Genomic DNA, 56,034 nt, shown 5'->3' with positions numbered 1-56,034 from the left:
CCGGTCATGCCGACCACCCCGCCCCAGGTGCGCTGGCCCACCACCGGGCCCAGTTCGAGCAGTTTGAACGCGGCGGTGATCATGTCGCCGTCGGAGCTGGTCGCCTCGTCCGCGAGTGCCACGACCGGTCCGCGCGGGGCGTTGGAGGCGTATGACACGGGCTGGGCGTCGCGGGTGAGGTCCCAGCCGATGATGACGCGGGTCAGCTTCTCCACGACGAGTTCGCTGATGTGGCCGCCGGCGTTGCCGCGCACGTCCACGATCAGCGCGGGGCGGGACATCTCCATGCGCACGTCGCGATTGAACTGGGCCCAGCCGGAGCCGCCCATGTCGGGGATGTGCAGATAGCCGCACCGGCCCTCGCTCAACTCCCGTACCACCGAGCGGCGTTTGGCGACCCAGTCCTGGTAGCGCAAGGGCGTCTCGTCGATGAGCGGGACGACCGCGACCCGCCGGGGAGGGCCCGTGCCCTCCGGATCGGAGGGGCCCGAAGGGTCTTCCGCGGAAGGGTGGTGGGCGGCGGGCGGGCGGAACGTCAGCTCCACCGTCGTACCGCCCGCGCCCGCGAGCAGCGGGTAGGGGCCGGTGACCGGGTCCACCGGGCGGCCGTCGACATGGGTGAGGACCGCGCCCTCGCGGATGCCGGTGCCGGCCAGCGGGGAGCGGGCCCGGGAGTCGGAGGAGTCGCCGGGCAGGATGCGCCGGACCGCCCAACCACCCTCACGGGGAACGAGGTTGGCGCCGAGCAGGCCCTGGCGGCGCTGGTAGTGCGGGGGGCCCTCGTTGCGGCGGGCGGCGGTGACATAGGCGTGGGAGGTGCCGAGTTCGCCGAGGACCTCGCGCAGCAGGTCCGCGAACTCGTCGGGGGAGGCGACCCGCTCGACCAGCGGGCGGTACTGCTCCAGGACCGCGTCCCAGTCGATGCCGCACATGCCGGGTTCCCAGAAGTAGCCGCGGATCAGCCGCCCGGCCTCCGCGTACGCCTGGCGCCACTCGGCGGCCGGGTCGGCCTCGTGCAGGATGCGGCGGGTGTCGATCCACACCGTGGAGTCGCTGTCGCCCGGATCGGTGGCGGGCACCGCGCGCAGCTCGCCCTCGTCGGCCACGACCAGCCGGGTGCCGTCGCCGCTGACCGCGAAGAAGTCCAGGTTCCCGACGAGTTCGGACTTCTTCGCCTTCCCGATGTCGAAGTGTTCGAGCGTGGGCCGGCCGCTGGTGTCGTCGGGGTTGGCGAAGGTCTCGCCGAGCGCGCCGGAGATCGGCCAGCGCAGCCAGACGAGCCCGCAGCCCGCGACCGGGTACAGCCCCGAGTACTTGGAGGCGCTGACCGGGAAGGGGGTGACCCTGCTCTCCAGGCCCTCCGCCTCGACGGTCACGGTGCCGCCCTCCTCCTCGGCGTCCCCGCGCTCGACGGGGTCCAGCCCCCCGGCGGCCGGACGGCCCTCGGGGTTCAGGGCGAACGGGGACGGGGTCGCCGACGACAGCGGCACCAGATACGGGCGGCAGCCCAGCGGGAACGACAGGTCGCCGGTGTGCACGTCGTACACCGGGTCGAAGCCGCGCCAGGACAGGAAGGCGAGATAGCGGCCGTCCCGGGTGAAGACCGGGTTCTCGTCCTCGAAGCGGCCGTTGGTGACGTCGATGACCGTCCGGTCCTTGATCCGGGCGAGTTTGATCTGTCGCAGCGACCGCCCGATCCCGGGGTGGGACCAGGTCAGCCAGGCCCCGTCGGGAGAGAAGGAGAGGTCGCGCACCGGCCCGTTGAGGGAACGGATCAGCTCGGTGACCTCGCCCCGGCTCTCTTCACCGGTGTCGACCAGCAGCAGCCGCCCGTCGTGCGCGGCGACGGCCAGCCGCTGCCCCTCCGGGTCGGCCACCGTCTCCAGCACCCGGCCCAGCCTCCCGACGGCCAGCCGCCGGGGGGCGCGCTGGCCGGTCGCCCGGGGCAGGGAGGCGATCTCGACGGCGTCCTCGCCCTCGGCGTCCGTCACGTACGCCACCCGGTCGCCCGCGCCGAGCGTCTCCGGCAGCCGGACCCGTACACCCGGGGTGTCGGTGAGGGTGCGGGCGGGACCGTCGCGGTGGGTGAGCCAGTACAGGCTGCCGCGTACGACGACGGCGCTCGCGCGGCCGGTCTCGTCGACCGAGATGCCGTCGAGGTGACGGGCGGCGGGCACCTGGTAGGGGCGCCGCCCGGAGCGCGGCCCGCTCAGCGTCACGTCGAGACGGCGCGGGGCGGCGCCGGGGGACAGGTCGTCCACGATCCACAGATCGCCGGCGCACTGGTAGACGACCCGGGTGCCGTCGCCGGCGGCGTGCCGGGCGTAGAAGGCGTCGTGGTCGGTGTGGCGGCGCAGGTCGGAGCCGTCGTACGCGCACGAGTACAGGTTGCCGACGCCCTCGTGGTCGGAGAGGAAGGCGATCCGGCCGGCGACGAACATCGGGGAGTGCAGATGCCCGTCGAGCCCGTCGAGCAGCCGGTGTCCGTGCAGCCACAGCCTGCCCGTGGCGCCGCCCCGGTAGCGCTTCCAGGAGGCGGGTTCGTGCGGCGGGGTGCCGGTGAGCAGCAGCGACTTGCGCTCCCCGGCGAGGTCGGCGACCTGGATGTCGGAGACCGGGCCCCAGGGCAGTTTGCGGCCCGGACTGCCGTCGCAGCCGAGCTTGTAGGCCCAGGTGAAGTACGAGAAGGGCTCGCCGTGCGAGGCGACGGCGAGGATCTCGGCGTGGCCGCCTTCGTCGGGGGGTGCCCAGCCGCAGACCCGGGTGTCGGAGCTGCCCCAGTAGGTGAGGCGCCGGCCCGGTCCGCCGTCCACCGGGACGAGGTGCACCTCGGGGTCGAGGCTGCGCCAGCTCGTGTACGCGATGTGGCGGCCGTCGGGGGAGAAGCGGGGGTGCCCGAGCTTGGTGCGGTCGACGGTGAGCCGCCAGGCGCGGCCCGGAGCGTCGAGCGGGGCGAGCCAGAGGTCGTCCTCGGCCACGAAGCACAGCAGGTCGTCCTTGAGGTGGGGCAGACGCAGATAGCTCACCTTTCCCATGCTTTTCCGGGGGACGGACCGCAGCAACTTATACGGAACCGACAACCGTGACGCAGACCACGAACGAAACCGTTTCGTTTCGTTAGCGGGGTGGAGTACCTTGGTCCTGTACGAAACCGTGTCGTTCCTTTGACGCGGTGGACACCGGAGCGGAAAGGTGAGCGGTATGAACGAAGTCGCGACGGTGCGTCGCAGCCGGATCACCCCCGAGCGCGAGGCCGAGCTGTACGGGGCCGTGCTCGACCTGCTCCGCGAGGTCGGTTACGACGCCGTCACCATGGACGCCGTGGCCGCCCGCACCCGGTCCAGCAAGGCCACCCTCTACCGCCAGTGGGGCGGCAAGGCCGAGCTGGTGGTGAGAGCGATGCGCAGCCAGAAGCCCGGCGGCATCGCCGACATCGACACCGGATCCCTGCGGGGTGACCTGCACGCCGTCGTCGGGCGTGAGGACGACTGCGCCATGGAGCAGAACGCCGCCCTGATGCGCGCGCTCGCCATGGCCGTGCACATGAACGACGATCTCCGCCAGGCGTTCAAGGAACTCCTGGTCGAACCGGAGATGGAGGAGTTCCGGCGGATGATCCGGCGCGCGGTCGACCGGGGCGAGGTCCGCCCGGACAACCCGGCGCTGGACTACATGGTGCACATGCTCGTCGGCGCGTTCGCCACACGGACGCTGATCGACGACCTGCCGCCCACGCAGGAGTTCCTCACCTCGTACATCGACGCCGTGGTGCTCCCCGCCCTCGGCGTGACCACCCCCTGACCGTCCCCTCGGTCAACCGTCACCACCTGACGTCACCGCTCACGTCGTCGGGCTGATCAAACCTGCCCCGAAGCAACCACGACCTGACCGGGAGTACGCCCTCGTGGCCACTTTCCTCTATCGACTCGGCCGGTTCGCCTTCAGGCGACGGCACTTCGTAGCCCTGTTCTGGGTGGCGCTGCTGGCGCTCGCGGGCGTCGGCGCGGCCGGCGCCCCCGCGGCCGGCAACTCGTCCTTCTCCATCCCCGGCACCGAGGCCCAGAAGGCCTTCGACCTGCTGGAGGAGCGCTTCCCCGGCTCCAGCGCCGACGGGGCGACCGCACGCGTCGTCTTCAAGGCGCCGGCCGGCGAGAAGATGACCGACACCGACCACAAGAAGACCGTCCGGGACACCGTCGACACCCTCGGCGACGGCTCCGAGGTCACCCGCGTCACCGACCCCTACGAGGGCGGCGGCGTCAGCGAGGACGGCACCATCGCCTACGCCTCGGTGAGCTACAAGGTCTCCGGCATGGAGCTGGAGGACTCCTCCCGCGACGCCCTGGAAGGCGCCGCCGAGGACGCCCGTGACGCCGGGCTGACCGTGGAGATCGGCGGTGACGCCCTCCAGGCCGTCCCGCACACCGGTTCCGCCGAGATCATCGGCATCGGCGTCGCCGCGGTCGTCCTGGTCATCACCTTCGGCTCGCTGCTCGCGGCCGGGCTGCCGCTGCTCACCGCGATCATCGGCGTAGGCATCGGCGTCTCCAGCATCACCGCCCTGGCCAGTACTCTCGACCTCGGCTCCACCACCTCCATCCTGGCCTCGATGATCGGCCTCGCGGTCGGCATCGACTACGCGCTGTTCGTCGTCTCCCGCTACCGGGCCGAACTGGCCGAGGGCCGCGAGCGCGAGGAGGCGGCCGGCCGGGCCGTGGGCACGGCCGGTTCCGCGGTGGTCTTCGCCGGCCTCACCGTCGTGATCGCCCTGGTCGGTCTGTCGGTCGTCAACATCCCGATGCTGACGAAGATGGGCATCGCCGCCGCCGGCACGGTCGCCCTCGCGGTCCTGATCGCCCTCACCCTGATCCCCGCCCTGCTCGGTTACGCGGGCCGCCGGGTCCGCCCCGCAGGTGAGAAGGGCAAGCTGCTCGGCGGGGGCCGGGCCGCGAAGAAGCCGCAGCGCCCGAACATGGGCACCCGCTGGGCGAGCTTCGTCGTACGCCGTCCCCTGGCCGTCCTGCTGCTCGGCGTCGTCGGCCTGGGTGCCGCGGCCGTCCCGGCGGCCTCGCTGGAACTGGGCCTGCCCGACGACGGCTCGCAGCCGACGTCCACGACCCAGCGCCGCGCCTACGACCTGCTCTCCGAGGGCTTCGGCCCCGGCTTCAACGGTCCGCTGGTGGTCGTGGTCGACGCCAGGAACAGTGACGACCCGGATGCCGTCTTCAAGCAGACCGGCGACGACATCAAGGCCCTCGACAACGTCGTGAACGTCGCCCCGGCGGCCCCCAACAAGGCCGGCGACACGGCGACGATCACCGTCGTCCCCGACTCCAAGCCCTCCTCGGTGACCACCGAGGACCTGGTGCACGACATCCGTGACACGGGCGTGGACATCAAGGCCGACACCGAGGCCGACGTCCTGGTCACCGGCGCCACGGCGATGAACATCGACGTCTCGCAGAAGCTCAACGACGCGCTGGTGCCGTATCTGATCCTGGTGGTCGGCCTGGCCTTCCTGCTGCTGATCGTGGTCTTCCGGTCGATCCTGGTCCCGCTGAAGGCGGCCCTCGGCTTCCTGCTGTCCGTCATGGCGGCCCTCGGCGCGGTCGTCGCGGTCTTCCAGTGGGGCTGGCTGTCCGGCCTGATGGGCGTCGAGGAGACCGGCCCGATCATGTCGATGATGCCGATCTTCATGGTCGGCGTGGTCTTCGGACTGGCCATGGACTACGAGGTGTTCCTCGTGACCCGGATGCGGGAGGCCTACGTCCACGGTGAGAAGCCCGCCCAGGCCGTGGTGACCGGCTTCAAGTACAGCGCGCGGGTGGTGACCGCGGCGGCGGTCATCATGATGGCGGTCTTCTCCGGCTTCATCGGCTCCAGCGACTCGATGGTCAAGATGATCGGCTTCGGTCTCGCGGTCGCCGTCCTCTTCGACGCGTTCGTCGTCCGCATGGCGATCGTCCCGGCGGTACTGGCCCTGCTCGGCGAGAAGGCCTGGTGGCTGCCGAAGTGGCTGGACCGGGTCCTGCCCAACGTGGACGTCGAGGGCGAGGCCCTGCGCACGGAGGGCGACCGGAAGGACGAGGACCGGGAACTCGTCCGGGCCTGACGGCCTGAACGATCACAGAACCAGCCGGTGAGGGCTCCGTGGGGACGGGGCGCCCTCACCGGCTTCCTTCCGCGGGGGTTCCGGGACTCCGTGTCAGGTGCCGTATACCGTGGAGCGATGTCCGACGTGAACGACCCAGACCACCAACTCTCCGTTGTCCACCGTGTAGATGACGCGGTAATCGCCGACACGGAGCCGGCGCCGGTCCGGCTGGGAGACGAGCGCCGTGGTGTTGAAGCCGAGCGGGTCGGTCTCCAGTTCCGTCAGTTTGACCAGGATCCGGAGCGCCATGTCCCGGGGGATCTTGCGCAGCTCAGCCTGGGCCTCCGGCCGGAAGACGGTGCGACATGCGTTACTCACCGCGCTCCAGTGTTTCCCTCATGACGTCCTCGATCGGGATGCCGGCCGCCGGATTCGCCATGCGCTCGTCGATGATCCGGTTGATCTCGCGCTCTTCCCACTCCTGGTACCTGCGAAGGACCTCTATCGACACGACCGCGGCCACCTGCTTACCGCGCCGGGTGATGACCGTGGGTGTGTCGTCACGGTCGGCCCGCTCGACCACCTCGGCCAGGTGGGCGCGCACGTCACGAATGGACTCTATGGGCATCTGCGTCATGCGCCAAAGGTACATGGTGTTCCATGTGTACACACTGGCTCGTTGCTGCTCGCGCACGTCGCCCCGGGGCGACGTGCGCGAGCGCACCCCGTGACCCCGCTGGTGACCGTGGCCGTCCTGCTCGCCGCGGTCACCCACGCCGGCTGGAACGCCATCGCGCACAGGATCACCGACAAGCTGGTCGGGTTCACGCTGATCTCCGGCGGCGGTCTGCTGATCGGGCTGGCGGCGGTGCCGTTCGTGCCGTTCCCGGCGGCCGGGGCGTGGCCGTACCTGTTCTGCTCGGCGGCGATCCACATGGCGTACTACGCGCTGCTGATGAAGTCCTTCCGGCTGGGCGACTTCGGCCAGGCGTACCCCATCGCCCGCGGCAGCGCTCCCCTGGTCGTCACGGTGCTGGCCGCCGTCTTCGCGCACGAGGTGCCCGACGGCTGGGCCACCGCCGGGATCGCCCTGTCCTGCGCGGGCCTGACCGGTGTCGCCCTGTGGGGACTGCGCGGGCGCCGGCCCGACTGGGCGGCGATCGGGGCGGCCCTGGCGACCGGCCTGACCATCGCCGTGTACACCGTCGTCGACGGGCTCGGCGTACGGGTCTCGGGGTCGTCGTTCGGCTACATCGCCTGGCTGATGGCGGTCCAGGGCACGGTGATCCCGGCGTACGCCCTCTGGCGCTGGCGGCGGGAGACGGGCGCCCGGCTCCGGCCGCACGCGGGTCTCGGCCTGCTCGGCGCCGTACTGTCCGTCGCCGCGTACGCACTCGTCCTGTGGGCCCAGACCCGCGCGGAACTCGCCCCCGTCGCGGCACTGCGGGAGTCGTCGATCATCGTGGGCGCCGCCATCGGGGCGCTGTTCTTCAAGGAGCGGTTCGGTGCCCCGCGGATCGCCGCGGCCGGGCTGCTGGTCGTCGGGATCGGGCTGATGCTGCGCGCGGGGTAGCGCGTTTCACCGTCGCACGGGCGGGTGCACGGCAGCGGTGCGAGGCGCACCCTGGAATGAGAATGTTCCGGAGGTGATCGTCATGATGCACACCACAGTGGGATGGCACGTGGAGATGGAGTTCGAGGAGGACGAGCGGCAGACGCGCGCCGTCGCGATGGTCCGGCTGCCCGACGGGAGCGAGGTCCGGGCCAACGGCCACGCGAACCGGCACCACACCGACTCGAATCAGCCCCGGGTCGGGGAGGAGATCGCCGGCGCACGCGCACTGAACGAACTCGCCATGCAGATGCTGACCAAGGCGCACGGCGAGATCGACGACGCGTCGGGCCGCATCTCGCACCCGATCCACGTCTAGTGACCTGAGTCGGAGATTCGTCTGGATCAGGCCGGCTTCAGGCGACGGCGCCTCACAGCCGAGCCGGGCCCCGCGACCCCGGCAAGATCCAAACGACATCTCCTAGGCCGTCAGGGCCTGCCGTACCGCCCGTATCAGCGCCTGGGCCCTGGGGTCCGCCGTCACCGTCCTGCGGAAGCCGTTGGTGACATAGCCGAAGGCGATGCCCGACTCCGGGTCGGCGAAGCCGAGGGAGCCGCCGCGGCCGGGGTGACCGAAGGAGCCCGGGGCCAGGAGGGGGGAGGCACCGCCGTGCAGCATGTAGCCGAGCCCGAAGCGGGTGCCGACGACCAGCACCCGGTCGGGACCCGCCGACTCCTCGGCGCGGGCGAGTGCGACGGTGGCCGGTTCGAGGAGGCGCACGCCGTCGACCGGGCCGATCAGTGACGCGTAGAAGCGCGCCAGTCCGTCCGCCGTCGCGATCCCGTTGGCCGCGGGCAGGGCCGCCGCGCGGAACACCGGGTCGTTCTGGTCCGGGAAGGGGGTGATCGCCGCGAAGGCGCGGCGGGTGAGGGAGGACGGGTCGGCGTAGGCGTCGGTGACCGAGCGCTTGGGGCGGGCGCGGAGCGTCCCGGACGGCGCGGGCGCCTCGATCCTGCCGACCGTCCCCACACGGTGGGCCTGCGCGTCCGGCAGCCCCACCCACAGGTCCAGACCCAGCGGACCGGCGATCTCCGACGCGATCCACTCGCCGCAGCCCCGGCCGGTCACGCGGCGCACCAGCTCGTCGACCAGCCAGCCGTAGGTCAGCGCGTGGTAGCCGTGGTCGGTGCCCGGCTCCCACACGGGGGCCTGTGCGGCGACCGCCTCGGCGGCCCGCACGGGATCGGCCGCCTCGTCCGGGGTGAACGGACGGTCGAGGACGGGGAGCCCGGCACGGTGGTCGAGCACATGCCGGACCAGCAGCCGCTCCTTGCCGTGCGCCTTGAACTCCGGCCAGTGGTGGCCGACCGGCGCGTCCAGGTCCAGCTCGCCGCGCTGGTGCAGCAGCAGGAGTACGGCGGCGGCGACTCCCTTGGTCGCCGAGCGCACGACCTGGACCGTGTCCCGCTGCCAGGGCTCGGTGCCGTCGACGTCCTTCACCCCGGCCCACAGATCGACGACCTTGCGTCCGTCCCGGTACACGGCGACGGCAGCGCCCCGGTCCCCGAGCGTGTCGAAGTTCCGCGCGAACGCCTCCCCGACCGGCTCGAAGCCCCCGGCCACAGTGCCGTGCACGTCCACGTCCCTCGGTCCCTTCCCGTCGCCCGCCTTTGACGGTGGGTTCAACAGCCTTGTTCCGCCTGCGATTCCTGGGCCGCACCGGCCGGGCGGGATCGTTACGCCGATGTTGCGGCGGGGGTCAGGGGGCCTGCTCCACTGCCGCGTCCGCGCGGCGGGCCAGCTGCCACAGCGTCTCGCGCAGGTGCGTGACCTCCGGTCCTGTCAGCTCCGCCACCGACAGCAGCGCGCTCGGCAGGACGGCCGCCCGCTCGCGCAGCTCCTCGCCCCGGTCGGTGAGCGCGATCAGCACCGTGCGCTCGTCGTGCGCCGCGCGCTCCCGGTGGACCAGACCGGCCGCCTCCAGCCGCTTCAGCAGCGGCGACATCGTGTTGTAGTCCAGACGCAGGGCGGACGCCAGCTCCTTGACCGTCGTCTCGCCGCGGTCCCAGAGCACCAGCAGGACCAGGTACTGCGGATACGTCAGCCCCAGTCCGTCGAGGAGCGGACGGTACGCGGCCGTCACCGCGCGGTGGGCGGCGTACAGCGCGAAGCACAGTTGCTCGTCGAGCAGCAGTGAGACCTCTGTCTCCTCGTTCGTCACGCGCCCATTGTCTACGGACGGCCCGGCGTGACAGATACGGAACGCGGATCGAAACCGTAGGGAAGTTCCAGGCGATGGGCGCGCATCAGGGTGTCGTCGGCGAGCAGCTCCGCCGTGGCACCGTCCGCCGCGATCACGCCGTCGCTGAGGATCAGCGAGCGCGGGCACAGCTCCAGGGCGTAGGGCAGGTCGTGCGTGACCATCAGGACGGTGACGTCCAGGGAGCGCAGGATGTCGGCGAGTTCGCGGCGGGAGGCGGGGTCCAGGTTGGAGGACGGCTCGTCCAGGACCAGGATCTCCGGCTCCATGGCGAGGACGGTCGCCACGGCCACCCGGCGCCGCTGGCCGAAGGAGAGGTGGTGCGGCGGGCGGTCCTTGAACTCCGCCATGCCGACCCGGTCCAGCGCCCGGTCCACCCGCTCCTCCAGCTCGGGCCCCCTGAGTCCGGCCGCCGCCGGGCCGAACGCCACGTCCTCGCGCACCGTCGGCATGAAGAGCTGGTCGTCGGGGTCCTGGAAGACGATGCCGACCCGGCGCCGGATCTCCGCCATGTGCCGCTTGCCCACGGGCAGACCGGCCACCGTCACCGTGCCGGTGCCGCCGGTCAGGATGCCGTTGAGGTGGAGGACGAGGGTGGTCTTGCCGGCGCCGTTCGGGCCGAGCAGCGCGGCCCGTTCGCCGCGCGCGAGGGAGAAGTCGACGCCGAACAGGGCCTGGTGGCCGTCGGGGTAGGCGAACGCGAGGCCGGAGACCTCCAGGGAAGCAGTACTCACAGGGTCCATCCCAGCAGACAGACGACGAGGGCGGCCACGGGGAGGGCGAGGGCGTACGACCACTGCGCCCGGTCCGCGGTCACCTCGTCGATCACCGGCATCGAACCGGCGTACCCGCGGCTCACCATGGCCAGGTGCACCCGCTCGCCGCGTTCGTAGGAGCGGATGAACAGCGCGCCCGCCGACTTGGCGAGGACGCCCCAGTGCTTCACCCCGCGCGCCTCGAAGCCGCGGGACTCGCGGGCGATCTTCATCCGCCGCATCTCGTCGGCGATGACATCGCCGTAGCGGACCATGAAGGAGGCGATCTGCACCAGCAGCGGCGGGAGTCTCAGCCGCTGGAGGCCGAGCAGCAGTTCGCGCAGCTCGGTGGTGGAGGAGAGGAGGACCGAGGCGGCCACGCCCAGGGTGCCCTTGGCCAGCACGTTCCAGGCGCCCCACAGTCCGTTCACGCTCAGCGACAGCCCCAGGACGTCGATCCGCTCACCCTCCGCGACGAACGGCAGGAGGACGGCGAAGGCGACGAACGGGACCTCGATCAGCAGCCGCTTGAGCAGGAAGACGGCCGGGACGCGGGCGGTGTACGCGACGAGGGCGAGCAGTCCGGCGTACACCGCGAACGCCCACACCGCCTCGCGCGGGGTCGACACGACCACCACCACGAAGGCGAAGACGGCGGCGAGCTTGGTGTGCGGCGGCAGGGCGTGCACGGGGGAGTGCCCGTGCCGGTAGAGCCGGTGGGTGTGGCCCGCTCCCACGTCAGACGCTCGTGTTGGTGGGCGACGTGGCGTCGGCCGTGTCGTCCGTACGGCGCCTGCGGACCGCCCAGAACACGCCGGTGCCCGCGACGACCGTCACGCCCACGCCGATCACGCCGGCCAGACCGCCGGAGAGGCGGGCGTCGTCGACGTCCTTGACGCCGTAGTCGGCCAGCGGGGAGTCGGCGGTCGCGTGCTCCTCCGCCTTCTCGTCGATGCCGTGGTCGGTGGCGACCTTCTCCAGGCCGTCCGGGTTCGCGGAGGCGTAGAAGCTGACGAACCCGGCGAGGACCAGGGAGGTGACCAGGCCGGTGATCCAGACCTTCCGGTGGGAGCGGGCGGCGGCCGGGACGGGCTCCGGCTCCGAGGAGTCCGGGGCGTCGACCAGCTCGCCGTTCACCCGCAGCTTGAGCTTCTGCGTCAGCCCGCGCGCCCCGTGCACCAGGTCCGGGCGGACGGCGATGACCGCGCCGACGGTCAGGGCGGTGATCACGGCCTCGCCGATGCCGATGAGGACGTGCACGCCCACCATGGCGGTGGCGACCTTGCCGAGGGCGACGTCGGCGGTGCCGCCGATCGCGTAGAGCAGCGTGAAGACGACGGCGGAGGCCGGGACGGAGACGAGGGCGGCGACGAAGGACGCGGCGGTCACCGAGCGGCGGGTGCGCGGCAACACCTTCACCAGGCCGCGGAAGAGCGCGTAGGCGACGACCGTCGTGACGATCGCCATGTCGGTGATGTTCACGCCGAGCGCGGTCAGCCCGCCGTCGGCGAAGAGGACGGCCTGCATCAGCAGGACGACGGAGACACAGAGGACGCCGGTGCAGGGGCCGACGAGGATCGCGGCGAGGGCGCCGCCGAGCAGATGGCCGCTGGTTCCCGCCGCGACGGGGAAGTTCAGCATCTGTACGGCGAAGATGAACGCCGCCACCAGGCCGGCCAGGGGCGCGGTCCGCTCGTCGAGTTCGCGGCGCGCGCCGCGCAGGCTCACGGCGACCGCGCCGGCGGCGACGAGTCCGGCCGCGGCGGACACGGGGGCGTTGATGAATCCGTCAGGTGCGTGCACGGACTCGATGATGTGGCCTGTTGCAAACGTTGCGCAAGAGCGAGCGGCTTGTTCTGCCTCACGCGTACCTCGTCTGTGATATGCGCCTCCCGGACGCGCCAATTCCGGATCGGGTGCACGATTGAACGGGGGGTGGGTATACGGATTGCACGCCTTTCATGCAGATTGACGCAGCGCAAAGGGGCCACCGATGTCCGTAGTCGAGCAGTACGCGCGAGCCCACATCGTCACCGACGTCCTGGAAGAGGACCGCGGAGCGGTACCCGTGGTACTGCGCTACGACCCCGAGCGGGACCCCCTCTGCGTCCGCGTGACCCTTCCGGGCGCCGCGCCCCGCGAGTGGGTCGTCGACCGGAAGCTGCTGGAACAGGGCCTGCTCGCCCCCACGGGCCGGGGCGAGATACGGGTGTGGCCGTGCGGCCGGGTCCAGGCCGTGATCGAGTTCCACACCGCGCGGGGCGTGTCGGTGGTGCAGTTCGAGACCAAGACCCTGACCCGGTTCCTGCGGCGGACCTACGCGGCCGCCGAACCCGTCCCGCACTGACCCCCCGGCCTGCTCAGCCGGCGCTCCTCAGCAGTGCCGCCACGATCGGTCCGGCCGTCGAACCGCCGTGACCGCCCTTCTGGACCACGCCCGCGGCCGCCAGGTCCCCGCGGTACGCGGTGAACCAGCCGTTGGGCTGCTTCTGCCCGTCGACCTCGGCCGACCCGGTCTTGGCACCGGTCTGCCCGCTCACCCCGGCCATCGCCTCCGCCGCCGTGCCGTGGGCCGCGGTGTACGACATCAGCTCCCGCAGCTGCGCCAGCGTGCCGGCCGACAGGGTGCGCGAGGCCGTCGCGAGCTTCCGCCCGTCGACCTCGGGGGAGACCAGGTACGGCTGGTGGAAGACGCCCGACTGGACCGTCGCCGACACCGACGCCATGTTCAGCGGGTTCATCCGCACCCCGCCCTGGCCGATCAGGGAGGCCGCCATCGGGGCCGCCGACTGCACCGGTACCGAGCCGTCGAAGGTCGGCACGCCGGTCTGCCAGTCGTTCCTCCCCAGCCCGAACACCTGCTGGGCCTGCTTGGTCAGGTCGTCGTCCTTCAGCTCGGGCGCCTGGCTGATGAAGGCCGTGTTGCAGGAGCGGGCGAAGCTCGCCTTGAACGTGCCGTCCTTGATCTCGAACTTGTCGTCGTTCTGGAACTTCCAGCCGCCGTAGCTGAAGTACTTCGGGCACGGGTGCTTCTCGTCCATCGAGGCGAGGCCCTTCTCGATCAGCATCGAGGAGGTGATCACCTTCATGGTGGAGCCCGGTGCGAGCGAACCCTGGAACGCGGTGTTGAAACCGTGCGAGGAGTTCGCCACCGCCAGGATCTCGCCGGTCGACGGGCGCAGCAGCACCACCGACGCCCGCTCCTTCTTCGCCACCTGCGCCTCGGCGGCGGCCTGCAGGGCGGGGCTCAGCGTGGTCCGCACCGTGCCGGGCGTGCCCTCGCTCAGCTCCAGCAGGGTCTTGTCGGACAGCTCCGCCTTCTTCGACGCCTTGCCGCGGACGATCCGCAGCTCGACGCCGGCCTTGCCGCCCGCCTTCTCGCCGTACTTCTCGCGCAGCCCGTCCAGCACCGTCCCCAGGGACGGGTAGGCGGCGGTGGTCAGCTCGCCGCCGTCCCGGTCCAGCGCCTTGACCGGCGGGGTGCCCGCCTCGCCGGTGACCAGCTTGTCGCCGTCCTTGAGCTCGGGATGCACGACGGCCGGCTGCCAGGCCACCCGCGGCTCACCGTCCCCGGCCCGGCGTACGACGGTCAACGCGCTGTCGTACGCCAGCGGCTTGCCGACGTCCTTGTACGACACCGTGCCCTTGACGGCGAAGGGGACCTTGCCGCCGGCGGGGGTGCCCGCGGTGAGGGTGACGTCCGTGACCCGGGCGTCCTTGGCGTAGGCGGTCAGCAGGGCGGCCGCGGCCTTCGGGTCGTCGGTGGCGGCGGCCGCCTCGCTCACCTTCCCGGCCTGCCAGGCGGTGAGGAAGCGCTCGGCCGCGTCGGTGACCTCACCGGCGGACAGCGGACCGGTCCTGACGTCCTCCGCCTGCTGCGCGGAGGACGTCCGGGTGCCGTCCTCGGCGGAGGCGCCGCCGAGCAGCGCGTAGGCGCCGAACCCCGCGCCGCCGACGACCACGGCGATCACTCCGCCGAGCACGGCGGGTCTCGTCCTGCGCCCCTCGGCGTTCCTTCTGTTCCCCACTGCTTCCCGTTCCTCCGCTGTCCGCCGGGCTCCCCGTGGCCCTCGTGCCGCTCACGTGTGCCAACGACGGCCACCACCCTAGAGTCCCGCCCGGTGCCCGGCGCGGTCAGCCGGCCGCTCGTAGCACGGCTGCGACAATCGGGCCGGCCGCGTCGCCGCCGTGGCCGCCCTGCTGGGCCATGGCCGCCGCCGCCACGTCGTTGCGGAAGCCGGTGAACCAGCTGTCGGAGGTGGCGTTGCCGTCGACCTCGGCGGAACCGGTCTTCGCGCCGATGTCGCCGCCGAGCCCGGACATGGCCTCCTGCGCGGTGCCCTGGGTGGCGGTGAGCCGCATCATCTGCTTGAGCTGGGTGGCGGTGCCCGCCGGGAGCCCCTTCGCCCGCGCCAGCTGCCGGCCGTCGAGGTCGGGGGAGACCAGGTACGGCTGGCGGAAGGCGCCGGTGATCGCGGTGGCCGTCACGGAGGCCATGTTCAGCGGGTTCATCTGCACCTGTCCCTGGCCGATGGCGTTCGCCGCGCGGTCCGGTCCGGCGACGGCCGGGACGCTGCCGTCGAAGGAGACGATGCCGGTCTTCCAGTCGTCCCGGCCGAGCCCGAACCGCTCCTGCGCCTCCTGGGTGAGCGAGGCGTCGCCGAGCGGCTCCTCGTCGACGAGCTTGATGAAGGCCGTGTTGCAGGAGCGCAGGAAGCTGTTGGCGAGGCTGGCGCCCTCGTTCGGCTGCATGCCGGTGAGGTTCTTGAAGGTCTGGCTCTGCCAGGTCGCGGTGGACGGACAGGGCGCCGGACCGTTCATGGAGGTCACGCCGTTGTCGATGAGCATGGCGGCGGTGATGATCTTCATGGTGGAGCCGGGGGCGACCCGGCCCTGGAAGGCCGCGTCGAACCCGTCGTCGCGGTGGTTGGCCACCGCCAGCACCTCACCGGTGCTCGGCTTCACCGCCACCACCGACGACTTGGCGTACTGCTTCACCGCCTTCTCGGCCGCGGCCTGTGCCCCGGCGCTGAGGGTGGTGCGCAGCTTGCCCGGCTTGCCCTCGGTGAGGGTCAGCAGCGGGGTGTCGGCGGCGGCCTCGCCCGCGGCCCCCTCGGCATGCCTGATCACCAGCTCGACGCCGGGGGTGCCGCCCGCCTTCTCGCCGTACTTCTGGCGCAGGGTGTCCAGGATCGGCCCGAGCGAGGGGTACTTCTCCTTCGTCAGCACCGTGCCGTCACGGTCCACCGCCTCGATGGGCGGCTGCGCGGCCTCCCCGGTGACGAGGGTGTCGCCCTCCTTCAGATCCGGGTGGACGACGGACGGCTTCCAGCCGACCAGCGCCCGCCCGGTGGTCTGCCCGCGCACGACGGTCAGCTCGCTCCTGTAGCTCAGCGGCTCGGACTTCCCGTCGTAGGAGACGGTCGCCTTCACGTCGAACGGCACGGTGGTGCCGGTGGCCTTCCCGGGCGTGATCTCGACGTCGCCCACGCGGGCGTCGTCGCCGTACGCCGTCAGCAGCGCGCCGGCCTCCTGCGCGTTGTTCGTGTACGACGCCGCCTGCGACGCCTGCCCCTTCTCCCAGGCCGCGAAGAAGCTCTTGGTGGTCTCCTCGACCTCCGCCGCGTCCGGCGGCCCGGACTTCTTCGTCTCCGCGGCGCTCGCGCCGCTCCCCCCGTCACCGTTCACGGCCGACACGATGTTGTAGACGCCGTACCCGGCCCCGCCCACCATCACCGCGAACACACCGCCGATGACGGCGGTCCTGACCCCCTTGCTCATCGGACGCTCCCCCTCCGCCGGCCCCCCACGTCTTGTGAACGTGTTCAAAAAGACCGGTGAGTGAGCACTGTATGCGCAGGGGGTGACGACCGGGGCGGCTGTTTCCGTTTGTTGTCCGAACAGAGATCCACCCGGCGACCGGAACGGCTCAAACCCAGGTGTCCAGCCACATCCGCGCCCGCCAGTCGTCTATCGGGATCGGGGTGCCGGTGTAGATGGGCCAGAAGTAGATGAAGTTCCACGCGATCAGCAGGGTCAGCACGCCCGCCGCCGTCGCGCCCGCGACACGGCGGGTGTCGGTGGAGCGGGGCGGGCCGACGAGGGCGCCCAGGAGCATCGCCACGGCCAGGCAGAGGAAGGGGAGGAAGACGACGGCGTAGAAGAAGAAGATCGTGCGCTCCTGGTACAGGAACCAGGGTGCGTAACCGGCCGCGATGCCGCAGGCGATCGCGCCGGCCCGCCAGTCGCGGCGCAGCAGCCAGCGCCACAGGACGTACAGGAGCGCGAAGCAGGCCGCCCACCACAGCATGGGGGTGCCGAGGGCCAGCACCTCTTGGGCGCACTTCTCACCCGCGTCGACCGGGCAGCCGTCCGTGCCGGGGGCCGGGGACTCGTAGAAGTAGGAGACCGGGCGGCCGGTGACGATCCAGCTCCAGGGGTTGGACTCGTAGGTGTGCGGCGAGGACAGGCCGACGTGGAAGTCGTAGACCTGGTTCTCGTAGTGCCACAGGCTGCGCCACCAGTCGGGGAACAGCCAGGACCAGTCGCTGTCCTTGCCGTCCTTGGCCGCCCAGTCGCGGTAGTAGCCGCCGGTGCCGTCGGCCGGGGAGAGGATCCAGCCGATCCAGGAGGCGAGGTAGGTGACCACCGCCACCGGCACGGTCGACAGGAACGCCCAGCCCAGGTCGCGCCGCAGCACCGCAACCCGGGGGCGCCGGGCGCCCGCCACCCTGCGCGCGCCGACGTCCCACAGCACCGCCATCACACAGAACGCGGCCATGATGTAGAGGCCGTTCCACTTCGTGCCGATCGCCAGACCCAGCGTCACACCCGCCGCCAGGCGCCAGGGACGGAAGCCGATCCGGGTGTTCTCGGCGACGTACGCGTCCGGGCGGATCCGGCCGTCCGCGTCCACGGGCAGCGCCGCGGCGAGCTTCTCCCGCGCCCGGTCCCGGTCGACCACCAGAGCACCGAACGTCGCGAGCACGAAGAACATCAGCACGCCGTCGAGCAGCGAGGTCCGGCTCATCACGAAGTGCAGCCCGTCCACCGCCATCAGCGCGCCCGCGAGACAGCCGAGGAACGTGGAGCGGAACAGGCGCCGGCCGATCCGGCACAGCATCAGCACGGAGAGCGTGCCGAGCAGGGCCGTCATGAACCGCCAGCCGAACGGGTCGAAGCCGAACATCAGCTCGCCCAGCCCGATCACGTACTTGCCGACCGGCGGATGCACGACGTACGCCGCGTCCGTCGGGACGGGGACGGGACCGCCCGAGAGGATCAGATCGTTGGCGTTCTTGCCCCAGTTGACCTCGAACCCGCGGTGGACCAGCGCCCACGCGTCCTTGGCGTAGTACGTCTCGTCGAATATCACCGCCTTCGGGCTGTCCAGGTTCCAGAACCGGAGCACGCCCGCCAGCAGCGTGACCAGGAGCGGGCCGCCCCACCCCGACCAGCGGGTGATGCGCTCCGCGAGCACCGGCGGCACCCCGAACGTGTCCCACAGCCGCTTCGACGGCTCCGTGTACGGCGGGACCAGGCGGTCGCGGACGTCGTCCGCACGGACATCGGTCTCGCGGGCGTCATTTCTGGCCGGGCCCGACACCGGATAGCCGAAACGGCGCAGCCGCTGCTGCCACGACGGCCGCTCTTCGTACGGCGGCCGGTCCTGCCGGGTGTCCCTGGAGGACGCGGTACTGGTCACCGCGCCATCGTAGGGAACAGCGCTGTGTGAGTCCCGCGCATGGCCGGTATGCCCCGCCTCCGTCCGGTGCTGGGAGGATGGGGGAGTGACCGGAATCCTCGTACTCGCAGGCACCCCCATCGGCGACGTCTCCGACGCCCCGCCCCGGCTCGCGGAGGAACTGGCGGGCGCCGACGTCGTCGCCGCCGAGGACACGCGGCGGCTGCGGCGCCTCACCCAGGCGCTCGGCGTCACACCCGGGGGACGGGTCGTGTCGTACTTCGAGGGCAACGAGTCCGCCCGCACGCCCGAGCTGGTCGAGGAGCTGGCGGGCGGCGCGCGCGTGCTGCTGGTGACGGACGCCGGGATGCCGTCCGTGTCCGACCCCGGCTACCGGCTGGTCGCCGCGGCCGTCGAACGGGGCGTCAAGGTCACCGCGGTGCCGGGGCCGTCCGCGGTGCTCACCGCGCTCGCCCTGTCCGGGCTGCCCGTGGACCGGTTCTGCTTCGAGGGGTTCCTGCCCCGGAAGGCCGGCGAGCGGCTGGGACGGCTGCGCGAGGTCGCCGACGAGCGGCGCACCCTCGTCTACTTCGAGGCCCCGCACCGCCTCGACGACACGCTCGCCGCGATGGCCGAGGTGTTCGGCGGGGAACGCCGGGCCGCCGTCTGCCGGGAGCTGACCAAGACGTACGAGGAGGTCAAGCGGGGCCCGCTGGCCGAACTGGCCGCCTGGGCGGCGGAGGGGGTGCGCGGGGAGATCACCGTGGTGGTCGAGGGGGCGCCGGAGAAGGGGGCCGGGGAGACCGACGACGCCGAGCTGGTGCGGCGGGTGCGGGTGCGGGAGGAGGCCGGTGAGCGGCGCAAGGAGGCGATCGCGGCGGTGGCGGTGGAAGCGGGGGTTCCGAAGCGGCAGGTCTTCGATGCGGTGGTGGCCGCCAAGAACGCGGGGGCGTGACCGGCTCCAGGGGCGCGAAGCGGCCTCCGAGCAGGTCGCTTCTCCGGTGAGCGGGCGCCCCACGGGCAGGTGAAGCGGCCCGGCGGAAGGCAAAGCTCCGGCACCGTCCACGCGGCGGTCGGACAAGGGGACACCAAATCGTCGCCAACACTCGGCTGCCCCTCCTGCGCTCGCGGCCGTGGAGCAGTCCACTGGGAACCGGGACGGATCCGTCCCTCCAGCGGACCGACAGGAGTCGGGATGACCGAGATCACCGGGCAGGCCGCGCTGCGCGCGGGCGCCACCGCCGTCGTCAACGAGTCGTACTCCTTCGCCTGTATGCGCTGCGGGTACGGCTGGGAGCAGTCGTACGAGATAGAGCACCACACCGACGCCGACGGCCACGACTTCGTGATGTACGTGGCGGACGGCCGGATCGTCCCCTCCCCGCTGAACCGGCCGACGTGCCAGAACTGCGACGGCCACGTCGTACGGATCATGCGGCCGGGCCGGGTCGCCTCCGCGCGGGACGCCGCCCACCGCGAGCGCCGGGTGCCGCCCGCCGGGCCCGTCGAGGCGGTGTGGGAGCCCGGGGGAGCAGGGCCGGTGGAGGAGCATCACCACTGGCGGCTCTCCAGGCTGCTGCACCCCTTCCGCAGGGCCGGCTGACGCCCGCGCCGCTTCCGTAGGATCGGGGGCATGTCTTCGAACGCCCCCGACAAGAACGCCGCCCCGCCGCTCCCGGAGCCCCTGCGGGTGCCGGTCGCGGACTCGCACACCCACCTCGACATGCAGTCCGGCACCGTGGAGGAGGCCCTCGCCAAGGCCGCGTCGGTGGGTGTGACGACCGTGGTGCAGGTCGGCTGCGACCTCGAGGGGTCCCGGTGGGCGGCTCGGACGGCGGCGGCCCACGGCGCCGTGCACGCGACCGTCGCGCTGCACCCCAATGAAGCGCCCCGCATCGTGCACGGGGACCCGGACGGCTGGTCCCGGCAGGGTGCCCGCGAGCCGGGCGGGGACGCGGCACTGGACGAGGCGCTCGCCGAGATCGACCGGCTGGCCGCGCTGCCCCAGGTCAAGGGCGTCGGCGAGACCGGGCTCGACCACTTCCGCACCGGACCGGAGGGCAAGGAGGCGCAGGAGCGGTCCTTCCGCGCCCACATCGAGATCGCCAAGCGGCACGGCAAGGCCCTCGTCATCCACGACCGCGACGCCCACGCCGACGTCCTGCGCGTGCTGAAGGAGGAGGGCGCCCCCGAGCGCACCGTCTTCCACTGCTACTCCGGGGACGCCGAGATGGCGGAGATCTGCGCGAGCGCCGGGTACTACATGTCGTTCGCCGGCAACGTCACCTTCAAGAACGCGCAGAACCTGCGGGACGCGCTCGCCGTGGCCCCGCTGGAGCTGGTCCTGGTGGAGACCGACGCGCCGTTCCTGACGCCGGTGCCGTACCGGGGCCGGCCGGGCGCCCCGTACCTGGTGCCGGTGACCGTGCGCGCCATGGCGGCCGTACGGGGCGTCGACGAGGACACCCTCGCCGCCGCCCTCGGAGCGAACACGGCCCGCGCCTTCGGTTATCCACAGGCGTGACCTGCGGGGTCCCCGTGCCCCGTACCCTTGTCCCGTGACCAGTCCCACCCCCGACGCCCTCCTGGGCCCCGCCGACGTCCGCGAACTGGCGGCCGCCCTCGGCGTGCGGCCCACCAAGCAGCGCGGCCAGAACTTCGTCATCGACGCCAACACGGTCCGCCGTATCGTGCGCATCGCCGAGGTCCGCCCCGACGACGTGGTCGTCGAGGTCGGCCCGGGGCTCGGCTCGCTCACGCTGGCGCTGCTGGAGGCCGCCGACCGGGTCACCGCCGTCGAGATCGACGACGTCCTCGCCGCCGCGCTGCCCGCGACCGTCGCCGCCCGCATGCCCGGACGGGCCGAGCGGTTCGCCCTGGTCCACTCCGACGCGATGCACGTCACCGAGCTGCCGGGCCCCGCCCCGACCGCGCTGGTCGCGAACCTGCCCTACAACGTGGCCGTCCCGGTGCTGCTGCACATGCTCGAGAATTTCCCGAGCATCGAGCGCACCCTCGTCATGGTCCAGTCGGAGGTCGCCGACCGGCTCGCCGCCCCGCCCGGCTCGAAGGTGTACGGAGTGCCCTCGGTCAAGGCCAACTGGTACGCGGAGGTCAAGCGGGCCGGGGCCATCGGGCGGAACGTCTTCTGGCCCGCGCCGAACGTCGACAGCGGGCTGGTCTCGCTGGTCCGCCGCGCGGAGCCGCTGAAGACCGGCGCCTCCCGGCGCGAGGTGTTCGCCGTCGTGGACGCGGCCTTCGCCCAGCGCCGCAAGACGCTGCGGGCCGCGCTGGCCGGGTGGGCCGGTTCGGCGGCGGCGGCGGAGGCCGCCCTGGTCGCCGCCGGGGTGTCGCCGCAGGCCCGGGGCGAGTCGCTGACCGTCGAGGAGTTCGCGCGCATCGCCGAGAACGCCGGGAACGCCAAGAGCGCCAAGAACGCCGGGAACAAGGAGCAGGGTCAGCAGTGAGCGTCACCGTTCGCGTCCCCGCCAAGGTCAACGTCCAGCTCGCGGTCGGCGCGGCGCGGCCCGACGGCTTCCACGACCTGGCCAACGTCTTCCTCGCGGTGGGGCTGTACGACGAGGTCACGGTCACCGGCGCCGACGAGCTGCGTGTGACCTGTGCCGGCCCCGACGCCGGCCAGGTCCCCCTGGACCGCACGAACCTCGCCGCCCGCGCCGCCCTGGTGCTCGCCGAGCGGTACGGCCGTGACGCGGACGTGCACATCCACATCGCCAAGGACATCCCCGTCGCCGGTGGCATGGCGGGCGGCAGCGCGGACGGCGCGGGCGCGCTGCTCGCGTGCGACGCGCTGTGGGGGACGGGCGCCTCGCGCGAAGAGCTCCTCGACATCTGCGCCGAGCTGGGCAGTGATGTGCCGTTCAGCCTGGTGGGAGGGGCGGCGCTGGGCACCGGGCGGGGCGAGAGGCTGACGGAGCTGGAGGTGGGGGGCACCTTCCACTGGGTGTTCGCGATGGCCTCGCGGGGGCTGTCGACACCGGCGGTGTTCCGGGAGTTCGACCGGCTGGGGGAGGGGTCGGAGATTCCCGAGCCCGTGGCCTCGCAGGAACTGCTCGACGCGCTCGCCAAGGGGGACGCCGACGCGCTCGCCGCCGCCGTCTCCAACGACCTTCAGCCGGCTGCGCTGTCGCTGTTCCCCGAGCTGGCGGACACGCTCGCGGCGGGGCGGGCGGCGGGGGCGCTGGCCTCGCTGGTGTCGGGGTCGGGGCCGACCACGGCGTTCCTCGCCCGGGACGCGGAAGCGGCGGACGGGATCGCGGACGCCCTGCGGGCCTCCGGCACCTGCCGCACGGTGCGTGCGGCGGCAGGTCCCGTACCGGGTGCGACGGTCGTCTGAAGCGCTCAGGGCCGCGTTTCGACCGGGCCCAGGCCGATGGCGATGGTGGAAGGCTTGTCGACCTTGATCCGGTCGCGATGCCAACCCATGTGTACGTAGGACTGCGTCATCGGGTCGAGCTCGTAGACATGGATGAGAGGGCGGCCGGTGGTTCCGTCCCTGGACGGGATCCTGCTGCCTGCCCTCCACGGTAGCCGTCCGTTTCCGATCACGTCATTACAGGGGGTGACCGTCCCCTCGCGTTCCGGCCGCCCTCCGGCAGGGCCTACGCTTGAAAGCTGATCGATCCACCGGGCAGGAGAGTAATGGCCGTCAATCTGGTCAATGTCGAGAACGTCAGCAAGGTGTACGGGACGCGTGCGCTGCTCGACGGAATTTCCCTCGGCGTCTCCGAAGGGGACCGGATCGGGGTCGTGGGGCGCAACGGGGACGGCAAGACCACCCTCATCCGGATGCTGGCCCGGCTGGAGGAGGCCGACACCGGGCGGGTGACGCACTCCGGCGGGCTGCGGATCGGGGTGCTCACCCAACACGACTCCCTCGACCCCGGGGCGACCGTCCGGCACGAGGTCATCGGGGACATGGCCGACCACGAGTGGGCCGGGAACGCCAAGGTCAGGGACGTACTGACCGGGCTGTTCGGCGGGCTGGACCTGCCCGGGTTCCCCAAGGGCCTGGACACCGTCATCGGGCCGCTGTCCGGCGGTGAGCGGCGGCGGATCGCGCTCGCCAAGCTGCTCATCGAGGAGCAGGACCTGGTCGTCCTCGACGAGCCGACGAACCACCTCGACGTCGAGGGCATCGCCTGGCTCGCCCAGCACCTGCGCGAGCGGCGCTCCGCGCTCGTGTGCGTCACCCACGACCGCTGGTTCCTCGACCAGGTCTGCACCCGCATGTGGGACGTGCAGCGCGGTGACGTGTACGAGTACGAGGGCGGTTACTCCGACTACGTCTTCGCCCGCGCGGAGCGTGAGCGCATCGCCGCCACCGAGGAGGTCAAGCGGCAGAACCTGGTCCGCAAGGAGCTGGCCTGGCTGCGGCGCGGCGCTCCCGCGCGGACGTCCAAGCCGCGCTTTCGCGTGGAGGCCGCCAACGAGCTGATCAAGGACGTGCCGCCGCCGCGCGACAGCAGCGAGCTGATGAAGTTCGCCTCCTCGCGGCTCGGCAGGACGGTGTTCGACCTGGAGGACGTCACGGTCCATGCCGGGCCCAAGGTGCTGCTCGAGCACATCACCTGGCAGCTCGGGCCCGGGGACCGTATCGGTCTGGTCGGGGTCAACGGCGCCGGGAAGACGTCCCTGCTGCGGGCGCTGGCGGAAGCGGCCCGCAGCGAGGGCGAGGTCCAGCCCGCGGGCGGCCGGGTCCGGGTGGGCAGGACGGTCAAGCTCGCCTATCTCTCCCAGGAGGTCGCCGAACTCGACCCCACCTGGCGGGTGCTCCAGGCCGTACAGGCGGTGCGGGAGCGCGTCGACCTCGGCAAGGGGCGGGAGATGACCGCCGGGCAGCTGTGCGAGACGTTCGGCTTCAACAAGGACAAGCAGTGGACGCCGGTCGGGGACCTGTCCGGCGGTGAGCGGCGGCGGCTGCAGCTGCTGCGGCTGCTGATGGACGAGCCCAACGTCCTCTTCCTCGACGAGCCCACCAACGACCTCGACATCGAGACCCTCACCCAGCTCGAGGACGTCCTCGACGGCTGGCCCGGCTCGATGATCGTCATCTCCCACGACCGGTTCTTCGTCGAGCGCACCACCGACCGGGTGTTCGCCCTCCTCGGCGACGGCACCCTGCGGATGCTGCCGCGCGGGATCGACGAGTACCTGGAGCGCCGCAAGCGGATGGAGGAGGCTGCCGCGGCCGCCGTTTTGGCCGCGGTGCCTCAGGGTTCCGCGCCGGAGAGGAGCGCCGCCGACCAGCGCGCCGCCAAGAAGGAACTGCAGAAGATCGAGCGGCAGCTGGACAAGGTCTCCGAGAAGGAGACCAAGCTGCACGCCGCCATCGCCGAGCACGCCACCGACTTCGCGAAGGTGGCCGGACTCGACGCCGAGTTGCGGGAACTGGCCGGACAGCGGGACGAGCTGGAACTGCGCTGGCTGGAACTGGCGGAGGACGCCTGAGCCACCCGGCCCGTCCGCGTGCCGGGGGCGCGCGTGGAGTGAAGAGGGCGTGCTGTGCTTTCCGGGGGGATCCCCCCCCCGGACCCCCGCGCGTAACAGGGGCATCACGGGCCGGTCCTCCCTTGGGAACAGGGGAGGACGCGGCCCGGTGGCGTGTCGGTACCGGGTGATAGAAAGGGGCCCGTCTGAGAAACGTCTGAAGACGACTCTGGGTTCATCGCGTACCTCAGGGCGTGGCTAAAAATCAGTGAGCAAGGGGGGACGCGCTGATGACGCAGCCGCCGAACCAGCCGCCGCAGGGTGGCTTCGGAGCACCGCAGGATCCGCCGCCGGGGGGTGGCTTCGGGGCTCCGCAGACGCCCCCTCCGCCTCCGCAGGGTCCGCCACAGCCCGGATACGGGTATCCGCAGCAGCCGGGACCGTACAACTCCGGGCCGTACGCCTCCGGGCCCTACGGACAGCCGCAGCAGCCGGGGCCGTACGGGCAGCAGCCCGGGTACGGATACCCGCCGCAGCCGCAGTTCCCCGGGGCGCCCGGCACGCCACCGCCCGGCGGGCCCGGCTCCCGCAGCCCCTTCAAGGGTAAGCCCGCCATGATCATCGGCGCCGCCGTGGCCGCGCTGCTGGTGATCGGCGGCACCGTGTGGGCCGTCTCCGGTGACGACGGCAAGAAGGACAAGAAGCCCGTCGCCAAGCAGACCGACGCCCCCGAGCCGGGTGGCTCGTCCGGCGCCCCGGTCAACCCGGGCGACGGCAGCGGTGACGGCGGCGAGGACCCGGAGAACCTCAACGAGGGCCGCCAGGACGGTGAGTCCAAGGTGCTCTGGTACAAGGAGGCGCCCGACGCGCCCGGTTCCGGCGCCGACGCCCCCGGCATGTGGGTCACCGAGAAGACGGCCGTGAAGGCCGCCTACAAGGAGCTCTCCGCCTACAACGTCGGTGACGGCGAGCCCACCTGGGACACCATCGCCTTCCCGCAGGAGATATGCGCGGTCACGGAGGCGAAGACGGCCGACGACAAGGTCGTCATCGCCTACAAGAGCGGCAAGAGCGACAGCGCCAAGTGCAACCAGCTGCAGCTCGTCGACCTCAACACCGGCGAGAAGGGCTGGACCCAGGAAGTCGCCGAGGGCGCGCTGTTCGACTCCGTGCTCTCCATCGAGATGTCCCTCACCGGCAACACACTGATGGTGGGCCGCTCGCAGTCCGGCACGGCGTACGACGTGACCAGCGGCAAGAAGCTGTTCGACGCGAAGAAGTACGGCGACGCCCCCTGCTTCCCCGCCGCCTTCGCGGGCGGTGAGCGGCTGCTCCAGGTCGCGTCCTGCGGCGCCGGCGGCACCAACGAGCACGACGAGCTCCGGGAGCTCGACCCGAAGACCGGCAAGGTGAAGTGGACCCAGCCGTTCGACAAGGGGTGGCGCATCGAGCGCGCCTACTCCGTCGACCCGGTGGTCATCTACAGCACCAACGAGGACAAGAAGGCCTGGAACATCTCCGCCTTCACCGGCAGCGGCAAGTTCCGCTCCCAGGTCACCGTCGACGAGGACTTCGCCCCCGGCTGCGGCTGGGCCATCCTCGCGCGCGACCTCCAGGGCTGCGAGGGCGCCGTCGTCGACGGGAACACCCTCTACCTGCCCACCGAGGCGACCACCGGGGCCAACGAGATCGTCGCCATCAGCCTCGACAACGGCAAGGAGCGGTGGCGGGTCAAGTCCCCGGCCGAGGAGTCCATGCAGCCCGTGAAGGTCGAGGGCGGCAAGCTCATCGCCTACGTCGAGCCGTCGTACGACGCGGGCGGGCAGGTCGTGGCCATCCCCGTCAGCGGCAGCGACCACAAGCCGGCCGAGCTGATGCAGAACCCGCAGGGCGTCGCGGACGTCGAGAACAGCTTCTTCAGCAAGTCGATCGACTGGGTCGACGGACGCTTCTACATCTCGACCACACGACTGACCGGCAATGACGAGTCGAAGGAGAAGTTGATGCTCGCCTACGGCAAGTGAGGGTCGTACCCGTCCCCTTTCCGTCGCCCGTCGTCCCCTTCTCCGAGGTACTCACGTCATGACCCAGCCACCGCCTCCGCCGCCCAACCAGCCTCCGCAGCAGCCGGGGTTCGGGCCGCCGCAGCCGCCGTCCGCGCAGCCGCCGTCCGCTCCCGGTGGGCCTGATCTCAACAAGGCCCCCGAGCCCGGATACGGGTATCCGCAGACCCCGCCGACCCCGCAGACCCCTCCGGCCACGCCGCCGCCGGCTCCGCAGGGGCCCGGGTACGGGTACCCGCAGCAGCCGCCGGCCGCCGGGTACGGGTATCCGGGGCAGCCGCAGCCGGGGGCGTACGGGCAGCCGGGGGCATACGGGCAGCCCGGTTACGGGCAGCCCGGGTACGGGTACCCGCAGCCGCCGACCATGCCGATGCAGCCGCAACCGGGGGGTGGCGGGAAGAAGTTCAACGCGCAGGCCGCCATCATCGTCTCGGCGGTCGTGGCCATCGCCCTGATCGTCGGTGGCGGTGTCTGGTACGCGTCGTCGTCCGGCAAGGACGACGACAAGAAGAACACCGCGGAGACCGGCGAGGGCAAGAACAGGACGAACGGCGGCGGGGGAGGCGACAGTTCCTCCGGCGCCGAGGAGAAGGCGCCGGCCGACACCGGCTCCAAGGTGCTGTTCCAGGTGCCCGCGCCCAAGGTCCCCAAGGGCGTCACGAGCATCTCCACCTCCGGTTCCTGGCTGACCGACACGGTGTACGCCAAGAGCGGGATCGCCGAGATCGTCGGCTACGACCGTGCCAAGGGCACCGAGAAATGGACGATCGACCTGCCCGGACCGGTGTGCGAGGCCACCAACCGCGTCACCGAGGACAACAAGACGGCGATCACCTTCAAGCCCGCCATGCCGACCAAGGAGAACCCGCAGTCCTGCACGCAGGTCGCGGTGATCGACCTGGAGGCCGGCAAGCAGGTGTGGGCCAAGAACGCCAAGTCCGGCACCATGCCGATCAGCTTCAACAACGTCACGATCAGCGGCGGTACCGTCGCAGGGGGCAGCACCAGCGGCGGCGCCGCCTGGGAGATCGCCTCCGGCAAGCAGCTGTGGGCGCCCAAGACGTCCGACTCCTGCTACGACTCCGGGTACGGCGGCGGCGAGAAGCTCGTCGCGGTGCGCAAGTGCGGCACGTACGAGCAGCGGCAGCTGCACATCCAGACCATCGACCCGAAGACCGGGAAGGTGATCACCGAGTACAAGATGGACGAGGGCATCGAGTACGCCGCCGTCGTCTCTACCGATCCGCTGGTCGTGGCCGCAGACGTCGGTGACTCCGCGGGTGACGGCAGTGGCATCTCGGACTTCTTCTCCATCGACAACAAGACCGGCAAGCTGCGCACGCGCATCTCCGCACCGGGCGAGGAGTACGCGGCCCGCTGCGACGCCATCTACAAGCTGGAGAAGTGCAGCGGGCTGGCGGTCGGCAAGGACCGGCTGTACATCGCGACCGAGGAGCACGACGGCGCCGGGGAGTCGTACAGCCAGACCAACGAGGTCGTCGCCTTCGACCTGGCGACCGGCAAGCAGACCGGTCAGCGTGCCGACGCGGGTGACGGCTACACGATCACTCCGCTGCGGATGGACGGCGGCAACGTGCTGGCGTACAAGCGCCCGCCGTACGACAAGGGCGGGCAGATCGTCAGCATCGACGGCGGGACCTTCAAGCAGACGAAGCTGATGGAGAATCCGGCGACGGAGGCCGTGCGGGACGTGGAGGCGCGGATGTCCCCGGAATACGCGGAGATCCTGTTCTCGAAGGGCGGTCTGTACATGTCCGGTGTGTACGCCAGTGACTTCTCGTCGTCTTCGGACGAGAAGGAGTATTCGGTGATCGCTTTCGGTACGAGTTGATCGTTCGGTTTCTTTGTCATCGCGGCCCCGTCCCTGGTCAGGGACGGGGCCGCGGGCTTATCGCTCATCAGGTGCCCATCGCCGTCGAATGCGAGAATTTCGGCGATCCGGGGCGATTCTCGCCGGTAGGGGGAGCGCAACGTCGAACAAGCGTGTAGCTTCCGGGGGCATCCGGGGGTGCGTTGTCATGGGGGGTTGGTTGTTCGATGGGAGTGCGGCTGATGGTGGTCGACGACCACCGATTGCTCGCCGAGGCGTTGGCCTCGGCGTTGAAGCTGCGGGGGCACCGGGTGCTGGCGGCTGCGGCGCCGGCTTCCGGGGCGGCGGATCTGGTGATCAGCAGGGCGCCCGAGGTGTGTCTGCTGGGTACGGCGGCGCCGGCGGAGGCGGGGGCGTTCGACCCGGTGGTGAAGATCAAGCGGGAGCGGGCGCAGGTGGCGGTGGTCGTGCTGGGGCCGGTGCCGTCGCCGCGGGGCATCGCGGCGGCGTTCGCGGCGGGGGCGTCGGGATACGTGCGGCACGACGAGCGCATAGAGGGGGTCGAGCGGGCGATCATGAAGGCGCGGGCGGGGGAGGCCGCCGTGGCGCCGCAGTTGTTGCAGGGGGCGTTCGGGGAACTGCTGAATCCTGCGGCGCAGCCGGACGACGAGGGGGCGCGGTTGTTGCAGATGCTGACGCCTCGGGAGGTGGAGGTGCTGGTGCGGGTCGCCGACGGGGAGGACACCCGGCTGATCGCGGCGGGCATGGGCATCGCACCGTCCACGGCCCGGACGCATGTCCAGCGGGTCCTGATGAAACTGGGCGTGGGCTCCCGCCTGGAGGCGGCGGCCCTGGCCGCCCGGACGGGCCTGCTCGACCGCGCGGGCCCGGTGGGGGGCAGCGCTTAGACCTGCGGTGCGGGTCCGGGTCCGGGGTCCGGTGGGTGGATCGGGGGCGCGCACGCACCGACCTCTGCGGACGGCCACTCCCACCCCGTCACAGACGGCTGTACTCCCGCGGGCAGCCGCCGCCGTTCCCGCGGGCAGCCGCGCCGCCACTCCCGCGGGCAGCTGCCGCCGTTCCCGCGGGCAGCCGCGCCGCCGTTCCCGCGGGCAGTCGTGCCGCTGGGGCGGCACGGGTGGGCGCGACGGCACCCCGCAGGCGCCGGGCCGCGTGAACACCCCCCGCCCACACCGGCGCGGAGCACCTGCAAACGCGCCGGGCCGCACCTCCCGTACAGCGCCGCTTACTCCTCCCGTTCCCCCGGAACGACATCCGGCGGCGGCGGAGCCGTCGGCCTGAGCTTCAGCCAGAGCAGGAACAGCAGGCCGAGGACCAGCATCCCCAACCCCGTCCAGAGGTTGATGTTGACCCCCTCCGCCTTGTCGATGTCCGCATCGGACGCGGTGAATCCCGCGATCGTCACGATCACGCCGTACACGACGAACAACCCGCCGATGATCCGCCGGATGTCGAACAATCGTGCGGCCGTCGTGGACTTGGTCTCCAGCTCGGAGACCTCCCGCTGAAGATCACGCTCGGAATAGTGCTCGGACATGCTCTCTCCATCCTCCCGCGATCAGAACGAGAACGGGATGTAGCAGGCGGCGGCCAGGATCACCGCACCCCAGCCCAGCAACGCCGGCTTCCGGTACCACGCGTCGTCGCCCTCCGCGGGCGGCTCCGCCATGCCCGGGGAGCGCGTGCCGTAGACCAGGCCCTGGAGTTCCTCCGTCGGCTTGGGCGCGGTGAAGAGGGACACCGCGACCATGACCACCGCGCCCGCGACGAAGCCCGCGATCGCGGAGACGAAGTTGGCGCCCTGGTCGGAGGGGATGTCGATGATGCCCTGTTTGTAGATGACGAAGTAGTTGATCATCGCGGCGGTGGTGCCGGCGAGCAGGCCCCAGAAGCCGGACTTCATGGACGCCCGCTTCCAGAACATGCCGATGATGAAGACCACGAACATCGGCACGTTGAAGAAGGAGAACAGCGTCTGCAGGTAGCTCATGATGTTCGAGAACGAGGACGCGAGGAACGCCGTGCCGATGGAGGCGAGGACTCCGACCGCGGTGATCAGGCGGCCGAAGCGGACGTAGTACTCGTCCTCACGGTGCCTCACCACGTACTTCGCCCAGATGTCGGTGGTGAAGACGGTGTTGAAGGACGAGATGTTGGCCGCCATGCCGGCCATGAACGCGGCCAGCAGGCCGGTGACGGCGATGCCCAGGACGCCGTTGGGCAGGAGCTGCTGCATCAGGTACGGGATCGCGTCGTTGTACTGCAGGTCCGAGTCGCCCGTGCCGATCGCGGGGACCATCACGGCGGCGACCAGGCCCGGGATCATCACCAGGAACACGATGAAGATCTTCGGGAACGCGGCGATGAGCGGGGTGCGCTGGGCCGCCGAGAGGTTCTTGGCGGACAGGGCGCGCTGCACCTCGGCGAAGTTCGTCGTCCAGTAGCCGAAGGAGAGGACGAAGCCGAGTCCGAGGACGATGGTCAGCCAGTTGGCGCCGAGCGGGTTGTCGCTGCCGATGCCCGTGCCGCCCCAGGCGGTCATGAAGTCGTCGCCGCGTGACTCGGTGAGGGAGTCGGACAGGCCGTCCCAGCCGCCCACGCTCCTCAGGCCGAGCACCGTGATCGGGATGAGCGCGGCGAGGATGACGAAGAACTGCAGGACCTCGTTGTAGATCGCCGAGGACAGACCGCCGAGGGTGATGTAGGCCAGCACGAAGGCCCCGGCGACGACGATCGCCACCCACTGCGGCCAGCCCAGCAGCGCCTCGACCACGATCGCGAGGGCGTACAGGTTCACGCCGGCGATCAGGATGGCGGCGGCCGCGAAGAGGATCGAGCTGAACAGGTGGGCCGCCTTGTCGAAGCGCAGCAGCAGGAACTCGGGGACCGAGCGGACCTTGCTGCCGTAGTAGAACGGCATCATCACCAGGCCGAGGAAGACCATCGCGGGGATGGCGCCGATCCAGTACCAGTGGGTCGTGTAGACGCCGTACTGGGCGCTGTTGGCCGCCATGCCGAGGATCTCGGTGGCGCCGAGGTTGGCCGCGATGAAGGCCAGACCGGTGACCCAGGCGGGCAGGGAGCGGCCGGAGAGGAAGAAGTCGAGGCTGGTCTTGACCGAGCGGCGGGCGGCGAGGCCGATGCCCAGCACGACGACGAAGTAGATCCCGAGGATCGTGTAGTCCAGCCAGTTGGTGGGGAGCCGAAGCTCTGCGGCTAGATATGTGGGGGTTTGCATACACACTCGCTTCGTTCGCGAACTGATCCGGTGCGGAACCCATGCCTTCGTGTTCAGTAGTTGAACACTTCCCGTGACGTTCTTTGTTTGATCGTGATCAGCGAGGCTCGCTGGTGAGTTGTGATGTGTTATGTTTGATTGTGTTGATTGATTGGCGGGTGCGGAGGAGTGCGGCAGTGAAGAAGACCTCGACCCGGCTGGCCGACGGCCGCGAGCTCATCTACTACGACCTGGGTGACGACACGGTCCGCGACGCCGTCGACCGCCGTCCGCTGGACGCCACCGTCACCACGTCCGAGGTCCGCCGGGACGTGTTGCTGGGCGACTCCGTCGCCATCGCCTCCCACCGCCAGGGACGCACCTACCACCCACCGGCCGACGAATGCCCGCTGTGCCCCTCCGAGGGCGACCGGCTGAGCGAGATCCCGGACTCGTCGTACGACGTGGCCGTCTTCGAGAACCGTTTCCCCTCGCTGGCCGGGGACTCGGGCCGGTGCGAGGTCGTCTGCTTCACCTCCGACCACAACTCCTCCTTCGCCGGTCTGAGCGAGCGGCAGGCGCGACTGGTGCTCGACGCCTGGACCGACCGGACCTCCGAGCTGTCGCATCTGCCCTCCGTCGAACAGGTCTTCTGCTTCGAGAACCGGGGGGCCGAGATCGGCGTCACCCTCCAGCACCCGCACGGGCAGATCTACGCTTACCCCTTCACCACCCCCCGCACCGCCCTGATGCTGCGCCAAGTGGCCGCACACAAGGAGGCGACGGGCGGCGAGAACCTCTTCGACGCCGTGCTGGAGCGGGAACGGGCCGACGAGCGGATCGTCCTCGAGGGTGAACACTGGGTGGCCTTCGTGCCGTACGCGGCGCACTGGCCCTACGAGGTCCACCTCTACCCCAAGCGCCGGGTGCCCGACCTGCTCGGACTGGACGAGGCGGCGCGCACGGAGTTTCCCCGGGTGTATCTGGAACTCCTGAAGCGCTTCGACCGGATCTTCGGGGAGGGTGAGCCCCCGACGCCGTACATCGCGGCGTGGCACCAGGCGCCGTTCGGCACGCTGGAGGACTTCGAGGGCGTCACGCGTGACGACTTCGCGCTCCACCTGGAGCTTTTCACCATCCGCCGCACATCCGGCAAGCTGAAGTTCCTCGCGGGTTCCGAGTCGGGCATGAACGTGTTCATCAACGACGTGCCGCCGGAGCGCGCGGCCGAGCGACTGCGAGAGGTAGCGAGTTCATGAGCGGGAAGTACCTGGTGACGGGTGGGGCCGGTTACGTCGGCAGTGTGGTCGCCCAGCATCTGCTGGAGGCCGGCCACGAGGCCGTCGTGCTCGACAACCTCTCCACCGGCTTCCGGGAGGGTGTCCCCGCGGGTGCTTCCTTCATCGAGGGCGACATCCGCGACGCCGCCAAATGGCTGGACCCCTCCTACGACGGCGTGCTGCACTTCGCCGCGTTCTCCCAGGTCGGCGAGTCGGTGGCGAAGCCGGAGAAGTACTGGGACAACAACGTCGGCGGCACCATGGCGCTGCTCGGCGCGATGCGCGAGGCGGGCGTGCGCCGGCTGGTGTTCTCCTCCACGGCGGCGACGTACGGCGAACCCGAGCGGGTCCCGATCGTCGAGTCCGCGCCGACCAGCCCCACCAACCCGTACGGCGCCTCGAAACTCGCCGTCGACCACATGATCACCGGGGAGGCGGCGGCGCACGGTCTGGGCGCGGTCTCCCTGCGCTACTTCAACGTGGCCGGCGCGTACGGGCAGTACGGCGAGCGGCACGACCCCGAATCGCACCTCATCCCGCTCGTGCTGCAGGTGGCCCAGGGCCGGCGCGAGGCGATCTCCGTCTACGGCGACGACTACCCGACGCCCGACGGCACCTGCGTGCGCGACTACATCCACGTCGCCGACCTGGCCGAGGCCCATCTGCTCGCGCTGAACGCCGCCGCGCCGGGCGAGCACCTGATCTGCAACCTCGGCAACGGCAACGGCTTCTCCGTCCGCGAGGTCGTCGAGACGGTCCGCCAGGTCACCGGCCACCCGATCCCCGAGGTCGTGGCCCCCCGCCGGGGCGGCGACCCGGCGGCCCTGGTGGCGTCGGCCGCCACCGCCCGCGAGAAGCTGGGCTGGAACCCGTCGCGCGCCGACCTCACGGGGATCGTCGCGGACGCGTGGGAGTTCGCGCAGCAGCGCGCCGAGCAGGTCAAGTAGAACGTCACGAAGGGGCAGGGGTCAGGGCATGAGCGAGTCCAGCGAGGCCGTCGCGGGGTCCGTCGCCGAGCGGTTCGAGGAGCTGTACGGGGCCGCGCCGGACGGGGTGTGGGCGGCACCGGGCCGGGTCAACCTCATCGGCGAGCACACCGACTACAACGACGGCTTCGTCATGCCGTTCGCCCTGCCGCACACCGCGGTCGCGGCGGTGTCCCGGCGGGACGACGGCGTCCTGCGTCTGCACTCCGCCGACGTGGACGGGCCGGTCGTGGAACTGACGGTGGACGCCCTCACCCCCGAGTCCGACAAGCGGTGGACCGCCTACCCGGCGGGCGTGGTGTGGGCGCTGCGCGAGGCCGGGCACGCGGTGACCGGTGCCGACATCCACCTCGCCTCCTCGGTTCCGGCGGGGGCGGGCCTGTCGTCCTCGGCCGCCCTGGAGGTGGTGGTCGCGCTCGCGCTGAACGACCTGTTCGGCCTGGACCTGTGCGGCTGGCAGCTGGCCCGCCTGTCCCAGCGCGCGGAGAACGTCTACGTCGGCGCCCCCGTCGGCATCATGGACCAGACGGCCTCGGCCTGCTGCGAGACCGGCCACGCCCTGTTCCTCGACACCCGTGACCTCTCCCAGCGCCAGATCCCCTTCGACCTGGCCGCCGAGGGCATGCGCCTGCTTGTCGTCGACACCCAGGTCAAGCACAGCCACAGCGAGGGCGAGTACGGCAAGCGCCGCGCGGGCTGCGAGAAGGGCGCGGCCCTGCTGGGCGTCGACGCCCTGCGGGACGTCCCGTTCGCCGAACTGGACACGGCGCTGGAGCGGCTCGGCGACGAGGAGGAGGTCCGCCGGCTGGTCCGTCACGTGGTGACGGAGGACGAGCGGGTCGAGCGGGTCGTGTCCCTGCTGGAGGCCGGGGACACCCGCGCGATCGGCCCGGTCCTGGTCGAGGGACACGCCTCCCTGCGTGACGACTTCCGCGTCTCCTGCCCGGAGCTCGACCTGGTGGTGGACACCGCCGTCGCCGCCGGCGCCCTCGGCGCCCGCATGACCGGCGGCGGTTTCGGCGGCTCGGCCATCGTCCTGGCGGAGGAGGCCGACGTACCCGCCGTCACCAAGGCGGTGGAGGAAGCCTTCGCGGCGGCCGGCTTCACCGCTCCCCGCGTCTTCGGGGCGGTGCCGGCGGCGGGGGCGCGCCGGGTGGGCTGAGGCGGGGCGGCGGCGCCGGCCGGAGCCAGGCGTCACCGCCCGCGAAGCGTACGGGTGACACGAGGACGATGCGGATCGGGCCGGGTTCGCGGTCATGGCGTGGCGGCCCCTTCCGCGGTGTCCGTGGCACGGCACCCGGAGGCGCGTGAGGGCGAGCCGCGCGTGGACGAGACGCCAAAACGGCTCCGACCGTCCGGATCAGGCCAGCCGCTTGGTGAGGGTGTACTCCGTGATCCCCGGCGGGTAGTCGGGGATCACGCAGACCACCTCGTAGCCCTGGCGCCGGTAGAAGTGGGGGGCCTGGAAGTCCCAGGTCTCCACGCGGGAGGCCGCGCAGGCGCGTTCGGCGGCGGCGATGCGTTCCGCTTCCGCGAGGAGCCCGGAGCCCAGGCCCGCTCCCCGGTGGGGGGCGTCGACCCACAGGTGGGTCACGTGCAGCCAGGCCGTCCAGGTGTGGCCGACCAGGCCGCCGGCCAGTTCGCCGTTCGCATCCAACGCCCACACGTGCAAAGGCGATTCGCGCTCGCCCGGGGTTCCGCGCAGCGCCCGCAGGATCGGGGAGGCCGCGGTGTTCGTGTCCCGCAGCCGCCTGCGGAGCAGATCACGTCGGGCCTTGTCGACTTCTGTCTCAAGACGAAACATGCGGCTCACCATAAACGCGTAAGGCCGCCAGTTCTGCAAATAACCTTCCGCTCCCGGCCCCCGCCCGTACCCTGATGAACGGTGCCGGTGGGGGCCGGCGCCGTTCAGGGGGCGAGACAGTCGGGTACGGCGTCCGAGGTGGGGTGGCGGTTGTCGCGCGGCGGCGGCCGTGCGGCTGCGGTGGCCCGTCCCACGTCCGGTCAGTGAAGTGACAGGGGCCTCGGCGTCGTACCCGCGCCGGTGTCGTCTTCCGACGATGGGGTAATCCCCTGCTCCGTGAGGAGCTCGGGGAAGGGGGTTTCGTGGTTCGCATTCGAGTCCTGGTCGTCGACGACCATCGCATCTTCGCCGAGTCACTGGCCGCGGCCCTGGCCGCAGAGCCCGACGTCGACGTGTCCGCGGCGGGCAGCGGCCCGGCCGCGCTGCGCTGTCTGGAGCGGGCGGTTGCCGAGGGACGGCGGTTCGACGTGCTGCTCGTCGACGCCGACCTGGGCGGCAAGGTGCCGGGCGGCCGGCCGGCCGTCCCCGTGCAGGCCGGTGACGAGGACGGACTCGTCGACGGGATGTCGCTGGTCACCGGGGTGCGTTCGGCACAGCCGCAGGTACGGATCGTCGTCCTCGCCGAGAAGGACGATCCGGCCCGGGCCGCGCTCGCCCTGCAGGCGGGAGCCTCCGGGTGGGTGGCCAAGGACTGCTCGCTGAACCGGCTGCTCACCGTCATCCGGGGAGTGCTGCGCGACGAGACGCATCTGCCGCCCGCGCTGCTGACGGGTGTGCTGCGGGAGTTGACCGCCGCCCGGCGGCACCGCACGGAGAGCGAACGGCTCGTGGAGTCCCTGACCCCGCGCGAGCGGGAGGTGCTGCGGTGCATGGTCGCGGGGCTGGGGCGCAAGGCGGTCGCCGAGCGCCTGTACCTGTCCCCGCACACCGTGCGGACCCACATGCAGAACGTCCTCGGGAAGCTGGGCGTGCACTCCACCCTCGCCGCGGTGGCCCTCGCCCGGCGGGCGGGTGTCGGACCCGTCGACCTAACCGGGGACGTTGTCGAACGGGGCGGTCAACTGGCGTAGCAGCCCCGCCAGTTCGCTGCGCTGGGCGTGGGTGAGTTCCCCGAGGATCGCCCGCTCCTGCATCAGCAGCCCGGCCAGTGCCTGGTCGGCGCGGTCGCGGCCCTCGTCCGTGAGCCGGACCAGGACACCGCGCCGGTCACTGGGGTCGGGCAGCCGCTCCACCAGGCCCTTCTTGGTGAGGCGGTCGATGCGGTTGGTCATCGTGCCCGAGGTGACGAGCGTCTGCGTGAGGAGCTGCCCCGGCGAGAGCTGGTACGGGGTGCCCGCGCGGCGCAGCGCGGTCAGGACGTCGAACTCCCAGGACTCCAGCCCGTGCTCGGTGAAGGCGAGCCGACGTGCCCGGTCCAGGTGCCGGGCCAGTCTGCTCACCCGGCTGAGCACCTCGAGCGGTTCCACGTCGAGGTCCGGGCGCTCCCGGCGCCATGCTGCGACCAGCCGATCGACCTCGTCCTCCATGACGATCAGTGTAGTGGTTGTGTCGATGTGAAGTCTCTTGATGTCGAGTCTCTTGACGTCGAGATGAGTGGAGGGTGAGGCTGGGTACCCGTCCACCGGAATTCGGGAGGCCCCATGTCCGCAGTGACCCCTGTCTGGGACCCCGCCCAGTACCTGCGTCACGCCGGTCACCGCACCCGGCCCTTCACCGACCTGCTCGCCCGCGTCCCGGACCTCCCGGGGGACCCGCCCCGCATCGCCGACCTCGGCTGCGGCGCCGGAAACGTCACGGCCCTGCTCGCCGACCGCTGGCCCGCCGCCCGCATCACCGGCTACGACAACTCGCCCGAGATGCTCGACCGGGCCCGCGCCGACCACGAGGGCGGCAGGCTCGACTTCGCCCACGCCGACGTCCGTACCTGGGTGCCGGACGGGTCGTACGGCCTGATCGTCAGCAACGCCACGCTGCAGTGGGTTCCGGGTCATGTGGAGCGATTCCGTGACTGGGTCGAAGGGATCGCCCCCGGCGGCACCTTCGCCTTCCAGGTGCCCGGCAACTTCGACGCCCCCAGCCACACCCTGCTGCGCGAACTCACCGCCTCCCCGCGCTGGCGGGGCCGTCTGGCCGGCGTCCCGCGCCACGACGACGCCGTACTCCGGCCGGAGGTCTACCTGGAGCGGCTGACCGCCCTCGGCTGCACGGCCGACGCCTGGGAGACGACGTACGTCCACCTGCTGACCGGGAAGGACCCGGTCCTCGACTGGGTCAAGGGCACGGGCCTGCGTCCCGTCCTGACGGCTCTGGCGGACGATCCCGAGGCCCGCGACGCGTTCGTCGACGCGTACCGGTCCGCCCTGCGAGCGGCCTATCCGGCCGGCCCCCACGGCACCCCGTTCCCGTTCCGCCGCGTCTTCGCGGTCGCCGTCAGGGAGGCGTGATGCTCACCGCCGTCGACCATGTGCAGCTCGCCGCCCCGTTCGGCTCCGAGGAGCGGCTGCGCGCGTACTACGCCGATGTCCTCGGCATGACCGAGACGCCGAAGCCGCCGGTCCTGGCGGCGCGCGGCGGCTGCTGGTTCGAGGCCGGAGACGTACGTCTCCATCTGGGCATCGAGGACGGCTTCCGCCCCTCCGGGAAGGCCCACCCCGGTCTGCTGGTGACCGGCATCGAGGCGTACGCCACCCGCCTGGCCGCCCACGGCGCCCCGGTCACCTGGGACGACAACCTCCCGGGCCACAGGCGTTTCTACTCCGAGGACCCGGTGGGCAACCGGCTGGAGTTCCTGGAGCCGGTCGGCTGACGGTCCCGCTGTCAGAGGGGTCCCTCCGCCTGCCGCCGCCGGTGATCGGCGACGGCCAGGGCGTCTTCCATGCCCTTGATCACCCGGGGAGCGACGAGGAGTGCGGTCGCGCCGCTGCCGTCGGTGATCACAACGGGCTCGTTGCTGCCGGCCAGTCGGCGGACCAGCTCGTCCAACCGGGCGGCGGCCTCGCCGATCGTCATTTCGGTCACGCCCGCACGATTCCACACGGTGGGCCGTGCGTTCAGCTCTTCCGGTGACCTATCAGCCGAGGCTTCGGCTCCAGGCCGTCCAGGCCGTGCCAGGCCAGGTTGACCAGGTGGGCCGCCACCTCCGCCTTCCTCGGCTTGCGGACGTCCAGCCACCACTGACCCGTCAGCGCGACCATCCCCACCAGGGCCTGCGCGTACAGCGGGGCCAGCTTGGGGTCGAAGCCGCGGCTCTTGAACTCGCGGACCAGGATGTACTCCACCTGGGTGGCGATGTCCGAGATCAGCGAGGCGAAGGTGCCCGTCGACTGGGGGATGGGGGAATCACGGACCAGGATGCGGAAGCCGTCCGTGTACTCCTCGATGTAGTCCAGCAGCGCGAACGCGGCCTGCTCGCACAGCTCGCGCGGATGACCGGCCGTCAGCGAACCCGTCACCATGTCCAGCAGGCGCCGCATCTCGCGGTCCACCACCACCGCGTACAGGCCCTCCTTGCCGCCGAAGTGCTCGTACACCACCGGCTTGGAGACCCCGGCCTTCGCCGCGATCTCCTCCACCGACGTGCCCTCGAAGCCCTTCGAGGCGAAGAGCGTGCGACCGATCTCCAGCAGCTGCTGACGCCGCTCGGCACCGGTCATCCGGGTGCGACGAACTCGCCGCGGCTTGTCATTGCTGGGGGTGCTGCTCGAGTCGGTCGCCACGGCGACCATCATGCCGCCTCGACGGACTCCGTCCCCTGCCGGGCGCCGCCTTCCGAGGTGTCACGGCGTGAATCGATACGCGAGCGTGACGGCCACCGCACGTCGTACGCCCAGCCCAGCTGCTCGAACCAGCGGATCAGACGGGCGGACGAGTCCAACTGCCCGCGCTCCACACCGTGCCGCGCGGACGTCGGGTCGGCGTGGTGCAGGTTGTGCCAGGACTCGCCGCACGACAGGACCGCCAGCCACCACACGTTGCCCGAACGGTCCCGTGACTTGAAGGGACGCTTGCCGACCGCGTGACAGATCGAGTTGATCGACCACGTCACGTGGTGCAGCAGCGCCACCCGGACGAGCGACCCCCAGAAGAACCCGGTGAACGCGCCCCACCAGGACATGGTGACCAGACCGCCGATCAGCGCGGGCAGCGCCAGCGACAGCATCGTCCACAGGACGAACTGCCGGGAGATCGCCCGCAGCGTCCCGTCCTTGATCAGGTCCGGCGCGTACTTCTCCTGCGAGGTCTGCTCCTCATCGAACATCCAGCCGATGTGCGCCCACCACAGGCCCTTCATCAGCGCCGGCACCGTCTCCCCGTACTTCCACGGCGAATGCGGGTCGCCCTCGGCGTCGGAGAACTTGTGGTGCTTGCGGTGGTCGGCCACCCACCGCACCAGCGGGCCCTCCACCGCCATCGACCCCGCGATCGCCAGCGCGATCCTCAGCGGCCGCTTCGCCTTGAACGAACCGTGCGTGAAGTGACGGTGGAAGCCGATGGTGATGCCGTGACAGCCGAGGTAGTAGAAGAAGACCAGCAGGCCGAGGTCCAGCCAGCTCACCCCCCACCCCCACGCCAGCGGCACCGCCGCCACCAGCGCCAGGAAGGGGACGGTGATGAAGAGCAGCAGTGTGATCTGCTCGATGGAGCGCTTGCGCTCACCGCCCAGTGTGGCGGAGGGCACGGCGTCGTCGGGTCCGGGTTGCTTCGGGGCTTCATCGATCACGTCGGAGCTTGAGGTCATGCGTGTCCCCTGTGGGGTATGCGGACTGAGGGTGGGTGCCGGGCCGCCGGAACCGTACGGTGTTCCTACGCCTCCGTAACCTACGGCAACGTAAGTATTGCAGTGCGTCGCCCGGCGGCAAGAGCCCGTGAGCCTGCGCGTCCGGGTCGACACCTATCCTTGAAGTCGGTCGGACAGCGCGGTCCGCTCTGATTTCTTCCCGGACGTCAGGCCCGCAAGCGGCACACGCCGCGCGGGACGCTGTCCGGGTTCCCTCCCAGACGAGCTTCAACACTGCAAGGAGCCGCACCTGTGAGCAGTGCCGACGATCAGGCCGTATCCACGGCGACCACGAGCAGCGAGCTGCGCGCCGACATCCGCCGACTGGGCGACCTCCTGGGCGAGACCCTGGTCCGGCAGGAGGGCCCGGAGCTGCTCGACCTCGTCGAGAAGGTCCGCCGACTCACCCGTGAGGACGGCGAGGCCGCCGCCGAGCTGCTGCGAGGCACCGAACTGCAGACCGCGGCCAAGCTGGTCCGCGCGTTCTCCACCTACTTCCACCTGGCCAACGTCACCGAGCAGGTCCACCGCGGCCGCGAACTGCGCGCCCGCCGCGCCGCCGAGGGCGGACTGCTCTCCCGCACCGCCGACCGCCTCAAGGACGCCGACCCCGAGCACCTGCGCGAGACCGTCCGGAACCTCAACATCCGGCCCGTCTTCACCGCGCACCCCACCGAGGCCGCCCGCCGCTCCGTCCTCAACAAGCTCCGCCGGATCGCGGCCCTCCTCGACACCCCGGTCATCGCCTCCGACCGCCGCCGCCTGGACACCCGGCTCGCCGAGAACATCGACCTCGTCTGGCAGACCGACGAACTGCGCGTGGTCCGCCCCGAGCCCGCCGACGAGGCCCGCAACGCCATCTACTACCTCGACGAGCTGCACGCCGGCGCCGTCGGCGACGTCCTGGAGGACCTCACCGCCGAGCTGGAGCGCGTCGGCGTCCACCTCCCCGACGACACCCGCCCCCTCACCTTCGGCACCTGGATCGGTGGTGACCGCGACGGCAACCCCAACGTCACCCCCCAGGTCACCTGGGACGTCCTCATCCTCCAGCACGAACACGGCATCAACGACGCCCTGGAGATGATCGACGAACTGCGCGGCTTCCTCTCCAACTCCATCCGCTACGCCGGAGCCACCGGGGAACTGCTCGCCTCCCTCCAGGCCGACCTCGACGCCCTCCCCGAGATCAGCCCCCGCTACAAGCGCCTCAACGCCGAGGAGCCCTACCGGCTCAAGGCCACCTGCATCCGGCAGAAGCTGGAGAACACCAAGCTCCGCCTCGCCAAGGGCACCCCCCACGAGACCGGCCGCGACTACCTCGGCACCGGCGAACTCCTCACCGACCTGCGGATCATCCAGGCCTCCCTGCGCGAACACCGCGGCGGCCTCTTCGCCGACGGCCGCCTCGCCCGTACGATCCGCACCCTGGCCGCCTTCGGCCTCCAGCTCGCCACCATGGACGTACGCGAACACGCCGACGCCCACCACCACGCCCTCGGCCAGCTGTTCGACCGGCTCGGCGAGGAATCCTGGCGCTACGCCGACATGCCCCGCGACTACCGGTCCAAGCTCCTCGCCAAGGAGCTCCGCAGCAGGAGGCCGCTCGCCCCCACCCCGGCGCCCGTCGACGCCGCGGGCGAGAAGACCCTCGGCGTGTTCCAGACCGTCAAGCGGGCCCTGGAGGTCTTCGGACCCGAGGTCGTCGAGTCGTACATCATCTCCATGTGCCAGGGCGCCGACGACGTCTTCGCCGCCGCCCTCCTCGCCCGCGAGGCCGGACTGATCGACCTGCACGCCGGCTGGGCGAAGATCGGCATCGTGCCCCTGCTGGAGACCACCGACGAGCTCAAGGCCGCCGACACCATCCTCGAGGACATGCTCGCCGACCCCTCCTACCGGCGCCTCGTCGCACTGCGCGGCGACGTCCAGGAGGTCATGCTCGGCTACTCCGACTCCTCCAAGTTCGGCGGCATCACCACCAGCCAGTGGGAGATCCACCGGGCCCAGCGCCGCCTGCGCGACGTCGCCCACCGCTACGGCGTCCGGCTGCGCCTCTTCCACGGCCGCGGCGGCACCGTCGGCCGCGGCGGCGGCCCCACCCACGACGCCATCCTCGCCCAGCCCTGGGGCACCCTCGAGGGAGAGATCAAGGTGACCGAGCAGGGCGAGGTCATCTCCGACAAGTACCTCATCCCGGCCCTCGCCCGGGAGAACCTGGAGCTGTCCGTCGCGGCCACCCTCCAGGCGTCCGCCCTGCACACCGCACCCCGCCAGTCCGACGAGGCCCTCGCCCGCTGGGACGCCGCCATGGACGTCGTCTCCGACGCCGCCCACACGGCCTACCGGAAGCTCGTCGAGGATCCCGACCTGCCGACGTACTTCCTGGCCTCCACGCCGGTCGACCAGCTCGCCGACCTGCACCTGGGCTCGCGGCCCTCCCGCCGCCCCGGCTCGGGCGTCTCGCTCGACGGACTGCGCGCCATCCCGTGGGTGTTCGGCTGGACCCAGTCGCGGCAGATCGTCCCCGGCTGGTACGGCGTCGGCTCCGGCCTCAAGGCACTGCGCGAGGCCGGCCTGGACACCGTCCTGGACGAGATGCACCAGCAGTGGCACTTCTTCCGCAACTTCATCTCCAACGTCGAGATGACCCTCGCGAAGACCGACCTGCGCATCGCCCAGCACTACGTCGACACCCTCGTCCCGGACGAGCTCAAGCACGTCTTCGACGCCATCAGGACCGAGCACGAGCTCACGGTCCGCGAGGTCCTGCGCGTCACCGGAGAGGCGGAACTCCTCGACGCCGACCCGGTCCTCAAGCAGACCTTCACCATCCGCGACGCCTACCTGGACCCGATCTCCTACCTCCAGGTGGCCCTCCTCAAGCGCCAGCGCGACGAGGCCGGCACCGGCGAACAGCCCGACCCGCTGCTCTCCCGCGCCCTGCTGCTCACCGTCAACGGTGTCGCGGCCGGTCTGCGCAACACCGGCTGACCCCGACAGAACGCAGGGTGCCCCCGGCCTCGTACGACCGGGGGCACCCCCTTGTCCTATGTCCTATGCCCTATACGGCCAGGAAAGCCGCCGTCAGCAGTGCCGCCCCCGACAGCCCCAGCACCCACGCCGCCCGCGTCCGCAGCAGACCCCCGGCCACCACGACCGACGCGAGCAGCAGCGCGCCGCCCAGCGGAACCCACGCGTACAGGACCCCGGCGGGACCCGACCGGACCGCACGAGTGCCATCCGGCTTCAGCACCACCGCGTACGTCCGCCCCTCCGCCACGGCCACCGACTCCTCCAGCACGACCTGCGCACGCGGCTGCGACCCCTGCGACAGCGGTGTGTACGGCCCCGTACACGTCTTCGCGCCGCACCGCGTCACCTCCACCGTGCCGCGCTCGCGCCCCTTCGTCAGCATCGCGTGCTGCGCCGTACCCCACGACGCCCACACACCCGCGATCAGGATCAGCGCGGTGACCGTGCCCATCGCCGCGAACCGGCCGAACCGCAGGGCGGAGGAGCCACGGGAGGAGCGGGCAGCGGGAGACATGGCCGAGATCCTTGGCCATGACCTTGCGGTCGGTCAACCCGGGTGGGCCCGGCAGGCCTCGAGGAGGGGGACAAGTCAACCGATGTGCCCATCAGCACGTCACGAGTTGTACGTGCCCTGCGCCCGTTCCAGCCCCTCGATCACCAGACACTCCACCGCGTCCGCCGCCCGGTCCACGAAGTAGTCCAGCTCCTTGCGCTCCGCCGACGAGAAATCCTTCAGCACGAAGTCCGCCACCTGCATCCGCCCCGGCGGCCGCCCGATCCCGAACCGCACCCGGTGGTAATCCCGCCCGAACGCCTTCGTCATCGACTTCAGCCCGTTGTGGCCGTTGTCCCCGCCGCCCAGCTTCAGCCGCAGCGTCCCGTAATCGATGTCCAGCTCGTCATGGACCGCCAGCACCCGCTCCACCGGCACCTTGTAGAACTCCCGCAGCGCGTTCACCGGCCCGCCCGACAGATTCATGTACGACATCGGCTTCGCCAGGATCACCCGCCTGTTCGCCGGCCCCGGCGGCCCGATCCGGCCCTCCACGACCTGCGCCTGCGCCTTACCGGCCCGCTTGAACCGGCCCCCGATCCGCTCCGCCAGCAGATCGGCCACCATGAACCCCACGTTGTGGCGGTTCATCGCGTACTCCGGCCCCGGATTGCCCAGCCCCACGACCAGCCAGGGACCCGCCGCATCCGTCGTCACGCCCATGCCTCCCTCATACGCGTCGGCCGCTGCCCCGCACGGGAACAGCGGCCGACGAAACGACTCCGGAAGAGGATCAGGCCTCGGTGGCCTCTTCGCCCTCTCCCGCGGCGGGCGCCTCCTCCGCCTGCGAGGACAGCACCTGGATGACGACCGTGTCCCCCTCGATGGCCAGCTTGGTGCCCTTCGGGAGGGGGATGTCCTTGGCGTGGATGGAGGCACCGGCCGCCAGGCCCTCGACGGACACCGAGACCGACTCGGGGATGTGGGTGGCCTCGGCCTCGACCGTCAGGGTGCCCAGCACGTGCTCCAGCAGGTAGCCGCCCGGGGCCAGCTCGCCCTCGGTGTGGACCGGGATCTCCACCGTGACCGTCTCGCCGCGCTGGACCAGCTGCAGGTCGATGTGCTCCAGGAAGCCCTTCAGCGGGTCGCGCTGCACGGCCTTCGGGATCGCCAGCTCGTTCGACGTGCCGTCGATGTCCAGCGCGATCAGCACGTTCGACGTACGCAGCGCAAGCAGCAGCTCGTGGCCCGGAAGGGTCAGGTGCAGCGGGTCCGAACCGTGCCCGTACAGCACACCCGGAACCTTGTTGTCGCGGCGGATACGGCGCGCGGCCCCCTTGCCGAACTCGGTGCGCGTCGCGGCGGAGATCTTCACCTCGGACATAGTCACTCCTCGAAGTCAGAAACGGACGTGGTCACCCGGCCACGAACGGCCTGCTACGAAGAGCGCGTCGATAACGGACCGCCGAATCCGCCTCGTACAAAGCGGAACGGCCTCCCTCGCCGAGCAACTTCAGCAGTCTACTCGGACCAGGAGGCCGCACCCAAAACGATCACCGGGAGACCCGGTGCAGAACCCTTACTGCACGTGTCTGCCGCTCGTGCCTACTGCTCGTCGAACAGGCTCGTCACCGAGCCGTCCTGGAACACCTCACGCGCCGCACGCGCGATCGTCGGCGCGATCGACAGCACCTTGATCTTGTCCAGCGATTCGCTCAGCTCACCCGGCGTCGGCAGCGTGTTGGTGAACACGAACTCACTCACCCGCGAGTTCTTCAGCCGGTCCGCCGCCGGACCCGACAGCACACCGTGCGTCGCCGTCACGATCACGTCCTCCGCACCATGCGCGAACAACGCGTCCGCCGCGGCGCAGATCGTGCCACCCGTGTCGATCATGTCGTCGACGAGGACGCAGATACGCCCCTCCACGTCACCCACGACCTCGTGCACCGTGACCTGGTTCGCCACGTCCTTGTCCCGGCGCTTGTGCACGATCGCCAGCGGCGCACCCAGCCGGTCGCACCAACGGTCCGCCACCCGCACACGGCCCGCGTCCGGAGACACCACCGTCAGCTTCGAACGGTCCACCTTCGTGCCCACGTAGTCCGCAAGGAGCGGCAACGCGAACAGATGGTCGACGGGCCCGTCGAAGAAGCCCTGGATCTGATCCGTGTGCAGATCCACGGCCAGCAGCCGGTCCGCGCCCGCCGTCTTCATCAGGTCCGCGATCAGACGCGCCGAAATCGGTTCACGACCCCGGTGCTTCTTGTCCTGCCGCGCGTAACCGTAGAACGGCACGATGACCGTGATGGACCTGGCCGACGCACGCTTCAGCGCGTCGATCATGATCAACTGCTCCATGATCCACTTGTTGATCGGAGCGGTGTGGCTCTGGATCAGGAAGCAGTCGGCACCACGGGCCGACTCCTGGTACCGCACGTAGATCTCGCCATTGGCGAAGTCGAAGGCCTTCGTCGGCACGACCCCGACATCCAGCTGTTGGGCGATTTCCTCGGCAAGCTCGGGGTGGGCGCGGCCGGAGAAGAACATCATCTTCTTCTCGCCGGTCGTCTTGATCCCGGTCACAGCACAATCTCCTCAGAGGTGTCGCAGCTGGTGGGGGTGCGGAAGTGCACTTATCACGGTACGCCCTGTCCGGGAGGGCCGAATCCGGTCAGTCCTCGTCGGCCGGCTCCCGCGAAGCCGCCTCCGCCGCCTTCGCGGCCGCACTCCCCGGACGCTTACGAGCCACCCAACCCTCGATATTCCGCTGCTGGCCACGGGCCACGGCCAGCGAACCCGGCGGCACATCCTTGGTGATCACCGACCCGGCAGCCGTGTAAGCACCGTCCCCGACCGTGACAGGCGCCACAAACATGTTGTCCGAACCCGTCTTGCAGTGCGACCCGACCGTCGTGTGATGTTTGTCCTGTCCGTCGTAATTGACGAACACGCTCGCCGCACCGATGTTCGAGAACTCGCCGATCGTCGCGTCCCCCACATACGACAGATGCGGAACCTTCGTCCCCTCACCGATCGACGCGTTCTTCGTCTCCACGTACGTACCGATCTTCGCCTTGCGCGCCAACCGCGACCCCGGACGCAGATACGCGTACGGCCCCACACTCGCCTCAGGACCCACCTCGGCGCTCACCGCCACCGCGTTGTCCACCCGCGCACCGGCGCCCACCCGCGTGTCGGTCAGTCGCGTGTTCGGCCCCACCTCGCACCCCTCGGCGAGATGCGTGGCCCCGTGCAACTGCGTCCCCGGATGAACGACCACGTCCTGCCCGAACGTCACGGTGACGTCGACCCACGTCGAGGCCGGATCGATCACGGTGACACCCGACATCATGGCGGCGGTCAACAACCGGTCGTTGAGGATCCGCCGGGCCTCCGAAAGCTGCACCCGGTTGTTGATCCCCGCGATCTCACGGTGATCCCCCGCCACCGACGCACCCACCCGGTGCCCCGCCTCGCGCAGGATCCCGAGCACGTCCGTCAGATACTCCTCACCCTGACTGTTGTCCGTACGCACCTTCTTCAACGCGTCCGCCAACAGCGCCCCGTCGAACGCGAACACACCCGAGTTGATCTCCCGGATCGCCCGCTGCGCCTCCGACGCGTCCTTGTGCTCCACGATCGCCGTGACGGCACCGGTGTCGTCCCGCACGATCCGCCCGTAACCGGTCGCGTCCGGCACCTCGGCCGTCAGCACCGTCACCGCGTTGCCGTCGGAGGTGTGCGTGGCCGACAACTGCCGCAGCGTCTCACCCGTCAACAGCGGGGTGTCACCACACACGACGACGACCGTCCCGTCCACGGAGCCACCCAGCTCCCCCAGCCCCATCCGTACGGCATGCCCCGTACCGTTCTGCTCCGCCTGCACGGCGGTACGCACCTCGGGAGCGACCTCGGCGAGATGCGCGGTCACCTCCTCCCGGGCGTGACCCACGACGACGACCAGATGCTCCGGCTGGAGCTCACCGGCTGCGGCGAGTACATGGCCCACCAGGGAACGGCCACAGATGTCGTGCAGGACCTTCGGTGTGGCCGACTTCATACGGGTGCCCTCACCCGCTGCGAGAACGACGACGGCTGCCGGGCGACTGGTGCTCACGGGATGCCCTTCGGCTGTGATGGGGGTGGGGGTGACATCCGCAGGATACCGGGGCGTTTGTGGGGGGACATGAGAGCGGGCCCTGACCGGGGTGACCGGTCAGGGCCCGAACTTGAGCATGTGCTCCCGGGGGAGGACTCGAACCCCCATGATCAGATCCAAAATCTGACGTCTTGCCCTTAGACGACCCGGGATTACCGCTATGTCCGATTTGCTAGATCGGCTGCGGTGGCAGCACCTACTATGCCGTACCACCAGCCTTCGATGCGACGGTACAGCTCGGCACCTTGCAGGACGCTGATCACGAGGCAGCCCCGATAGCCATCGCCGACGTTCTTGCGGACGGTCTTGGGGTTGTGCTTCTTGGTGGTCGTTTTCTGGAACAGCGAGACGTCTGCGCCCACTAGGTTGGCCCAGTAGCTCTCGGCGCCCTCGATGTCAGCCGTCTCGTGGATCATGACCCTGTAGCGCAAACGGCTGCGCTCCACTCCCAGCAAGTCCAGCCAGGCCAGGTAGGTATGGATCACGCCAGGGTCGCTGTTGACGAACTGCACGTTCTCGCGCCTGGCGTACGGCTTGTCCTTCGCGCCCTCGGCCCAATAGAGGGCTACGCCGGCAACGAATAGTTCGCGGTTGGTCAGTGTGCCGATCTCGCTCGCGGCGGCCGCCTTGGTTCGCTGGCGTTCCTCCTCGCGCCGCCGGAGCGTGGCTTCCCAGCCGCGTCTCGCGATCGCCGAGGCTTCCTCGCGACTTCGCTTCCGCTCCGGCTTCGGCAGGTCTCTCACCCACAGCGAGATTGAGCCCTTCGAGCAGCCCAGTTCGACCTGGATCTGGTCGTACGTCCAGCCCTGGAGCCGGAGCTCCCTCGCCTTCTCCCGTAGGTCGTCCTTGGCGTTCGGTCGTTTCGTCCATTCCGGGGCCGGCTCGCCCTGGAGGAGACGGTTGAGGATGTCGTTGTTGTCGACGTGGAGCCGGTCGCGGATCTGGCGTCGGCTCAGTCCCGCCCGTCGCAGCGCCACCGCCTGCTCCCGCAGGTTCTCGAAGTCGGCGTATTTGCCGGGTGCGTGTGTCACACGCATACCGTCCGGGCGGAATGGTCGGTTCCCCTCTCGAACGGTGTCCGATTCAGCAGTTCGAGGGATTTCGGGCCGTACCGCAGCCGATCGGTCACCCTGTGCGGTGCGGTACGGGCGTGGAAACTCGCCGGAAAAGCGGAGCTTCCCGCCCGTAGGCTGGAGGCATGACCACGACGGGGGAAGAGCTGGTGACGGCCCGGGGAGGGCCGTGGTGGTGGGACAGACGGCGTAGTGCCGTGTTCGATGTGGGGCTCGCGGTGGTGTCCGCGCTGGAGTGCGGGCTGGAGGGGATCCCGTTCGCGTGGGAGGCGGGGATCCCGGTCGGCGTGGGGGTCGTTTTCGGCGTGCTGGCCGGTTCCGTGCTGCTGGTGCGGCGGGAGTGGCCGATCGCGGTGGTGCTGGTGGCGATCGCGGTGACGCCGGCGGCGATGGGTTTCCTGATGGGCGTCGTCGGTCTGTACTCGCTGGCCGCGTCCGATGTGCCGCGGCGGATCATCGCGTCGCTGGCCGGGATGCAGTCGGTGGGTGTGCTCATCGTGATGTTCGTGCGGATGCGGCAGAACCTGGCGCGGGGGGATCTGGACGTAGGGGACTGGATCGTGCCGTTCGCGTCGATCACGACGGCGATCGGGGTGACGGCGCCGCCGTTGCTGCTGGGTCTGTATGTGGGGGCTCGGCGGCGGTTGATGGAGAGTTTGCGGGAGCGGGCGGACAGTCTGGAGCGGGAGCTCCAGTTGCTCGCGGAGCGGGCCGAGGAGCGGGCGGAGTGGGCGCGGGGCGAGGAGCGGACGCGGATCGCCCGTGAGATGCACGACGTGGTGGCGCACCGGGTGAGTCTGATGGTGGTGCACGCGGCGGCGTTGCAGGCGGTGGCGCGGAAGGATCCCGAGAAGGCCGTGAAGAACGCCGCTCTGGTGGGGGACATGGGGCGGCAGGCGTTGACGGAGTTGCGGGAGATGCTCGGGGTGCTGCGTTCCGGTGGGGACGGGGGGCAGCGGCGGGAGCGGGCGTCGGTGCCGTTGGCGGCGGTGGGGGTGGCCGCGGCTGTTGCTGCGTCCCGGGCGGTGGACGAGGGGGAGGGGCCGTGTCTGTCGGAGATCGACGAGTTGGTGGGGCAGTCGGCGGCGGCGGGGATGGTTGTCGATCTGTCGGTGGTGGGGGAGTCGCGTTCGTATGCGCGGGAGGTGGAGTCGACGGCGTACCGGGTGGTGCAGGAGGCGTTGACGAACGTGCACAAGCATGCGGCGGGGGCGAAGACGTATGTGCGTCTTGCGCATCGGGTGTCGGAGATCGCGATGCAGGTGGAGAACGAGCCGCCGTCGGAGGCCGCGTCGTCGGCGGGGTTGCCGTCGGGGGGGAACGGGCTGGTGGGGATGAGGGAGCGGGTGTCGGCGTTGGGCGGGGTGTTCGTGTCGGGGCCGACGGACGCGGGGGGTTTCCGGGTGTCGGCGGTGATTCCGGCGTCGTAGTCCGGCCGTCCGTCGCGGTCAGCCCGCGGTGAGGCGTGCGGGTTGTATGCCGGAGATGAGGGTGGTGAGGGCGTGGTCGATGTCGGGGCCGAGGTACCAGTCGCCGGTGTGGTCGAGGGCGTAGGCGCGGCCCTGGATGTCGATGGCGAGGAGTGCTTGGGTGTCGGTTTCGGCGCCGAGGGGGCAGACCTCGGTGTCGAGGGCGCGGCCGAGGTCGCCGAGGGTGCGGGCCATGTGGAGGCCGTGGAGGGGGTCGAGGTGGAGGGTCGCGGGGGCGATCTGGCGGCCGGGGCCGCCGGGGGTGACATGGAGTCCGCCGAACTCGGCCCACGCCTCGACGGCGGCGGGGAAGACGGTGTGGCGGTGCCCCGCGGGTGAGGTGTGGTCGCGGAGGGTGTCGGCCCAGATTTCCGCTTGTTTGATGTTCCATCGTCCGGGTTGCCAGCCGGCGGTGCGCAGGGCGGCGTCGACGGGTACGGCGAAGCGGGATGGGGGTCCCCCCGGTCGAGCGGAGCCGAGACTGGGGGAGGAGGTGCGGTCGGTGTGCATCTGCCCTTCGTTCGTCGAGGTCGTGGGTGGGGCGGGGGCTGGGGTCAGCCGTTGGTGGCGGGGTCGACCATGCGGACGCCGAAGTGGGCGGTGAGGGCGGTGCAGGCGCGGCAGGGGGTGGCGTAGGCGCCGTGGAGGGGGTCGCCGTCCTCGCGGATGCGGCGGGTGGTGAGTTTGGCCTGCTTGAGGGTTCTGCGGGCTTCGCCGTTGGTCATGGGTTTGCGTGCGGCGCGTTTGCTGCGTGCGGCGTCGGCGGTGGTGATGTGCCGGGAGATGAGGATGGTTTCGGCGCAGCGGCCGGTGAAGCGGTCGCGTTGGTCGCTGGTGAGGGTGTCGAGGAAGTCCTGGACGAGGGGGTGCAGGGCGGGGGGTGTGTCGCCGCGGGCGGCGGTGCAGGTGAGGGTGGCGCCGCGGACGGAGAGGGCGGCGGCGATGGTGGGGAGGATGCCGTCGCGGCGGTGGTGGAGGGTGGGGGTGTGGGGGGCGTCGGTGGCGCTCCAGCCGACGCGGGGGTCGCCGGAGCGAGGGTCGCCGGATGGGCCGCTGTGCGGCCCCGTCTGCGTCACGTTCATGATCATCATCCCCTCCCGGGCATCTCCCCGGAGGTCACAGAGTGCCAAATGGGGTGGCTGATACGGAAGCTGGGTCGGGGCGACACGCCCGGGTCGGGGCGGGCTGTCACGAGAGGGTGACGGCCGGTCACGGAAGCGGAAGGGTGGACGACCGGCGCCGGTGACCGGTGGAGTCGTACCGCATAGGCTGTCGGCACCGCGATCCATGCGGTGATCCGCGCGGTGGTGCGTGCGGGCGCCGTGGGGGTCGTGGCGGTAAGCAGTCGAGACAGACGTGACAGTCGAACACGTTCCGTAGTGGTCCGAAGGTGGGCGGTGCGGGACGTACAGAGTGCCGCAGGGGGCAACCGCCATGACGACAGGTCGGCTCGGGCTGGGGGCACCTCCCGGCCGCCAGACTGGGGGAGATGCCGTGCCGCCGAACGCGGCCTATGCCGGGCAGATCGTGCACTTCCCGGATCCGGTGCGGGCGGCCCGTCACCCGAGGGGGGTACGGGTGGACGATCGTGGTTACCCCGACTTCTCGCCCTACGCGCGTGCGGCGGCGGAGGTGGCGGAGCCGCCGGAGGGTTTCGGCGTGGACGAGTTGCGGCTGACGGATTATGTGTCGGCGAACGCGGCGCTGGCGGCGAGCGGTCACGAGTTGTGGGACACGGTGCCGGCGGTGGCGACGCCGCACGGCTGGACGTGGCACCACGCGGTGGATACGCGGCGGCTGGAGTTGGTGCCGGTCGAGGTGAAGGCGCTGCTGCGGCATCACGGCGGGGTGGTGACGTCGGCGGTGGACCATGACAAGCGGGGTACGCGGCCGTTGCAGGAGACGCGTCCGGCGCATTTCGGGCTGCCGAAGTCGGGTGTGGCGGTGACGGAGTCGCAGGTGCTGGGGGTCGAGGAGGATCTCGGGTACCGGCTGCCGGGTGCGTACCGGTCGTTCCTGAAGGCGGCGGGTGGTTGTGCGCCGGTGGGGACGGCGTTGGACGCGGAGCTGGGGCTGCTGGTGGACCAGCCGTTCTTCACGGTGCGGGACGAGGCGGCGGTCAATGATCTCGTGTACGTCAACAAGTGTCTTCGCGACCATCTGACCAAGGACTATCTGTGCGTCGGCTTCGTGCAGGGTGGTCTGCTGGCGGTGAAGGTGCGGGGTGAGCGGCAGGGTTCGGTGTGGTTCTGCGCGTACGACGACGCGCGGGACGTGGATCCGTCGTGGCCGCCGGCCGAGCGGGTGGAGCGGCTGCTGTTGTCGTGCGGGGACGATTTCGATGTGTTCCTGTCCCGGCTGGCGGGGTCTCCGCCGGAGCTGGAGACGGTGGCGAATCTGATGGTGGACGGCGGGTTCGCGCGTGCCGTTCCGGTTTCTTCCGCGGGGGAGTGAGCTTCGGCGATGGTGACGTTCGCGCAGGCGCAGGAGCGTGCGGAGGAGTGGGTCAACGGGGATGTGCCGTCGTACCAGCATCGTGAGGTGCGGGTGCGGGAGTTCGACCTCGGGTTCGTGGTGTGGGCGGAGGACCGTGCGGACGGGCCCCGTTCGGACGGGGGCGCGCAGCGGCTGGTGATCGCCCGTGACAGTGGTGAGGCGACGCTGTGGCCGGCGCTGCCGGTGGGTGAGGTGATCCGCCGGTACGAGGAGGAGTACGGCCGTGACGATGTGGTGCCCGAGCCGGCGCCGGCGGCGCGGGTGGATCTGAATCAGACGTCGTTCTTGTTGAGTCCGCCGGAGTGGTTGCAGGAGGCGGCGGACCGGCTGGGGATTCCGGATCGGCGGGGGGAGGGTTCGGGCTCGTCCGCGGGGTCGGTCCCGGGTGCCGACGGTCCGGCCGCGGGTTCGGACTCTTCTTCGGCTTCCGTTTCGGGTCCGGCCCCGGGGGCGTCCGCGGCTTCGGGTCGGGCTTCGGGCGCCGGTGGCGCGGCTTCTGGTGCTGGTCCGGCTTCGGCTTCGTCCGCGGCTTCCGTTTCGGGGTCGGAGTCGGGTTCCGGTCCGGGTGCGGCTGTCGGGGCGGGGAGCGGTGCCGCGTGGCCCGCCGCCGGGGGGAGCGGTTCCCGGGCGGGGGCCGGTGCGCCGGTCGGGGCGACTCCGTGGGCCGGTACGGACACCAACGCCGATGCCGGTGAGGACCGTTCCGTGCCGCTGCCGGAGACCGTGTTCGCGCCGCAGCTGAGCGAGTTCGGCGACGACACCCCGCCCGCGGCCCCGCCGGAGGCGAAGACGGCGCTGATGTCGGGCGGCAGCGGGCTTCCGCCGACGGCCGTCGCGCCGGCGGTCCGGGATTCCGGTGTGCCGCAGGGGGCGCCGGGTGCGCCGCAGCCCGCGCAGGGTGGTGCGCCGTACGGCCATCCGCACGGGCCCGGCGATGTGCCCACGCCTCCGCCGGCCGCGCCGGAGCGGCCGCTCGCGCCGAACGCCGGGGACATCGCGGACGCCGCGACCAGCAAGGCGGCTCCGCCTCCGCGGCGCGGCCCGGGTGCGACGACGCCGCCTCCGCCGGGTGCCCCGGGGACCCCGGGTGCGCGTCCGGGCGGCACGCCTTCGCCGCCGTCCGCTCCGGCGGGCGGGTACGTGCCGACGCAGATGGTGTCGCCGCTCGGCCCCGACGGGCCGGGGACGCCGGGTGGTTCGACGCCGCCGCCCGGTACGCCGGCCCCGCCTCCGCCGCCCGGTGGTGTCCACCACGCGGCGACGATGTTCGCCGATCCGGGAGGCATGGGCCCGGGTGGCCCCGGCGCGCCCCAGCCTCCGGGGCCGCCTCCCGGCACCCCGGGCGCTCCGCAGCCGCCCGGCGTTCCGGGTGCCCCCGGCGCCCCTCGACCGCCGGCACCGCCCGGTGCCCCCCAGCCTCCCGGTCCTCCTGCCGCCCCGGGTGCTCCCGGTGCTCCGCAGCCGCCTGGCCCGCCCGGTACCGCCGGAGGCGGGCGCGGGCCCGTGCATCACGCGGAGACCGTGCTGGCCGCGCCGCCGGTGGCGGGGCCCGGTACGCCTCCGCCCCCGGCGCCCCCGGGGGTGCCCGGCGGTGTTCCGCCGATGCCGCCCGGCGGGATGTCCCCCGGTACGCCTCCGCCCGGAGTTCCCGTGCCGGGGCAGCCGCAGGCGTACGGCTATCCGCAGCCGCCCGCCGGCCGGCCGACCGTCGGCCCCGGCTACCAGGCCGTGCTGCGCTACCGCGCGCAGGACGGTTCCGAGCGGCAGCTGATCCGGCGTTCGGCGCCGGGTACGCCGCACCCGGAGTGGCAGATCTTCCACGAGCTGCGCGCCATGAACGTGCCGCCGGACCAGGTGCTGGAGCTGCACACCGAGCTGGAGTCGTGCGAGCTGCCGGGCGCGTACTGCGCGCGGATGATCCGTGAACAGTGGCCGCAGGCGCGGATCGCGTCCATCGCCCCGTACGGCACGGATCACGCGAGCCGGCAGCAGGGCATGCGGCAGCTGCTCGCCCACCAGGGTGAGTTGCACCAGGTGGCGGACGGTCCGGCGCGTCCCGCGCCGGTGCGTGCGCCGATTCCGCCGGTGCAGCCCGCGCCGCCGGTTCCGCCGGAGGCCGTCGCGCAGGAGCTGGCGGGGGCGTTCGGGCCGGGTGTGTTCCGGTTCGAGCAGGCGGCGGTGTCCCGGCAGGGTGTGCCGCCGGTCGTGGCGCACACCCTGGTGGTGGCGGGGCTGCCGCTGGACATGGGTCCGTTCTTCTGGGCGCAGGCCCAGCCGGGCCGGCCGGTGCCGACGCTGGCGGAGCTGGCGGCGGAGCGTGGTGTGCAGCCGGCCTCGGACGCGGGTTCGTACCTGGTGATGGGCAGCGACTTCGGCAAGGCGATCTGCGTGCAGTACGGCACGGCGAACATCGTCGCGGTGCCGGTGGAGTCCGGGCCGGGCGGTGCGCCGGTTCCGCCGCAGTTCGTGAACACCGGTCTGCCGGAGTTCGCGCGCTGTCTGGCGCTGCTGGGCCGGATGTGGCGGCTGC

50 protein-coding genes and 1 tRNA gene (2 of these 51 only partly in view) are annotated in these 56,034 nt (G+C 71.2%); 24 read left to right on the top strand and 27 right to left on the bottom strand.

The window, feature by feature from the left end:
- On the bottom strand, positions 1-3,026 hold the 5' portion of the coding sequence (locus ACH4VX_RS16145) for a S41 family peptidase (protein ID WP_398368034.1). 271 nt of this gene lie to the left of the window's left edge; the window shows 3,026 of its 3,297 coding nt (coding positions 1-3,026); the start codon lies at positions 3,024-3,026; its stop codon lies off the left edge, out of view.
- Between the two features lie 175 nt (positions 3,027-3,201).
- Here ACH4VX_RS16145 and ACH4VX_RS16140 point away from each other — a divergent pair, with 175 nt between their 5' ends.
- Both ACH4VX_RS16140 and ACH4VX_RS16135 read left to right on the top strand, forming a co-directional pair.
- The gene (locus ACH4VX_RS16140) at positions 3,202-3,801 is read left to right on the top strand and encodes a TetR/AcrR family transcriptional regulator (RefSeq protein ID WP_398368033.1); all 600 of its coding nucleotides are present in this window, start codon (positions 3,202-3,204) and stop codon (positions 3,799-3,801) included.
- Positions 3,802-3,904: 103 nt separating this feature from the next.
- Complete coding sequence (locus tag ACH4VX_RS16135) at positions 3,905-6,112, top strand: MMPL family transporter (RefSeq protein ID WP_398368032.1); 2,208 nt, start codon at positions 3,905-3,907, stop codon at positions 6,110-6,112.
- A gap of 93 nt (positions 6,113-6,205) precedes the next feature.
- Here ACH4VX_RS16135 and ACH4VX_RS16130 read toward each other — a convergent pair whose 3' ends face one another.
- Both ACH4VX_RS16130 and ACH4VX_RS16125 read right to left on the bottom strand, forming a co-directional pair.
- Complete coding sequence (locus ACH4VX_RS16130; RefSeq protein WP_398368031.1) at positions 6,206-6,472, bottom strand: type II toxin-antitoxin system RelE/ParE family toxin; 267 nt, start codon at positions 6,470-6,472, stop codon at positions 6,206-6,208.
- Positions 6,465-6,731 (bottom strand): type II toxin-antitoxin system Phd/YefM family antitoxin, encoded by a 267-nt coding sequence (locus ACH4VX_RS16125; protein ID WP_391792281.1) that lies wholly within the window; start codon positions 6,729-6,731, stop codon positions 6,465-6,467. Before ACH4VX_RS16125 ends, ACH4VX_RS16130 begins: the two co-directional genes overlap by 8 nt.
- Before the next feature lie 90 nt (positions 6,732-6,821).
- Between ACH4VX_RS16125 and ACH4VX_RS16120 the strand changes: the two genes are divergently transcribed.
- Together ACH4VX_RS16120 and ACH4VX_RS16115 are read left to right on the top strand one after the other, a co-directional pair.
- Entirely contained in the window at positions 6,822-7,667 is an 846-nt protein-coding gene (locus tag ACH4VX_RS16120; RefSeq protein ID WP_398368175.1) for an EamA family transporter, read from the top strand.
- An 82-nt stretch (positions 7,668-7,749) separates the two neighbouring features.
- Entirely contained in the window at positions 7,750-8,025 is a 276-nt protein-coding gene (locus tag ACH4VX_RS16115; protein WP_398368030.1) for a DUF1876 domain-containing protein, read from the top strand.
- Positions 8,026-8,127: 102 nt separating this feature from the next.
- Here the strand turns inward: ACH4VX_RS16115 and ACH4VX_RS16110 are convergent, their stop codons facing one another.
- The 5 genes from ACH4VX_RS16110 to ACH4VX_RS16090 all read right to left on the bottom strand — a co-directional run bounded on the left by ACH4VX_RS16110 (position 8,128) and on the right by ACH4VX_RS16090 (position 12,465).
- Complete coding sequence (locus tag ACH4VX_RS16110; protein ID WP_398368029.1) at positions 8,128-9,288, bottom strand: serine hydrolase domain-containing protein; 1,161 nt, start codon at positions 9,286-9,288, stop codon at positions 8,128-8,130.
- A gap of 118 nt (positions 9,289-9,406) precedes the next feature.
- Complete coding sequence (locus ACH4VX_RS16105; RefSeq protein WP_398368028.1) at positions 9,407-9,868, bottom strand: MarR family winged helix-turn-helix transcriptional regulator; 462 nt, start codon at positions 9,866-9,868, stop codon at positions 9,407-9,409.
- Positions 9,869-9,879: 11 nt separating this feature from the next.
- Positions 9,880-10,650, bottom strand: coding sequence for an energy-coupling factor ABC transporter ATP-binding protein (locus tag ACH4VX_RS16100; RefSeq protein WP_398368027.1), 771 nt, complete (start codon positions 10,648-10,650; stop codon positions 9,880-9,882).
- Entirely contained in the window at positions 10,638-11,399 is a 762-nt protein-coding gene (cbiQ, locus tag ACH4VX_RS16095; RefSeq protein ID WP_398368026.1) for a cobalt ECF transporter T component CbiQ, read from the bottom strand. Before cbiQ ends, ACH4VX_RS16100 begins: the two co-directional genes overlap by 13 nt.
- Before the next feature lies 1 nt (position 11,400).
- The gene (locus ACH4VX_RS16090) at positions 11,401-12,465 is read right to left on the bottom strand and encodes an energy-coupling factor ABC transporter permease (RefSeq protein ID WP_398368025.1); all 1,065 of its coding nucleotides are present in this window, start codon (positions 12,463-12,465) and stop codon (positions 11,401-11,403) included.
- 190 nt (positions 12,466-12,655) lie between these two features.
- Here ACH4VX_RS16090 and ACH4VX_RS16085 point away from each other — a divergent pair, with 190 nt between their 5' ends.
- Positions 12,656-13,009, top strand: coding sequence for an SsgA family sporulation/cell division regulator (locus ACH4VX_RS16085; RefSeq protein WP_398368024.1), 354 nt, complete (start codon positions 12,656-12,658; stop codon positions 13,007-13,009).
- 13 nt (positions 13,010-13,022) lie between these two features.
- Here ACH4VX_RS16085 and ACH4VX_RS16080 read toward each other — a convergent pair whose 3' ends face one another.
- The 3 genes from ACH4VX_RS16080 to ACH4VX_RS16070 all read right to left on the bottom strand — a co-directional run bounded on the left by ACH4VX_RS16080 (position 13,023) and on the right by ACH4VX_RS16070 (position 18,367).
- Positions 13,023-14,690, bottom strand: a complete 1,668-nt coding sequence (locus ACH4VX_RS16080; protein ID WP_398368023.1) for a penicillin-binding transpeptidase domain-containing protein — start codon at positions 14,688-14,690, stop codon at positions 13,023-13,025.
- 106 nt (positions 14,691-14,796) lie between these two features.
- Positions 14,797-16,443, bottom strand: a complete 1,647-nt coding sequence (locus ACH4VX_RS16075; RefSeq protein ID WP_398368022.1) for a penicillin-binding transpeptidase domain-containing protein — start codon at positions 16,441-16,443, stop codon at positions 14,797-14,799.
- 148 nt (positions 16,444-16,591) lie between these two features.
- Positions 16,592-18,367 carry a dolichyl-phosphate-mannose--protein mannosyltransferase gene (locus tag ACH4VX_RS16070; RefSeq protein ID WP_398368021.1) on the bottom strand — a complete coding sequence of 592 codons (1,776 nt, stop codon included), beginning with the start codon at positions 18,365-18,367 and terminating at the stop codon, positions 16,592-16,594.
- 85 nt (positions 18,368-18,452) lie between these two features.
- Between ACH4VX_RS16070 and rsmI the strand changes: the two genes are divergently transcribed.
- From rsmI to ACH4VX_RS16025, 9 genes are all read left to right on the top strand, one after another.
- Entirely contained in the window at positions 18,453-19,301 is an 849-nt protein-coding gene (rsmI, locus tag ACH4VX_RS16065; protein WP_398368020.1) for a 16S rRNA (cytidine(1402)-2'-O)-methyltransferase, read from the top strand.
- Between the two features lie 240 nt (positions 19,302-19,541).
- Positions 19,542-19,949, top strand: coding sequence for a hypothetical protein (locus tag ACH4VX_RS16060; protein WP_398368019.1), 408 nt, complete (start codon positions 19,542-19,544; stop codon positions 19,947-19,949).
- A 30-nt stretch (positions 19,950-19,979) separates the two neighbouring features.
- Positions 19,980-20,870: a TatD family hydrolase gene (locus ACH4VX_RS16055; protein WP_398368018.1), complete on the top strand. Its 891-nt coding sequence runs from the start codon at positions 19,980-19,982 to the stop codon at positions 20,868-20,870.
- A 34-nt stretch (positions 20,871-20,904) separates the two neighbouring features.
- A complete protein-coding gene (gene rsmA, locus ACH4VX_RS16050; protein ID WP_398368017.1) occupies positions 20,905-21,813 on the top strand; it encodes a 16S rRNA (adenine(1518)-N(6)/adenine(1519)-N(6))-dimethyltransferase RsmA in 909 nt (302 codons plus the stop codon).
- The gene (locus tag ACH4VX_RS16045; RefSeq protein WP_398368016.1) at positions 21,810-22,703 is read left to right on the top strand and encodes a 4-(cytidine 5'-diphospho)-2-C-methyl-D-erythritol kinase; all 894 of its coding nucleotides are present in this window, start codon (positions 21,810-21,812) and stop codon (positions 22,701-22,703) included. The genes rsmA and ACH4VX_RS16045 overlap by 4 nt, the downstream gene beginning before the upstream one ends.
- A gap of 305 nt (positions 22,704-23,008) precedes the next feature.
- The gene (locus tag ACH4VX_RS16040) at positions 23,009-24,817 is read left to right on the top strand and encodes an ABC-F family ATP-binding cassette domain-containing protein (protein ID WP_398368015.1); all 1,809 of its coding nucleotides are present in this window, start codon (positions 23,009-23,011) and stop codon (positions 24,815-24,817) included.
- A gap of 269 nt (positions 24,818-25,086) precedes the next feature.
- Positions 25,087-26,820 (top strand): PQQ-binding-like beta-propeller repeat protein, encoded by a 1,734-nt coding sequence (locus ACH4VX_RS16035; protein ID WP_398368014.1) that lies wholly within the window; start codon positions 25,087-25,089, stop codon positions 26,818-26,820.
- Between the two features lie 58 nt (positions 26,821-26,878).
- The gene (locus ACH4VX_RS16030; protein WP_398368013.1) at positions 26,879-28,711 is read left to right on the top strand and encodes a PQQ-binding-like beta-propeller repeat protein; all 1,833 of its coding nucleotides are present in this window, start codon (positions 26,879-26,881) and stop codon (positions 28,709-28,711) included.
- A 206-nt stretch (positions 28,712-28,917) separates the two neighbouring features.
- On the top strand, positions 28,918-29,598 hold the full coding sequence (locus ACH4VX_RS16025) for a LuxR C-terminal-related transcriptional regulator (RefSeq protein ID WP_398368012.1): 681 nt from the start codon (positions 28,918-28,920) through the stop codon (positions 29,596-29,598).
- A 338-nt stretch (positions 29,599-29,936) separates the two neighbouring features.
- Here ACH4VX_RS16025 and ACH4VX_RS16020 read toward each other — a convergent pair whose 3' ends face one another.
- Together ACH4VX_RS16020 and ACH4VX_RS16015 are read right to left on the bottom strand one after the other, a co-directional pair.
- Positions 29,937-30,248, bottom strand: a complete 312-nt coding sequence (locus tag ACH4VX_RS16020; protein WP_398368011.1) for a hypothetical protein — start codon at positions 30,246-30,248, stop codon at positions 29,937-29,939.
- Between the two features lie 21 nt (positions 30,249-30,269).
- Positions 30,270-31,949: a sodium:solute symporter family protein gene (locus ACH4VX_RS16015; RefSeq protein WP_398368010.1), complete on the bottom strand. Its 1,680-nt coding sequence runs from the start codon at positions 31,947-31,949 to the stop codon at positions 30,270-30,272.
- A 176-nt stretch (positions 31,950-32,125) separates the two neighbouring features.
- Between ACH4VX_RS16015 and galT the strand changes: the two genes are divergently transcribed.
- From galT to galK, 3 genes are read left to right on the top strand one after another with little or no spacing between them, the layout of a single operon-like run.
- Positions 32,126-33,187 carry a galactose-1-phosphate uridylyltransferase gene (gene galT, locus ACH4VX_RS16010; protein ID WP_398368009.1) on the top strand — a complete coding sequence of 354 codons (1,062 nt, stop codon included), beginning with the start codon at positions 32,126-32,128 and terminating at the stop codon, positions 33,185-33,187.
- Positions 33,184-34,155: a UDP-glucose 4-epimerase GalE gene (galE, locus tag ACH4VX_RS16005; protein ID WP_398368008.1), complete on the top strand. Its 972-nt coding sequence runs from the start codon at positions 33,184-33,186 to the stop codon at positions 34,153-34,155. The genes galT and galE overlap by 4 nt, the downstream gene beginning before the upstream one ends.
- Before the next feature lie 28 nt (positions 34,156-34,183).
- Entirely contained in the window at positions 34,184-35,356 is a 1,173-nt protein-coding gene (gene galK, locus ACH4VX_RS16000) for a galactokinase (RefSeq protein WP_398368007.1), read from the top strand.
- 198 nt (positions 35,357-35,554) lie between these two features.
- Here galK and ACH4VX_RS15995 read toward each other — a convergent pair whose 3' ends face one another.
- Positions 35,555-36,010 carry a GNAT family N-acetyltransferase gene (locus ACH4VX_RS15995; protein ID WP_398368006.1) on the bottom strand — a complete coding sequence of 152 codons (456 nt, stop codon included), beginning with the start codon at positions 36,008-36,010 and terminating at the stop codon, positions 35,555-35,557.
- A gap of 290 nt (positions 36,011-36,300) precedes the next feature.
- Here ACH4VX_RS15995 and ACH4VX_RS15990 point away from each other — a divergent pair, with 290 nt between their 5' ends.
- Positions 36,301-37,068, top strand: a complete 768-nt coding sequence (locus tag ACH4VX_RS15990) for a LuxR C-terminal-related transcriptional regulator (protein WP_398368005.1) — start codon at positions 36,301-36,303, stop codon at positions 37,066-37,068.
- Here the strand turns inward: ACH4VX_RS15990 and ACH4VX_RS15985 are convergent.
- Positions 37,027-37,524 carry a MarR family winged helix-turn-helix transcriptional regulator gene (locus ACH4VX_RS15985; protein WP_398368004.1) on the bottom strand — a complete coding sequence of 166 codons (498 nt, stop codon included), beginning with the start codon at positions 37,522-37,524 and terminating at the stop codon, positions 37,027-37,029. The two genes, ACH4VX_RS15990 and ACH4VX_RS15985, sit on opposite strands and share 42 nt — an antisense overlap.
- A 114-nt stretch (positions 37,525-37,638) precedes the next feature.
- Here ACH4VX_RS15985 and ACH4VX_RS15980 point away from each other — a divergent pair, with 114 nt between their 5' ends.
- Positions 37,639-38,442: a trans-aconitate 2-methyltransferase gene (locus tag ACH4VX_RS15980; RefSeq protein ID WP_398368003.1), complete on the top strand. Its 804-nt coding sequence runs from the start codon at positions 37,639-37,641 to the stop codon at positions 38,440-38,442.
- The gene (locus tag ACH4VX_RS15975; RefSeq protein ID WP_398368002.1) at positions 38,442-38,804 is read left to right on the top strand and encodes a VOC family protein; all 363 of its coding nucleotides are present in this window, start codon (positions 38,442-38,444) and stop codon (positions 38,802-38,804) included. Before ACH4VX_RS15980 ends, ACH4VX_RS15975 begins: the two co-directional genes overlap by 1 nt.
- A gap of 11 nt (positions 38,805-38,815) precedes the next feature.
- Here ACH4VX_RS15975 and ACH4VX_RS15970 read toward each other — a convergent pair whose 3' ends face one another.
- The 3 genes from ACH4VX_RS15970 to ACH4VX_RS15960 are packed head-to-tail and all read right to left on the bottom strand — an operon-like array spanning position 38,816 to position 40,736.
- A complete protein-coding gene (locus ACH4VX_RS15970) occupies positions 38,816-39,016 on the bottom strand; it encodes a type II toxin-antitoxin system prevent-host-death family antitoxin (protein ID WP_398368001.1) in 201 nt (66 codons plus the stop codon).
- Positions 39,017-39,048: 32 nt separating this feature from the next.
- Positions 39,049-39,726 (bottom strand): TetR family transcriptional regulator, encoded by a 678-nt coding sequence (locus tag ACH4VX_RS15965; protein ID WP_398368000.1) that lies wholly within the window; start codon positions 39,724-39,726, stop codon positions 39,049-39,051.
- A complete protein-coding gene (locus ACH4VX_RS15960) occupies positions 39,723-40,736 on the bottom strand; it encodes an acyl-CoA desaturase (protein WP_398367999.1) in 1,014 nt (337 codons plus the stop codon). Before ACH4VX_RS15960 ends, ACH4VX_RS15965 begins: the two co-directional genes overlap by 4 nt.
- Before the next feature lie 291 nt (positions 40,737-41,027).
- Here ACH4VX_RS15960 and ppc point away from each other — a divergent pair, with 291 nt between their 5' ends.
- A complete protein-coding gene (ppc, locus tag ACH4VX_RS15955; RefSeq protein WP_398367998.1) occupies positions 41,028-43,769 on the top strand; it encodes a phosphoenolpyruvate carboxylase in 2,742 nt (913 codons plus the stop codon).
- Positions 43,770-43,839: 70 nt separating this feature from the next.
- Here the strand turns inward: ppc and ACH4VX_RS15950 are convergent, their stop codons facing one another.
- The 7 genes from ACH4VX_RS15950 to ACH4VX_RS15920 form a co-directional block, all read right to left on the bottom strand.
- Positions 43,840-44,325 carry a hypothetical protein gene (locus ACH4VX_RS15950; protein ID WP_398367997.1) on the bottom strand — a complete coding sequence of 162 codons (486 nt, stop codon included), beginning with the start codon at positions 44,323-44,325 and terminating at the stop codon, positions 43,840-43,842.
- 99 nt (positions 44,326-44,424) lie between these two features.
- Positions 44,425-45,027: an aminoacyl-tRNA hydrolase gene (gene pth, locus ACH4VX_RS15945; protein ID WP_398367996.1), complete on the bottom strand. Its 603-nt coding sequence runs from the start codon at positions 45,025-45,027 to the stop codon at positions 44,425-44,427.
- A 70-nt stretch (positions 45,028-45,097) separates the two neighbouring features.
- The gene (locus ACH4VX_RS15940) at positions 45,098-45,688 is read right to left on the bottom strand and encodes a 50S ribosomal protein L25/general stress protein Ctc (protein WP_398367995.1); all 591 of its coding nucleotides are present in this window, start codon (positions 45,686-45,688) and stop codon (positions 45,098-45,100) included.
- A gap of 221 nt (positions 45,689-45,909) precedes the next feature.
- A complete protein-coding gene (locus tag ACH4VX_RS15935) occupies positions 45,910-46,890 on the bottom strand; it encodes a ribose-phosphate diphosphokinase (RefSeq protein ID WP_398367994.1) in 981 nt (326 codons plus the stop codon).
- Positions 46,891-46,978: 88 nt separating this feature from the next.
- Positions 46,979-48,424 (bottom strand): bifunctional UDP-N-acetylglucosamine diphosphorylase/glucosamine-1-phosphate N-acetyltransferase GlmU, encoded by a 1,446-nt coding sequence (gene glmU / locus ACH4VX_RS15930; RefSeq protein ID WP_398367993.1) that lies wholly within the window; start codon positions 48,422-48,424, stop codon positions 46,979-46,981.
- Positions 48,425-48,547: 123 nt separating this feature from the next.
- Positions 48,548-48,618: transfer RNA gene (locus ACH4VX_RS15925), tRNA-Gln, on the bottom strand.
- Positions 48,619-48,624: 6 nt separating this feature from the next.
- On the bottom strand, positions 48,625-49,497 hold the full coding sequence (locus ACH4VX_RS15920; protein WP_398367992.1) for a hypothetical protein: 873 nt from the start codon (positions 49,495-49,497) through the stop codon (positions 48,625-48,627).
- Between the two features lie 167 nt (positions 49,498-49,664).
- Between ACH4VX_RS15920 and ACH4VX_RS15915 the strand changes: the two genes are divergently transcribed.
- Positions 49,665-50,969 carry a sensor histidine kinase gene (locus ACH4VX_RS15915; RefSeq protein WP_398367991.1) on the top strand — a complete coding sequence of 435 codons (1,305 nt, stop codon included), beginning with the start codon at positions 49,665-49,667 and terminating at the stop codon, positions 50,967-50,969.
- An 18-nt stretch (positions 50,970-50,987) separates the two neighbouring features.
- Here the strand turns inward: ACH4VX_RS15915 and ACH4VX_RS15910 are convergent, their stop codons facing one another.
- Together ACH4VX_RS15910 and ACH4VX_RS15905 are read right to left on the bottom strand one after the other, a co-directional pair.
- The gene (locus ACH4VX_RS15910; protein WP_398367990.1) at positions 50,988-51,518 is read right to left on the bottom strand and encodes an SUKH-3 domain-containing protein; all 531 of its coding nucleotides are present in this window, start codon (positions 51,516-51,518) and stop codon (positions 50,988-50,990) included.
- Between the two features lie 44 nt (positions 51,519-51,562).
- Positions 51,563-52,090, bottom strand: a complete 528-nt coding sequence (locus ACH4VX_RS15905; protein ID WP_398367989.1) for a YwqJ-related putative deaminase — start codon at positions 52,088-52,090, stop codon at positions 51,563-51,565.
- Positions 52,091-52,442: 352 nt separating this feature from the next.
- On the opposite strand from ACH4VX_RS15905, the gene ACH4VX_RS15900 reads away from it, so the two are divergent.
- Both ACH4VX_RS15900 and ACH4VX_RS15895 read left to right on the top strand, forming a co-directional pair.
- Positions 52,443-53,462, top strand: coding sequence for an SMI1/KNR4 family protein (locus ACH4VX_RS15900; protein WP_398367988.1), 1,020 nt, complete (start codon positions 52,443-52,445; stop codon positions 53,460-53,462).
- Positions 53,463-53,471: 9 nt separating this feature from the next.
- Positions 53,472-56,034 carry the 5' portion of an SUKH-4 family immunity protein gene (locus ACH4VX_RS15895; RefSeq protein WP_398367987.1) on the top strand. Its footprint extends 143 nt past the window's final position, so only the first 2,563 of its 2,706 coding nucleotides appear in the window; it begins with the start codon at positions 53,472-53,474; the stop codon falls past the right edge of the window.

Source organism: Streptomyces sp. NPDC020731, assembly GCF_044334705.1.
Taxonomy (GTDB): Bacteria; Actinomycetota; Actinomycetes; order Streptomycetales; family Streptomycetaceae; genus Streptomyces.
The sequence above is the reverse complement of the archived record's forward strand: the minus strand, read 5'-3'. Positions and strand labels throughout refer to the sequence as shown.

What these genes read in the sequence shown, in the direction of transcription:
- ACH4VX_RS16140 (WP_398368033.1), top strand. Translation starts at nt 3,202, where the DNA reads ATGAACGAAGTCGCGACGGTGCGTCGCAGCCGGATCACCCCCGAGCGC.
- ACH4VX_RS16125 (WP_391792281.1), bottom strand. Translation starts at nt 6,731, where the DNA reads ATGACGCAGATGCCCATAGAGTCCATTCGTGACGTGCGCGCCCACCTG.
- ACH4VX_RS16115 (WP_398368030.1), top strand. Translation starts at nt 7,750, where the DNA reads ATGATGCACACCACAGTGGGATGGCACGTGGAGATGGAGTTCGAGGAG.
- ACH4VX_RS16100 (WP_398368027.1), bottom strand. Translation starts at nt 10,650, where the DNA reads ATGGACCCTGTGAGTACTGCTTCCCTGGAGGTCTCCGGCCTCGCGTTC.
- ACH4VX_RS16085 (WP_398368024.1), top strand. Translation starts at nt 12,656, where the DNA reads ATGTCCGTAGTCGAGCAGTACGCGCGAGCCCACATCGTCACCGACGTC.
- ACH4VX_RS16075 (WP_398368022.1), bottom strand. Translation starts at nt 16,443, where the DNA reads ATGAGCAAGGGGGTCAGGACCGCCGTCATCGGCGGTGTGTTCGCGGTG.
- ACH4VX_RS16060 (WP_398368019.1), top strand. Translation starts at nt 19,542, where the DNA reads ATGACCGAGATCACCGGGCAGGCCGCGCTGCGCGCGGGCGCCACCGCC.
- ACH4VX_RS16055 (WP_398368018.1), top strand. Translation starts at nt 19,980, where the DNA reads ATGTCTTCGAACGCCCCCGACAAGAACGCCGCCCCGCCGCTCCCGGAG.
- ACH4VX_RS16040 (WP_398368015.1), top strand. Translation starts at nt 23,009, where the DNA reads ATGGCCGTCAATCTGGTCAATGTCGAGAACGTCAGCAAGGTGTACGGG.
- ACH4VX_RS16035 (WP_398368014.1), top strand. Translation starts at nt 25,087, where the DNA reads ATGACGCAGCCGCCGAACCAGCCGCCGCAGGGTGGCTTCGGAGCACCG.
- ACH4VX_RS16030 (WP_398368013.1), top strand. Translation starts at nt 26,879, where the DNA reads ATGACCCAGCCACCGCCTCCGCCGCCCAACCAGCCTCCGCAGCAGCCG.
- ACH4VX_RS16025 (WP_398368012.1), top strand. Translation starts at nt 28,918, where the DNA reads ATGGGAGTGCGGCTGATGGTGGTCGACGACCACCGATTGCTCGCCGAG.
- ACH4VX_RS16020 (WP_398368011.1), bottom strand. Translation starts at nt 30,248, where the DNA reads ATGTCCGAGCACTATTCCGAGCGTGATCTTCAGCGGGAGGTCTCCGAG.
- ACH4VX_RS16015 (WP_398368010.1), bottom strand. Translation starts at nt 31,949, where the DNA reads ATGCAAACCCCCACATATCTAGCCGCAGAGCTTCGGCTCCCCACCAAC.
- galE (WP_398368008.1), top strand. Translation starts at nt 33,184, where the DNA reads ATGAGCGGGAAGTACCTGGTGACGGGTGGGGCCGGTTACGTCGGCAGT.
- galK (WP_398368007.1), top strand. Translation starts at nt 34,184, where the DNA reads ATGAGCGAGTCCAGCGAGGCCGTCGCGGGGTCCGTCGCCGAGCGGTTC.
- ACH4VX_RS15995 (WP_398368006.1), bottom strand. Translation starts at nt 36,010, where the DNA reads ATGGTGAGCCGCATGTTTCGTCTTGAGACAGAAGTCGACAAGGCCCGA.
- ACH4VX_RS15985 (WP_398368004.1), bottom strand. Translation starts at nt 37,524, where the DNA reads ATGGAGGACGAGGTCGATCGGCTGGTCGCAGCATGGCGCCGGGAGCGC.
- ACH4VX_RS15980 (WP_398368003.1), top strand. Translation starts at nt 37,639, where the DNA reads ATGTCCGCAGTGACCCCTGTCTGGGACCCCGCCCAGTACCTGCGTCAC.
- ACH4VX_RS15975 (WP_398368002.1), top strand. Translation starts at nt 38,442, where the DNA reads ATGCTCACCGCCGTCGACCATGTGCAGCTCGCCGCCCCGTTCGGCTCC.
- ACH4VX_RS15965 (WP_398368000.1), bottom strand. Translation starts at nt 39,726, where the DNA reads ATGATGGTCGCCGTGGCGACCGACTCGAGCAGCACCCCCAGCAATGAC.
- ACH4VX_RS15960 (WP_398367999.1), bottom strand. Translation starts at nt 40,736, where the DNA reads ATGACCTCAAGCTCCGACGTGATCGATGAAGCCCCGAAGCAACCCGGA.
- ACH4VX_RS15950 (WP_398367997.1), bottom strand. Translation starts at nt 44,325, where the DNA reads ATGTCTCCCGCTGCCCGCTCCTCCCGTGGCTCCTCCGCCCTGCGGTTC.
- pth (WP_398367996.1), bottom strand. Translation starts at nt 45,027, where the DNA reads ATGGGCGTGACGACGGATGCGGCGGGTCCCTGGCTGGTCGTGGGGCTG.
- ACH4VX_RS15940 (WP_398367995.1), bottom strand. Translation starts at nt 45,688, where the DNA reads ATGTCCGAGGTGAAGATCTCCGCCGCGACGCGCACCGAGTTCGGCAAG.
- ACH4VX_RS15915 (WP_398367991.1), top strand. Translation starts at nt 49,665, where the DNA reads ATGACCACGACGGGGGAAGAGCTGGTGACGGCCCGGGGAGGGCCGTGG.
- ACH4VX_RS15910 (WP_398367990.1), bottom strand. Translation starts at nt 51,518, where the DNA reads ATGCACACCGACCGCACCTCCTCCCCCAGTCTCGGCTCCGCTCGACCG.
- ACH4VX_RS15905 (WP_398367989.1), bottom strand. Translation starts at nt 52,090, where the DNA reads ATGAACGTGACGCAGACGGGGCCGCACAGCGGCCCATCCGGCGACCCT.
- ACH4VX_RS15900 (WP_398367988.1), top strand. Translation starts at nt 52,443, where the DNA reads ATGACGACAGGTCGGCTCGGGCTGGGGGCACCTCCCGGCCGCCAGACT.